General features: G+C 71.0%; 47 protein-coding genes and 4 pseudogenes (1 of these 51 running past the window's edge). 26 read left to right on the top strand and 25 right to left on the bottom strand.

Going from position 1 to position 56672, the window contains the following annotated elements:
* On the bottom strand, positions 1–698 hold the 5' portion of the coding sequence (locus ACZ7L1_RS15385) for an NAD(P)/FAD-dependent oxidoreductase (RefSeq protein ID WP_471437508.1). 652 nt of this gene lie to the left of the window's left edge; the window shows 698 of its 1350 coding nt (coding positions 1–698); its start codon is at positions 696–698; its stop codon lies off the left edge, out of view.
* 189 nt (positions 699–887) lie between these two features.
* Here ACZ7L1_RS15385 and ACZ7L1_RS15380 point away from each other — a divergent pair, with 189 nt between their 5' ends.
* Complete coding sequence (locus ACZ7L1_RS15380; RefSeq protein ID WP_471437507.1) at positions 888–1844, top strand: LLM class F420-dependent oxidoreductase; 957 nt, start codon at positions 888–890, stop codon at positions 1842–1844.
* A 72-nt stretch (positions 1845–1916) separates the two neighbouring features.
* Here ACZ7L1_RS15380 and ACZ7L1_RS15375 read toward each other — a convergent pair whose 3' ends face one another.
* Positions 1917–2954: an SDR family oxidoreductase gene (locus ACZ7L1_RS15375; RefSeq protein WP_471437505.1), complete on the bottom strand. Its 1038-nt coding sequence runs from the start codon at positions 2952–2954 to the stop codon at positions 1917–1919.
* A gap of 5 nt (positions 2955–2959) precedes the next feature.
* Positions 2960–3442 (bottom strand): phage holin family protein, encoded by a 483-nt coding sequence (locus ACZ7L1_RS15370; protein WP_471437503.1) that lies wholly within the window; start codon positions 3440–3442, stop codon positions 2960–2962.
* Positions 3443–3578: 136 nt separating this feature from the next.
* Here ACZ7L1_RS15370 and ACZ7L1_RS15365 point away from each other — a divergent pair, with 136 nt between their 5' ends.
* Complete coding sequence (locus ACZ7L1_RS15365) at positions 3579–3932, top strand: VOC family protein (protein ID WP_471437501.1); 354 nt, start codon at positions 3579–3581, stop codon at positions 3930–3932.
* A gap of 122 nt (positions 3933–4054) precedes the next feature.
* Positions 4055–5749 carry a purine-cytosine permease family protein gene (locus ACZ7L1_RS15360; protein ID WP_471437499.1) on the top strand — a complete coding sequence of 565 codons (1695 nt, stop codon included), beginning with the start codon at positions 4055–4057 and terminating at the stop codon, positions 5747–5749.
* A 34-nt stretch (positions 5750–5783) separates the two neighbouring features.
* Here ACZ7L1_RS15360 and ACZ7L1_RS15355 read toward each other — a convergent pair whose 3' ends face one another.
* From ACZ7L1_RS15355 to ACZ7L1_RS15305, 11 genes are all read right to left on the bottom strand, one after another.
* Positions 5784–6329, bottom strand: a complete 546-nt coding sequence (locus tag ACZ7L1_RS15355; protein ID WP_471437497.1) for a GNAT family N-acetyltransferase — start codon at positions 6327–6329, stop codon at positions 5784–5786.
* A 24-nt stretch (positions 6330–6353) separates the two neighbouring features.
* Positions 6354–6602: a LapA family protein gene (locus ACZ7L1_RS15350; protein ID WP_471437495.1), complete on the bottom strand. Its 249-nt coding sequence runs from the start codon at positions 6600–6602 to the stop codon at positions 6354–6356.
* 76 nt (positions 6603–6678) lie between these two features.
* Positions 6679–7602, bottom strand: coding sequence for a S66 peptidase family protein (locus ACZ7L1_RS15345; RefSeq protein ID WP_471437494.1), 924 nt, complete (start codon positions 7600–7602; stop codon positions 6679–6681).
* Positions 7599–9572, bottom strand: a complete 1974-nt coding sequence (locus ACZ7L1_RS15340) for a prolyl oligopeptidase family serine peptidase (protein ID WP_471437492.1) — start codon at positions 9570–9572, stop codon at positions 7599–7601. Before ACZ7L1_RS15340 ends, ACZ7L1_RS15345 begins: the two co-directional genes overlap by 4 nt.
* A 5-nt stretch (positions 9573–9577) precedes the next feature.
* Positions 9578–10882, bottom strand: coding sequence for a M20/M25/M40 family metallo-hydrolase (locus ACZ7L1_RS15335; protein WP_471437490.1), 1305 nt, complete (start codon positions 10880–10882; stop codon positions 9578–9580).
* Entirely contained in the window at positions 10875–11708 is an 834-nt protein-coding gene (locus ACZ7L1_RS15330; protein ID WP_471437489.1) for a M55 family metallopeptidase, read from the bottom strand. The genes ACZ7L1_RS15335 and ACZ7L1_RS15330 overlap by 8 nt, the downstream gene beginning before the upstream one ends.
* A 154-nt stretch (positions 11709–11862) precedes the next feature.
* Positions 11863–12882, bottom strand: a complete 1020-nt coding sequence (locus tag ACZ7L1_RS15325) for a Gfo/Idh/MocA family protein (protein ID WP_471437487.1) — start codon at positions 12880–12882, stop codon at positions 11863–11865.
* Positions 12883–12905: 23 nt separating this feature from the next.
* Complete coding sequence (locus ACZ7L1_RS15320) at positions 12906–13814, bottom strand: sugar phosphate isomerase/epimerase family protein (RefSeq protein WP_471437485.1); 909 nt, start codon at positions 13812–13814, stop codon at positions 12906–12908.
* Between the two features lies 1 nt (position 13815).
* Positions 13816–14718, bottom strand: coding sequence for an ATP-binding cassette domain-containing protein (locus ACZ7L1_RS15315; RefSeq protein ID WP_471437483.1), 903 nt, complete (start codon positions 14716–14718; stop codon positions 13816–13818).
* 6 nt (positions 14719–14724) lie between these two features.
* On the bottom strand, positions 14725–15795 hold the full coding sequence (locus ACZ7L1_RS15310; protein ID WP_471437481.1) for an ABC transporter permease: 1071 nt from the start codon (positions 15793–15795) through the stop codon (positions 14725–14727).
* A gap of 4 nt (positions 15796–15799) precedes the next feature.
* Positions 15800–16822: a sugar ABC transporter substrate-binding protein gene (locus ACZ7L1_RS15305; protein ID WP_471437479.1), complete on the bottom strand. Its 1023-nt coding sequence runs from the start codon at positions 16820–16822 to the stop codon at positions 15800–15802.
* A gap of 314 nt (positions 16823–17136) precedes the next feature.
* Here ACZ7L1_RS15305 and iolC point away from each other — a divergent pair, with 314 nt between their 5' ends.
* The 6 genes from iolC (at position 17137) to ACZ7L1_RS15275 (ending at position 24269) form a co-directional block, all read left to right on the top strand.
* Positions 17137–18093 carry a 5-dehydro-2-deoxygluconokinase gene (iolC, locus tag ACZ7L1_RS15300; RefSeq protein WP_471437477.1) on the top strand — a complete coding sequence of 319 codons (957 nt, stop codon included), beginning with the start codon at positions 17137–17139 and terminating at the stop codon, positions 18091–18093.
* 60 nt (positions 18094–18153) lie between these two features.
* A complete protein-coding gene (locus ACZ7L1_RS15295) occupies positions 18154–19032 on the top strand; it encodes a Cgl0159 family (beta/alpha)8-fold protein (protein WP_471437475.1) in 879 nt (292 codons plus the stop codon).
* Positions 19033–19102: 70 nt separating this feature from the next.
* Positions 19103–19987: a 5-deoxy-glucuronate isomerase gene (gene iolB, locus ACZ7L1_RS15290; protein ID WP_471437472.1), complete on the top strand. Its 885-nt coding sequence runs from the start codon at positions 19103–19105 to the stop codon at positions 19985–19987.
* Entirely contained in the window at positions 19987–21861 is a 1875-nt protein-coding gene (gene iolD, locus ACZ7L1_RS15285) for a 3D-(3,5/4)-trihydroxycyclohexane-1,2-dione acylhydrolase (decyclizing) (RefSeq protein ID WP_471437470.1), read from the top strand. Before iolB ends, iolD begins: the two co-directional genes overlap by 1 nt.
* A 34-nt stretch (positions 21862–21895) precedes the next feature.
* Entirely contained in the window at positions 21896–23389 is a 1494-nt protein-coding gene (locus tag ACZ7L1_RS15280; RefSeq protein WP_471437468.1) for a CoA-acylating methylmalonate-semialdehyde dehydrogenase, read from the top strand.
* A 79-nt stretch (positions 23390–23468) separates the two neighbouring features.
* Entirely contained in the window at positions 23469–24269 is an 801-nt protein-coding gene (locus tag ACZ7L1_RS15275; protein WP_471437772.1) for a GntR family transcriptional regulator, read from the top strand.
* Positions 24270–24297: 28 nt separating this feature from the next.
* Here ACZ7L1_RS15275 and ACZ7L1_RS15270 read toward each other — a convergent pair whose 3' ends face one another.
* Complete coding sequence (locus ACZ7L1_RS15270; RefSeq protein WP_471437466.1) at positions 24298–25452, bottom strand: Gfo/Idh/MocA family protein; 1155 nt, start codon at positions 25450–25452, stop codon at positions 24298–24300.
* 110 nt (positions 25453–25562) lie between these two features.
* On the opposite strand from ACZ7L1_RS15270, the gene ACZ7L1_RS15265 reads away from it, so the two are divergent.
* Positions 25563–26564, top strand: a complete 1002-nt coding sequence (locus ACZ7L1_RS15265; RefSeq protein ID WP_471437464.1) for a LacI family DNA-binding transcriptional regulator — start codon at positions 25563–25565, stop codon at positions 26562–26564.
* A gap of 40 nt (positions 26565–26604) precedes the next feature.
* Here the strand turns inward: ACZ7L1_RS15265 and ACZ7L1_RS15260 are convergent, their stop codons facing one another.
* Positions 26605–29055 (bottom strand): ATP-binding SpoIIE family protein phosphatase, encoded by a 2451-nt coding sequence (locus ACZ7L1_RS15260; RefSeq protein WP_471437462.1) that lies wholly within the window; start codon positions 29053–29055, stop codon positions 26605–26607.
* A gap of 105 nt (positions 29056–29160) precedes the next feature.
* The gene (locus ACZ7L1_RS15255; RefSeq protein WP_471437460.1) at positions 29161–29745 is read right to left on the bottom strand and encodes a TetR/AcrR family transcriptional regulator; all 585 of its coding nucleotides are present in this window, start codon (positions 29743–29745) and stop codon (positions 29161–29163) included.
* Positions 29746–29818: 73 nt separating this feature from the next.
* Between ACZ7L1_RS15255 and ACZ7L1_RS15250 the strand changes: the two are divergent.
* Positions 29819–30975: pseudogene (locus ACZ7L1_RS15250) on the top strand (FAD-dependent monooxygenase).
* Between the two features lie 46 nt (positions 30976–31021).
* Positions 31022–31234: pseudogene (locus tag ACZ7L1_RS15245) on the top strand (glycosyltransferase); the annotation flags it as partial.
* Between the two features lie 47 nt (positions 31235–31281).
* Here ACZ7L1_RS15245 and ACZ7L1_RS15240 read toward each other — a convergent pair.
* The 3 genes from ACZ7L1_RS15240 to ACZ7L1_RS15230 form a co-directional block, all read right to left on the bottom strand.
* Entirely contained in the window at positions 31282–33687 is a 2406-nt protein-coding gene (locus ACZ7L1_RS15240) for an MFS transporter (RefSeq protein ID WP_471437458.1), read from the bottom strand.
* A gap of 297 nt (positions 33688–33984) precedes the next feature.
* Positions 33985–34428 (bottom strand): SRPBCC family protein, encoded by a 444-nt coding sequence (locus ACZ7L1_RS15235; protein ID WP_471437456.1) that lies wholly within the window; start codon positions 34426–34428, stop codon positions 33985–33987.
* 44 nt (positions 34429–34472) lie between these two features.
* On the bottom strand, positions 34473–35399 hold the full coding sequence (locus ACZ7L1_RS15230) for an alpha/beta hydrolase (RefSeq protein ID WP_471437454.1): 927 nt from the start codon (positions 35397–35399) through the stop codon (positions 34473–34475).
* Between the two features lie 197 nt (positions 35400–35596).
* On the opposite strand from ACZ7L1_RS15230, the gene ACZ7L1_RS15225 reads away from it, so the two are divergent.
* Positions 35597–36643 carry an Rv2578c family radical SAM protein gene (locus ACZ7L1_RS15225; RefSeq protein WP_471437452.1) on the top strand — a complete coding sequence of 349 codons (1047 nt, stop codon included), beginning with the start codon at positions 35597–35599 and terminating at the stop codon, positions 36641–36643.
* Positions 36644–36754: 111 nt separating this feature from the next.
* Here ACZ7L1_RS15225 and ACZ7L1_RS15220 read toward each other — a convergent pair whose 3' ends face one another.
* On the bottom strand, positions 36755–38284 hold the full coding sequence (locus ACZ7L1_RS15220) for a hypothetical protein (RefSeq protein ID WP_471437450.1): 1530 nt from the start codon (positions 38282–38284) through the stop codon (positions 36755–36757).
* 347 nt (positions 38285–38631) lie between these two features.
* Between ACZ7L1_RS15220 and ACZ7L1_RS15215 the strand changes: the two genes are divergently transcribed.
* Entirely contained in the window at positions 38632–40221 is a 1590-nt protein-coding gene (locus ACZ7L1_RS15215; protein ID WP_471437448.1) for an alpha/beta hydrolase, read from the top strand.
* A 70-nt stretch (positions 40222–40291) separates the two neighbouring features.
* Positions 40292–40690, top strand: a complete 399-nt coding sequence (locus tag ACZ7L1_RS15210) for a RidA family protein (RefSeq protein ID WP_471437446.1) — start codon at positions 40292–40294, stop codon at positions 40688–40690.
* Positions 40691–40719: 29 nt separating this feature from the next.
* On the opposite strand, the gene ACZ7L1_RS15205 is transcribed toward ACZ7L1_RS15210, so the two are convergent.
* Complete coding sequence (locus ACZ7L1_RS15205; RefSeq protein WP_471437444.1) at positions 40720–41295, bottom strand: adenylosuccinate lyase; 576 nt, start codon at positions 41293–41295, stop codon at positions 40720–40722.
* 367 nt (positions 41296–41662) lie between these two features.
* Between ACZ7L1_RS15205 and ACZ7L1_RS15200 the strand changes: the two genes are divergently transcribed.
* Positions 41663–43468 carry a 3-hydroxyacyl-CoA dehydrogenase family protein gene (locus tag ACZ7L1_RS15200; protein WP_471437442.1) on the top strand — a complete coding sequence of 602 codons (1806 nt, stop codon included), beginning with the start codon at positions 41663–41665 and terminating at the stop codon, positions 43466–43468.
* Between the two features lie 136 nt (positions 43469–43604).
* A complete protein-coding gene (locus tag ACZ7L1_RS15195) occupies positions 43605–44417 on the top strand; it encodes a TetR family transcriptional regulator (RefSeq protein WP_471437440.1) in 813 nt (270 codons plus the stop codon).
* Here the strand turns inward: ACZ7L1_RS15195 and ACZ7L1_RS15190 are convergent.
* Positions 44401–44721 carry an FAD-dependent oxidoreductase gene (locus ACZ7L1_RS15190; RefSeq protein WP_471437438.1) on the bottom strand — a complete coding sequence of 107 codons (321 nt, stop codon included), beginning with the start codon at positions 44719–44721 and terminating at the stop codon, positions 44401–44403. The genes ACZ7L1_RS15195 and ACZ7L1_RS15190 overlap by 17 nt on opposite strands.
* A 308-nt stretch (positions 44722–45029) precedes the next feature.
* Between ACZ7L1_RS15190 and ccrA the strand changes: the two genes are divergently transcribed.
* The 7 genes from ccrA to pssA all read left to right on the top strand — a co-directional run bounded on the left by ccrA (position 45030) and on the right by pssA (position 52854).
* Positions 45030–46367, top strand: a complete 1338-nt coding sequence (gene ccrA / locus ACZ7L1_RS15185) for a crotonyl-CoA carboxylase/reductase (RefSeq protein ID WP_471437436.1) — start codon at positions 45030–45032, stop codon at positions 46365–46367.
* 18 nt (positions 46368–46385) lie between these two features.
* Complete coding sequence (locus ACZ7L1_RS15180; protein WP_471437434.1) at positions 46386–48434, top strand: protein meaA; 2049 nt, start codon at positions 46386–46388, stop codon at positions 48432–48434.
* Positions 48431–49450, top strand: coding sequence for an HpcH/HpaI aldolase/citrate lyase family protein (locus tag ACZ7L1_RS15175; RefSeq protein ID WP_471437432.1), 1020 nt, complete (start codon positions 48431–48433; stop codon positions 49448–49450). The genes ACZ7L1_RS15180 and ACZ7L1_RS15175 overlap by 4 nt, the downstream gene beginning before the upstream one ends.
* 4 nt (positions 49451–49454) lie before the next feature.
* Positions 49455–49982: a MaoC family dehydratase gene (locus ACZ7L1_RS15170; protein ID WP_384604545.1), complete on the top strand. Its 528-nt coding sequence runs from the start codon at positions 49455–49457 to the stop codon at positions 49980–49982.
* A 3-nt stretch (positions 49983–49985) separates the two neighbouring features.
* Complete coding sequence (locus ACZ7L1_RS15165) at positions 49986–51191, top strand: acyl-CoA dehydrogenase family protein (RefSeq protein ID WP_471437429.1); 1206 nt, start codon at positions 49986–49988, stop codon at positions 51189–51191.
* A gap of 171 nt (positions 51192–51362) precedes the next feature.
* On the top strand, positions 51363–52010 hold the full coding sequence (locus ACZ7L1_RS15160) for a phosphatidylserine decarboxylase (RefSeq protein ID WP_471437427.1): 648 nt from the start codon (positions 51363–51365) through the stop codon (positions 52008–52010).
* A 22-nt stretch (positions 52011–52032) separates the two neighbouring features.
* Complete coding sequence (gene pssA, locus ACZ7L1_RS15155; RefSeq protein WP_471437771.1) at positions 52033–52854, top strand: CDP-diacylglycerol--serine O-phosphatidyltransferase; 822 nt, start codon at positions 52033–52035, stop codon at positions 52852–52854.
* A gap of 105 nt (positions 52855–52959) precedes the next feature.
* On the opposite strand, the gene ACZ7L1_RS15150 is transcribed toward pssA, so the two are convergent.
* Positions 52960–54105, bottom strand: coding sequence for a glycerate kinase (locus tag ACZ7L1_RS15150; protein ID WP_471437425.1), 1146 nt, complete (start codon positions 54103–54105; stop codon positions 52960–52962).
* A gap of 169 nt (positions 54106–54274) precedes the next feature.
* Between ACZ7L1_RS15150 and ACZ7L1_RS15145 the strand changes: the two genes are divergently transcribed.
* A complete protein-coding gene (locus ACZ7L1_RS15145; RefSeq protein WP_471437423.1) occupies positions 54275–55345 on the top strand; it encodes an ADP-ribosylglycohydrolase family protein in 1071 nt (356 codons plus the stop codon).
* 6 nt (positions 55346–55351) lie between these two features.
* Here ACZ7L1_RS15145 and ACZ7L1_RS15140 read toward each other — a convergent pair.
* Positions 55352–55561, bottom strand: a pseudogene (locus ACZ7L1_RS15140) (aldo/keto reductase); the annotation flags it as partial.
* A gap of 238 nt (positions 55562–55799) precedes the next feature.
* On the opposite strand from ACZ7L1_RS15140, the pseudogene ACZ7L1_RS15135 reads away from it, so the two are divergent.
* Positions 55800–56672, top strand: a pseudogene (locus ACZ7L1_RS15135) (hypothetical protein); the annotation flags it as partial.

Raw genomic sequence — 56672 nt, 5'->3', positions numbered from 1 at the left:
CGCACGTCGACGCCGCGCTTGCGCAGGACGCGGTCGGCGGTGCGGGAGAGCCGCTCGTCCATCTCCGGCAGCACGCGTGGAGCGACGTCCAGCAGCATCCAGCGCGGCTTGATGCCCTGGCGCAGCGGCTGCTTGCGCACCAGCGCGTCGGTGTACCGCTTGCCCTGCGCGGCGACCTCGGTTCCGGTGTAGCCGGCGCCGACCACCACGAAGGTGCAGCGCGCGGCACAGGTCTTGGGGTCGTCGGACGTGGCGGCCAGTTCGATCTGGCGGGTCACGTGGTCGCGCAGGTACAGCGCCTCGGGCATACCGCGGAAGCCGTGGGCGTGCTCGGAGACGCCGGGGATCGGCAGCAGCTTGTTGACGCTGCCGACGGCGAGGACGAGCCGGTCGTAGCCGAGGGTGCCGCCGTTGCCCTCCGGGTCGGTGTAGTGCACGGTGCGCGCGTCGAGGTCGACGCCGTCGGCCTCGCCGAGCACCAGGCGGACGTGGCGCAGGGTGCCGGAGAGCGAGACGGCGACCCGTCGCGGCTCCAGGATGCCGGTGGCCACCTGTGGCAGCAGGGGCAGGTACAGAAAGTAGTCCGTCGGGTTGAGCAGAGTGATGTCGGCCCGGTGCCGGGTCAGCCGGGCCAGGGTGCGGGCCGTCTGGTACCCGGCGAATCCGGCACCGACGATCAGGATGCGGGGTCGACTCACGATGCGCCTCCGGCGTTTTCGCGCGTACGTCGTCTGCCTGGCGGACGCACGGATGCGCCACCCGTGCGAGACCTTCCGCGTCCCCCGGGTCAGGGCGCCCAAACGCCGCCGGGCGGGCGTTTCGCCATGTCCCGCACGGTTACCCGGCCGGTGACCGACGCGGTACCCCCTCCCCGGAGGTTCACCCCCATGACCGAGTACGGCTACTTCCTCTCGTGCGAGGAGTTCGGCCCGGCGGATCTGATCGAACAGGCGAGGATGGCCGAGCAGGCCGGATTCCAGCGGCTGTGGATCTCGGACCACTACCACCCGTGGAACGACGCACAGGGCCAGAGCCCGTTCGTGTGGTCGGTGATCGGTGCGCTCTCGGAGGCGGTGTCGCTGCCGATCGAGACCGCGGTGACCTGTCCGACCGTGCGGGTGCACCCGGCGGTGGTGGCACAGGCCGCTGCGACCAGCGCGGTGATGACCGGCGGGCGGTTCCGGCTCGGCGTGGGCACGGGTGAGGCGCTGAACGAGCACATCCTCGGCGATGCCTGGCCGCCCACGACCGTGCGCCTGGAGATGCTGGAAGAGGCGATCCAGATCATGCGCCGGCTGTTCACCGGGGAGCAGGTGACCCACTACGGCACCCACTACAAGGTGGAGAACGCCCGCCTCTACACGATCCCCGACGAGCCGGTCCCGATCGACATCTCCGGTTTCGGGCCCGAGGCGACGGCGCTGGCGGCGCGCGTCGGCGACGGCTACATCACGATGATGCCGGAGGAGTCGATGGTGACGCAGTTCCGCAAGGGCGGGGGCGGCACCAAGCCGGTGAGCGGCGGCGTGAAGGTCTGCTACGGCACGGACCGCGAGGAGTGCGTGCGGACGGTCCTCGAGCTGTGGTCCAACGAGCTGCTGCCCGGCGAGATGGGGCAGGTGCTGCCGACGCCGAGGCACTTCGAGCAGCTGATGCCGCTGGTCTCGGAGGAGATGGTGCGGGAGAACCGGGTGTGCGGCGACGATGTGGACGAACACGTGTCCGCGCTCACCGCGTACGTGGACGCGGGCTTCGACGTGGTCTACGTCAACCAGATCGGCCCGGACCAGCGCGGCTTCTTCGACTTCTACCGGACGAAGGTGCTGCCTCAGCTGCCGCGTTGAACGCGGTGGACATGAGCGAACCCCGGGGCCGTGCCCCGGGGTTCGCTCATGTCCGTGCGCTCGGCAACCGGCTCAGCCACGGCGTCGCAGGCCGGCCGCCGTGACGGCGGCGCCCAGGCCCCCGGCGAGGATCCCCGCACCGATGCGCGTCCGGTTGCGGGACAGCCAGTCCTCCACGCTGTCCGGACGGGACTCCGCGTCGAAGCGGCCGTGGGCGCCGTAGTCGTGACCGTGCGGTCCGTCCGCCGGGGACCACAGGTTGCCCGCGGTGCCGTGCTGTCCCTCGTCGCACTGCGCGTCGAACCCCGTACGCGCGAGGTAGCGGTCCAGCAGCCCCGGGACCACGGCGTTGGCGATGAGCGTGGCCGCCGTCGACCCGCCCACCCAGTACTCCCGGCGCCTCGGATGCCCGGCCGCGTGCACGATGGCACGTGCGGCGACCTCCGGCTGGTAGACCGGCGCCACCGGCCGCGCCCGCCCCGGCACCCGGCTGAGCACCCAGTCGAACTGCGGGGTGTTCAGCGCCGGCATCTGCACCATCGTCGTCCGCACCTTCGAGCCCTCGTGCAGCAGCTCGCAGCGCAGCGACTCGTTGAAGCCCTGGATCGCGTGCTTGGCCCCGCAGTACGCCGACTGCAGCGGGATGCCCCGGTAGGCCAGCGCGGAGCCGACCTGGACGATCGTCCCGTGGTCCGCGGGCAACATGTGCCGCAGCGCGGCCCGGGTGCCGAACACATAGCCCAGGTACGTCACTTCGGTGACCCGGCGGAACTCGTCCGGCGTGATGTCCGTGAACCGTGCGAAGACACCGGCGAACGCGTTGTTGACCCAGACGTCGATTCGCCCGAACTCCTCGACGACCTGCTCCGCCGCGTCCTCGACCGCTCGCGCGTCCGACACCTCGACGGGGACGACGAGCGCCTCACCCCCGACGCGCCGCACCTCCTCCGCGGCCGCGGCGAGGCCCTCGCGTCCCCGGGCGAGCAGCGCGACGCGGTCGCCCCGCTCGGCGAAGGCCACCGCCGTGGCCCGGCCCACGCCGCCGCTCGCCCCGGTCACCACGACTACCCTGCGGCGCTTCGGCAGGGCTCCCGACCATGCCTTGGCCATGGCGCTCACCGGGCCCGGTGGTGCGGCGCCTCGGGGTCCGCCCCAGGACCCGCGGAACCCGGCGCGGCGGGATCGGTGATGCCCGGCGTGGGCGGGGTGTGCGGCATGGGCGGGTACGGCGTGCCGAGCCCGCCCGGTGTACCGCCGGCGACCCGGCCGTGGGCGCCGTGGCCGTGGTGCGACGCGGCTGCGTGCCCGCCGGCGCGGGCCGCGCCGCGCAGCAGGTAGGCGGCCACGCCGAGCACCGCCGCCGTGATCAGCGCGGCGGCCCAGCCGGGCAGGGCCAGCGCCAGCGCCAGACCGACGGCGAGCGCCACCCCGGCGCCCGCGTACAGTCCGGTGGCGCCGGAGGCCGCGTAGAGCGCGGCCGTGCGGCGCTGCTTGCGGGTCTGCTCGCGCAACTCCTCGCGCACGGCCTCCCGGGCCACCTGCGCCAGCTCGTCGACCAGATGCTTGTCCAGATGTTCCAGGTGATCCAAGCGGTTCATGTCCGCCGGGTACCCGTGCCCGGGCACGCGTAACGGCAGGTGCCCGGCTTGGGCCGGTACGGGACGGTCTCCTTTCCCACCTGCCGCAACCAGCTCGTGATCTCCTTCTCGGCCGGGTCCAACTAGGCTCGTCGGCATGGAGATTCTGGGAGCCACGCTGCGGATCTGCGTCGACGACCTGGAGACTTCGGTCCCCTTCTACGAGAGACTGGCGGGCAGCCGCGCGCTCCGCTTCGAGCGCGGCGGTGTCTCGGTCGCCGCGGTCGGCTGTTTCCTGCTGATGAGCGGGCCCGAGTCCGAGCTGGAGGTCCTGCGCAAGGTGGCGGCGACGATCGCGGTGGAGGACGTCGAGGAGGCCCACCGGGTGCTGAGCGACCTCGGCGCGCGTATCATCGCCGGCCCGGTGCCGACCCCGGTCGGCCGCAACCTGATCGCCGTGCATCCGGACGGTTCCGTGTACGAGTACGTGGACCGCCGCCGGGCGGAATGACGCACTCCACCGTCGTAAAGGCATCGAAACGGCCGGGAAACAACGTGGCGGGACTCTTCCGTGCAACAGCACTGCCCCGGTCGTCGGGGAGGTGACTCGAGCTCGCGGAAGAGGGAAGGTTCATGACGGACATCGTCGAGAAGCAGACGCCGCCGGACACCACGAGCCGGACGTACAACGGCTGGACGCGGAACGACACGCTCGAGGACTACTCGCTGCGGTACGCGCCGAAGTCCTTCCGCCGCTGGACGCCGTACGTGGTGGCCACCACGGCCCTGGGCGGCATCGCCTACCTCGCGGACTTCGCCATCGGCGGGTCGATCGCGATCTCCAACGGCTTCTCCAGCGCGATGGTGGCGATCCTGGCCGCGGCGGTGGTCATCTTCCTCACCGGCATCCCGATCTCGTACTACTCGGCGAAGTACTCCATCGACATGGACCTGCTGACCCGGGGCGCCGGCTTCGGCTATCTGGGCTCGACCCTGACCTCGGTCATCTACGCCAGCTTCACCTTCATCTTCTTCGCCCTCGAGGGCTCGATCATGGCGCAGGCCCTGGAACTCGGCCTGCACATACCGCTCGCGATCGGCTACCTCATCTGCTCCCTGATCATCCTGCCGCTGGTGATCTACGGCATGACCGCGCTGTCGAAGATGCAGGTGTGGACCCAGCCGATCTGGCTGGTGTTGATGGTCGCGCCGTTCGTATCCATCGCGATCCAGGAGCCGGGGAAGTTCTCGGAGTTCACCCACTTCGCGGGCAACTCGCCCACCGGGTCGAGCATCAGCATGCTGGGGGTGGGCGCGGGCGCCGGTGTGGCGCTGTCGCTGATCGCGCAGATCGGTGAACAGGTCGATTATCTGCGCTTCATGCCGGACAAGACGCCCGAGAACGCCAGGCAGTGGTGGGGCGCGGTGCTTTCCGCCGGTCCGGGCTGGGTGGTGCTGGGCGCGGCGAAGCAGATCGGCGGGGCGTTCCTGGCCTTCTACATCGCCGGCAGCGTGGGGCTCGCGAAGGCGAACGAGCCCATCCAGCAGTACGTGCACGGGTTCAGGACGTTCGCGGCGCCGGTCGCTCTGGGGCTGGCGACGTTCTTCGTGATCCTCTCGCAGATCAAGATCAACTCGACGAACGCGTACTCCGGTTCTCTGTCCTGGTCGAACTTCTTCTCCCGGCTGACCCACCGTCACCCCGGGCGTGTCGTCTACATCTTCCTCAACGTCGGCATCGCGCTCGCGCTGATGGAAGGCGGTGTGTTCGGGTTCCTCAACACGGTGCTGGGCTTCTACTCGAACGTCGCCATCGCGTGGATCGGCGCGGTCGTGGCCGACCTGGTGATCAACAAGCCGCTGGGGCTCAGCCCGTCGTACATCGAGTTCAAGCGGTCGCACCTGTACAACTTCAACCCGGTCGGTTTCGGCTCGATGCTGATCGCCTCCGCGGTGTCCATCGCCGCGTACTTCGAGGCGTTCGGCGCCTATGGCAAGGCGTACTCGCCGTTCATCGCCCTGTTCCTGGCCATGGTGCTCTCGCCGCTGTTCGCGGTGGCGACCAAGGGCAGGTACTACATCGCCCGCGTCGACGCCCTCGACGAGCCGCTGCTCGACGAGCGGGGGCTGCCCTCGGCGGCGACGCTGACCTGCTCGGTGTGCGCGGACACCTTCGAGCGCCCCGACATGGCGGGCTGCCCGTACCACTCCAGCGCGGTCTGCTCGCTGTGCTGCAGCCTGGAGAAGGACTGCCACGACGCCTGCAAGAGCGGCAGGCGCAGCGGGCCGGTGAGCCTCGCGACGCCCACCGTGCGGTCGGCGGACTGACGGCCCTACGGGGGCCATCGCCGCTCAGGCACCCTCAGGTGCGGAACATCTCAGCGGTGATGGCCCAGCGCTCGTGATCCCGCCAGGCCCCGCCGACGAAGATCATGTCCGGTGAGAAGCCCTCCAGGCGGAACCCACAGCGCCGGGCGAGGGCGATCGAGGCGGTGTTGCGAGGCTGCGCGTTGATCTCCAGCCGGTGCAGCCCCAGCGGCCCGAAGGCGTACCGCACCACGAGGTTCAGCGCCTCCGTCATCAGCCCGCGCCCGGCGGCGTGCGCGAAGGCCCCGTAACCGAGCGCCCCGCTCTGGAAGCCGCCCCGGACGATGTTGTTGATGTTGATGTACCCGGCGATCGCCCCGGTCTCCTTCTCGCACACCAGGAACCCCGCCCTCGTCGGGTCCTCGATCAGCCGCCCCGCGTAGGCGGCGTACTCCCCGGGGGCGGTCGGCGGGAACAACCAGGGGTGGTGCAGTTCCCTGCTCTCCCGCGCCCGAGCGGTGAACTCGGCCGCGTCGTCGTGGGTGAAGGGGCGTATGCCCACGCGGGGGCCCTCGGCGAGGTATTCACTGGTGTCGGACACGGCGACACCGTACGTGATCCGCCGTCACCGGCGTCGGCTGACGAGGAGCGCGCCGCACAGTGCCCCGATCACCCCCGTACCGAGCAGTGCCAGCCACAGCGGCATCGTCACCAGCGGCACGAACAGCCGGATCCGGGTGCGCTGGGTGTTCTCGAAGACGAAGATCAGCACGAGCGCGGCCAGTACCAGGACGGCGAGCGTGCGGGGCGTGAGGTCCTGCCGCCGGCGTGCCCCGACGCTCGTCGTGGCCTCGCGGTGGGTCTTCGGGTTCATGGGCCCAGGATGGACGGCACGGCGCGGCGCCGCCCGGCGGGTGCAGCGGAAGGGTGACCCGAGGGGTGAGTCCCCGTCACGCCAGCGCCGGGACCTCCAGCGTGAGCGTCCCGGTGTCCGCGTCCAGTTCCGCGGCGACGCCGAGCGGCATCGTCAGAGCTCCCTCGCCGTGGCCGAACCCGAACCGCTCCACGACCGGTATCCCGAGCCCGCCGAGCCGGTCGGTGAAGACGGCGCGCAACAGCTCGTACGGGCCGCACTCCTCCCAGGAACCGAGCGCGATCCCGGTGACACCCTCGAGGCGGCCCGAGCGCAGGAGCTGGGTGAGGAGCCGGTCGACGCGGTACGCCTGCTCGCCGACCTCCTCGAGCAGCAGCAGCCCGCCCGGAGTCCCGGCCCGGGCGTGCGGGGTGCCGACCTCGGCAGCGATCAGGGCCAGGCATCCGCCGGAAGTGACGCCCCGGGCGCGGCCGGGCACGAGCGCGGTGCCGGAGGAGGAGATGGTCGTCACGGACTCCGGCTCGAAGAGGGTCGCCCGCAGGTGGTCCTGCGTGCGTGTGTTCTTGAGGAAGTCGGCGGCCGCCACCATCGGCCCGTGCAGCGTGACCAGGCCGAGGCGGGCCGCGAACGCCTCGTGCAGCGCGGTGATGTCGCTGTAACCGACCAGCACCTTGGGCCCGGCGGCGCGCAGCGCCTCCCAGTCGAGCAGGTCCATCATGCGTTGTACCCCGTACCCGCCGCGGGCGCACAGCACCGCGGACACCTCCGGGTCGCACCAGGCGGCCTGGAAGTCGGCGGCGCGGTCGGCGTCCGTGCCCGCGAGGTAGGGGAAGTCGGGGTGCCGGTCGAGCACGTGAGGGGCCACGACCGGGTCCAGGTCCCAGCCGCGCAGGATGTCGAGGCCGGCGGCGAGCCGCTCCTCGATCACGGGCCCGCTGGGCGCGACGACGGCCACGCGGGCACCGGGGGCGAGTCTGGGCGGCCTGATCAGGTGGGTCACCGGGTGAGCTCCAGGGTGGGGATGCCGGGCGGGTTCAGCCCGAAGACCTGCGCGTACAGGGACAGCTCGGCCTCCAGGGCACGCACCATGGTCTCAGCCCGCCGGAAGCCGTGCCCCTCGCCCTCGAAGGCGAGGTAGGCGTGCGGGATCCGCCGCCCCCGGAGCCGGGCCAGGAACCGCTCGCACTGCGCGGGCGGGCAGATCGGGTCCTCGAGCCCCTGCAGCAGCAGGAAGGGGACTCTGATCCGGTCGGCGTGCTCCACGGGCGACCGCTCGGCGTACCGGCCGGGCACCTCGGCATACGGTCCGACCAGCGTCTCCAAGTACCGCGACTCGAAGTCGTGGGTCTCCCCCGAGCCCCAGCTCGCCAGGTCCAGGACCGGGTAGACGATCGTGCCGCAGGCGTACACGTCGGTCGACGTCAGGGACGCGGCCGCCGTCCAGCCACCGGCGCTGCCGCCGCGCACGGCGAGCCGGCTCCGGTCGGCGGTGCCCTCGTCGGCGAGGGCGAGCGCTACGGCCGCGCAGTCCTCGACGTCGACGACGCCCCACTGTCCGCGCAGCCGGTCGCGGTAGGCGCGTCCGTAGCCGGTGGAGCCGCCGTAGTTCACCTCGGCGACGCCGATGCCGCGCGAGGTGAAGTAGGCGATCTCCAGATCGAGGACGAGGGGCGCGCGACTGGTCGGGCCGCCGTGCGCCCAGACGACGTACGGCGGCAGCTCGCCGTCGGGCGCGACGCACTCGGGGTGGCGCGGCGGGTGGACGTGCGCGTGGATCTCGCGGCCTTGGGGCCCGGTGAAGGTGCGGACCTGCGGTTCGGGGTAGTAGGCGGGGTCGACGGGGTCCTCGTGCGCGGCACCGATCACGCGGGCGTGGCCGGTGGCGGAGTCCAGTTCGACGACCTCGTACGCGGTGCGCGGGTCGGCGCCGACGGCGACGACGCGGCTGCCGTGCACGGCGAGCGTGGCGGCGAACTCGGTCCAGGGTCCGGCCACGTCGACGACCTCCCCGCCGACCGGGTCGAGGATCCCGAGCCGGCCCGCCCCCCTGCCGTGCACCACGGCGACGGTGCCGTCGTCCAGGGGCGCGAACCACTGCAGTCCGATCTTCCAAAGCGGCCCGCCGAACTCCTCCTCGCGGGGGCACAGCGGCGTGCCGTCCCGGTAGAGGTTCCACCAGCCGGTGCGGTCGCTCACGTACAGCAGGGAGCCGTCGGGCGCCCACTCGGCCTGGGCGATGGACTCCTCGGGGCCGCCGGCGACCGTACGCGGCTCCCGGAGCGTCCCCTCGCCGGTCACGTCGGCGACGAGCAACTCGGTGCCGTCCCAGGGCATGCGCGGATGGTCCCAGGCGAGCCAGGCCGCGCGGCGCCCGTCCGGCGAGAGACGGGGGCCGGTGACGAACCGGTGGCGCGCGTCGGTGAGTTCGCGGACGGCGTCCCGGTCCTCGGCCGCCGAGCCGTCCAGCGGTACGGCGGCCGGCACCCGCCGCACGTCCGTGGGCTCCTTGCTGGTGAACTCCTCCAGGACACACCAGACTTCGCCCCGCTCGACGTGCAGCCGGGGGTCGACCCAGCGCAGCCCGCCGCCCACCGACGACCGCGGGGTGAGCGGACGTGGCCGGCTGCCCGGCATCGCGGGCTCGTAGGCGTACAGCCGCTGGTCCGCGAAGTGCACGAACACCACAAGCGGCCCCTCGGGGCGCATCACCCCGGCCCAGGGCCGGCCGCCGTACTCCATGACCCGGCTGCGCACGTTCCACGGCGGGGGCAGGACCGACACCTCCCGGCCGTCCGCCGTGCGCCTGACCAGGGTGCGCCGGCCGCCCTCCGTGGGGCGGGGTTCGGTCCACCACGCCTCCTCGCCCACGAAGCCGACCGCCTCCGGCTGCCCGCCGTGCGCGGCGGCGAGCGCCGCGTCGACGGGCGAGGGCCATGCCCCGTACGGCAGGGTCCGCACCATCTCCCCCATCCCTCCTAGGCCGTGCGCAGAAAGCGGTCGAGGACGCGGACCCCGAAGTGCAGCGCTTCTACGGGCACGCGTTCGTCGACGCCGTGGAACATCGCCTGGTAGTCGTAGCCCTCGGGGAGCTTCAGCGGCGTGAACCCGTAGCCGGTGATGCCGAGGCGGGAGAACTGCTTGGCGTCCGTGCCGCCCGACATGCAGTACGGCACCACGTGCCCCTCGGGCGCGAACTCCTCCACGGCGGCCCGCATCCGCGCGAACGTCGGCGAGTCCACGGGCGCCTGGAGGGCGACCTCCCGGTGGTGGAACTCCCAGTCCACGTCCGGCCCGGTGAGTTCGTCCAGCGTCGCACGGAACTCGTCCTCGGCGCCGGGCAGATGGCGTCCGTCGACGTAGGCGACGGCCTCGCCCGGGATCACGTTGATCTTGTAACCGGCACTCAGCATGGTCGGGTTGGTGCTGTTGCGGACGGTGGCCTCGACGAGCGCGGCGGCCGGGCCGAGCTTCTTCATCAAGCCGTCCACGTCGTCGAGGTCGGCCTCGAGCCCGTACAGGGCGGCGAGTTCGGTGAGCGCGGCGCGCACGGTGGGGGTGAGCCGGAGCGGCCACTCGTGGGCGCCGATGCGGGTCACTGCGGAGGCGAGCCGGGTGACCGCGTTGCTGCGGTTGACCTTGGAGCCGTGGCCCGCCCGGCCGCGCGCGGTCAGCTTCAGCCATCCGGTGCCGCGCTCACCGGCCGCGATCGGATAGATCTGCCGTCCGTCGCCGGCGTGGAAGGTGAACGCCCCCGACTCGCTGACGCCTTCCGTGCATCCCTCGAAGAGGTGCGCGTGCCGGTCCGCGAGGAATCCGGAGCCGTCCTCGGCGCTGGCCTCCTCGTCGGCGGTGAAGGCGATGACGAGGTCGCGCCGGGGCCTGGTGCCCGAGCGCGCCCAGTGCCGTACGACGGCGAGGATCATCGCGTCCATGTTCTTCATGTCGACCGCGCCCCGGCCCCACACCACGCCGTCGCGCACCTCGCCGGAGAACGGGTCCACGCTCCAGTCCGCGGCCTCGGCGGGCACCACGTCGAGATGGCCGTGGAGGAGCAGGGCGTCGGCGGAGGGGTCGGTGCCCTCGAGGCGTGCGACGACGTTCGTCCGGCCCGGGGTGCGCTCAAGGAGTACGGGCGCCAGGCCGGCCTCGGCCAGGCGCTCGGCCGCGTACTCGGCGGCGGGCCGCTCCCGGCAGTCGCCGCCGCCGCGGTTGGTGGTGTCGATGCGGATGAGGTCGGACGTGAACCGCACGACCTCATCGAGTGCCTGCCGGTCAGCCATACTGTTCCTCCATGGCGGCGGAGACGATCGTGGTGACCGCCTTGAACGTCCGGATCCCCTCGTACATGGCCGCGCTCGTGTACGCCACCTTCCGCTCACCGATGCGGTCCACTCCCGGTACGACGGTGGCGGCCATCGCCAGATGTTCGGCGTCGAACTCCAGCGCGATGGTGAACGGCCCTCGCGCCACTGGCTCGTGACGCACCGCCAGGGACGCGGCTTCCTTGGCCGCGGCGCGGATGTCGGCGGCGGTCCTGGCCGGGGTGCGGCACACCGCCGCGTACCGTGACACATGATCCTTGACGGCCACCTTGAGCGCCTCGGGCGCGTACCCGAGCGCGTCCTCGCAGGCCACGTCGTCGCCGGTGACGAGGATGACGGGCACGCCGTACTCGGCGACGACGTGCGCGTTCAGCAGGCCCTCGCTGGCGCGGACGTCATTGAGCCACACGCCCGTGATGGAGTTGGCGAGGTAAGTGTGCGCCAGCACCCCCTCCATACCGGCCCCGGCGTGGTAACCGACGAACGCGACACCGTCCACGTCGCCGTGCTGCACGCCCTCCACCATGGACAGCGACTTGTGCCGTCCGGTGAGCATCTGCGCCCGCTCATCCAGCTTTTCGAGGAGCAGGTTGCGCATGGTCCAGTGGGCCTCGTTGATCAGCACGTCGTCGGCACCGCCGTCGATGAAGCCGAGTACGGCGGCGTTCACGTCCGAGGTGAACATCGCCCGGCACCGCTCCCACTGCGGCGTCCCGGGCAACACGTCGGCCGGCCAGGTCACACCGGTGGCGCCCTCCATGTCGGCGCTGATGAGGATCTTCACGCAATGAACCGTACGCGTCGGTGACGGTGTGTGACCAGCCCTGTGGACAAGTGTCCCGGCCGGGCTGCCGGTCCCCGGCCTAAAGGACGTCGGCGCGTGACCGGTCCCCCGACCGGTCTCGCGCCGACTCGACGATCCCGCGACGCCCGGCCGCTCAGCGGTAGAGCGCCGGACGCTCGATCAGTTGCACCTCCGTGCGGCGCCCCTCCGCCTGTGCGCGAACGCCCGCCTCGCAGACCGCCGCCGCCGCGTAGCCGTCCCAGACGCTCGGGCCGGTGACCTCGCCGCGCCGGGTGGCGTCGACCCAGGCCTGCACCTCGCGGTCGTAGGCCTCGGCGAAGCGCTCCACGAAGTCCGGGGCGATGGTGCCGCCCCAGCGGCCCGCCATGTTGGTGACCATGGCGTGCCCGTCGCCGATCCGGGCGGTGCCCGACTCGCAGACCACCTCGGCCTGCACCTGGTAGCCGAAGCCGCAGTTGACGAAGATCTCGACGTCGACGAGCGCGCCGCCGTCGGTCTCGAAGACGACGAACTGCGGGTCGGACAGCCCGTCAGGCGCGTTGCCCGACGGTGTCGGGCGCAGCACCGTCACCGCCGTGATCTCCTGGCCGAGCAGCCAGCGGGTGACGTCCATCTCGTGCACGACGGAGTCGTTGACGAGCATGGCCTCGGTGAAGCCGGGCGGGCTGCCCGCGTTGCGGTGCCGGTTGTGCAGCATCAGCGGCCGGCCCAGCTGGCCGCTGTCCAGCAGCGCCTTGAGCTTGGTGTACTCGGCGTCGTAGCGCCGCATGAAGCCGACCTGGACGCGCCGGTGCCCCAGCTTCTGCTCGGCCTGAAGGATCCGCAGCGCGGAGGCCGCGTCCGGAGTGAGGGGCTTCTCGCACAGCACCGGCAGGTCGTGCTCGAAGGCGGTGAGAAGTGCGGCCTCGTGGGCGGGGCCGGGCGAGGCGATCAGTACGGCGTCGACCTCGGCGGCGGCCATCGCGGCGGCCGGTTCGGTGTAGGCGGTGCAGCCCTCGACGCCCGCGGCGACGGACTTGGCCCGCTCCGCGTCGACGTCCACGACGGCGGCCACGCGTGCCCCGCTGATCACCTCGTTGATGCGGCGCACATGGTCGGCGCCCATCCTGCCCGTCCCGATGACGGCGACTCCGAGCGTTCCACGCTGAGTCATGGTCTTGCTGGTCCCTTCGGGGGTCAGGCGCCGCAGGAGCGGAGGAACTTGCGGGTGCGGACGGCGATGGGCAGCGGCTTGTCCGGCTCGCAGGGGTACATGTCCTGCTCGACGATGGCGAACAGCTCGACACCCAGGCCCTGCGCTGCGGCCAGCACCGGCTCCAGCGCGGGCACGCCGGCCGGGGGCTCGCACATCACACCGCGCTGCACGGCGGGTCCGAACGGCACCCCGTTGCTGACGACGTCGGCGAGGATCTCCGGGTCGACCTGCTTGAGGTGCAGATAGCCGATGCGCTCGCCGTAGGTCTCGATCAGCTTGACGCTGTCGCCGCCGCAGTAGGCGTAGTGCCCGGTGTCCAGGCAGAGGTTGACGAGGTCGGAGTCGGTGGAGTCGAGGAAGCGCTCGACGTGCTCCTCGGTGTCGATGTGGGTGTCGGCGTGGGGGTGGACGACGATGTCGAGGCCGTAGGTCTCCTTGACCTCGTGACCGAGCCGCTCCATGCCCTTGGTCAGGTGCGCCCACTGCTCGACGGTGAGCTCGGAGGGCTCGAGGATCTCGGCGGTCTTGTCGTCCCGCCAGAAGGAGGGGATGACCACGAGGTGCTTCGCGCCCATCGCCTGGGTGAGGGCCGCGACCTGGCTGACGTGCTCCCAGGTGGACTCCCACACGGACGGTCCGCGGTGCAGGGAGGTGAAGACCGTGCCGGCCGACACCTTCAGGTTCCGCTTGTTCACCTCGTCGGTGAGTCGCGCCGGGTCGGTCGGCAGGTAGCCGTAGGGGCCGAGCTCGATCCAGGAGTACCCGGCCTCGGCCACCTCGTCCAGGAAGCGTTCCCAGGGCACCTGCTGCGGGTCGTCGGGGAACCAGACGCCCCAGGAGTCCGGGGCGGAGCCCACCCGGATGCGGTCCAGGGAGGGGACAGTGGTCATGTCAGGAGTTCCCTTCGGGTGATGCCGCCACAGGCGCCTGGAGGTCCTTCGCTTCCGGGAGCTCCTCGACGTCGACGCCGCTGACCTGCGCCAGCTCGTGCTTGAGCGCGGCCAGTTCGGCGCCACCGGCCATGTGGTTGGTGAGTTCCTCGAGGCTGACCTCGCTGCGCGAGGCGGAGAGTTCGAGGGTGCCCAGGCGCAGCACGCTGAAGTGGTCGCCCACCATGTAGGCGTGGTGCGGGTTGTGGGTGATGAAGATGACGCCGAGGCCGCGCTCGCGGGCGGCGGCGACGTACTTCAGCACCACACCGGACTGCTTGACGCCGAGGGCGGCGGTGGGCTCGTCCAGGATGAGGACGCGGGCGCCGAAGTAGACGGCGCGGGCGATGGCGACGCACTGGCGCTGGCCGCCGGACAGGGTGCCGATGGGCTGCTCGAGGTCGTCCAGGACGATGCCCATGTTGCGCAGCTCTTCGTCCGCGGTCTTCTTCATCCGGGCGATGTCGAGACGGCGGAAGGGCCAGGGGCCCTTGGTCATCTCCGAGCCGAGGAAGAAGTTGCGCCACACCGGCATCAGCGGCACGGTCGCGAGGTCCTGGTAGACGGTGGCGATGCCCTTGTCGAGGGCGTCGCGCGGGGTGGTGAACTTCACCGGCTCGCCGTCGACGAGGAACTGGCCCTCGGTGTGCTGGTGCAGCCCGGAGATGATCTTGATGAGGGTGGACTTGCCGGCGCCGTTGTCACCGAGCACGCAGGTGACCCTGCCCGGGCGGACGGCGAGGTCGACGTCGTGCAGGGCCCGGATGTTGCCGTAGGACTTGCCGGCGCCGCGCAGTTCCACGATGGGGGCCCGGTCCGCCGGGGTGGCCGTGCCGTTGTTCTGGTCGAGGTCAGCGGTGGTCATGGGTGGTCACCTCCGGGTCGCGGACTTCTGGACCCACAGATTGATGAGCGTGGCGCCGAGGAGCATCACGCCGAGGAAGGCCTTGAACCAGTCGGGGTTCCATCCGGCGTAGACGATGCCCTGGCTGACCATGCCGAACATGAAAGCACCGAAGACGGGACCGATCGCGGAGCCGTAGCCGCCGGTCAGCAGGCAGCCGCCGATGACCGCCGCGGCGATGTAGATCAGCTCCTGGCCGACACCCTCACCGGACTGCACGGTGTTGAAGGCGAACAGCTGGTGCATGCCGACGAACCAGGCGCCGAAGCCGACCAGCATGAACAGCGAGATCTTGGTGAACTTCACCGGGACACCGACGGCCCGGGCGCTGTCCTTGTTGCCGCCGACCGCGAAGATCCAGTTGCCGTACCTGGTGCGCAGCAGCACCCAGGTCGCCAGGGCCGCGAAGAGCAGCCACCACAGGACGGTGATCTTGAACTGGACGCCGCCGATGGTGAAGCTCGACGAGAAGACCGCCTTGGCCTGGTCGAAGCCGTCCATGTCGCTGATGTCGTCGGTCGCCACGTTGCCGGTGACCAGCTTGGTGACCGCGAGGTTGATGCCCTGCAGGCCGAGGAAGGTGCCGAGGGTGACCAGGAAGCTGGGCAGTCCGGTGCGCACCATCATCCAGCCGTTGAAGGCGCCGATCGCGAGCGAGACCACGAGGGCGACGACCACGCCGACCCAGACGTTCATCGTCAGCTGGAAGCTGATCATGCTCGCGGTCAGCGCCGAGGTGATCACCGCGACACCGGCCGACAGGTCGAACTCGCCGCCGATCATCAGGAGGGCGACGGGCAGGGCCATGATGCCGATGGTGGACGACTGGTAGAGGACGGTGGCCATGGCGCTGCCCGAGCGGAACGTGGGGGCCATGGCGAAGAAGAACACGAACACGGCGACGGCGCCGAGGAAGACACCGACCTCCGGCCGGGCGAGCAGCCGCACCACGAGGGAGCGCTGTACGGTCCGGCCGTCGCGTTCCTTGGGGCCGGAGGCCGGCGGTGAGGACACCGCCGGCACAGCCTGCTGAGTCATGGAATCACCTCGTGCCGTTGGCGGCGAACGTCGCGACGGTGTCGACGTTGGACTTGTCGACGAAGGCCGGCCCGGTCAGCACCGGCTGCTCACCGCCGCCGCTGTAGTTGCCGTTGTTCTTGTAGAGCCACAGGGAGTCGATCGCCAGGTAGCCCTGCAGGTAGGGCTGCTGGTCGACGGCGAACTGGATGTCGCCCTTCTTGATGGCGTTGGTCAGGTCCTTGTTCAGGTCGAAGGTGGCGACCTTCGCCTTGCTGCCGGCGTCGGAGACCGACTGCACCGCGGTCAGGGCGTACGGCGCGCCCAGCGTGGCCACGTAGTCGATGGAGCTGTCCTGCTTGAGCTTCGCGCTGATCGTCGACTTCACGGACGGCATGTCGGTGCCGTTGACGTACAGGATCTGCGTCTTGCCGGTGAACGTCTTCTTCAGTCCGTCGCAGCGCTGGGTGAGGCCGACGTTCCCCTGCTCCTGGATCACGCACACGGTGTTCTTGGCGCCCAGCTCGTTGAGCCGCTTGCCGAACGCCTCACCCGCCACCGTCTCGTCCTGCCCGAAGAACTCCATCAGGCCCAGCTTCTTCCAGTCGCTCAGACCGGAGTTCAGGCCGACCACGGGTATCTTCGCCTGGGTGGCCTTGCTGATGACGTCCTTCATGGCGTCCGGCTTGGCGAGGGTGACCGCGACGCCGTCGACCTTCTGGTCGATCGCGTTCTGCACCAGGTTGGCCTGGTTGCCCGCGTTGGGGTCGCTGGAGTAGACGAGCTTGATGTTGTCCTTGGCCGCCGCCGCCTCGGCTCCCTTGCGGACGATGTCCCAGAAGGTGTCGCCCGGCGCCTGGTGGGTGACCAGTGCCACCGTCATCCGAGGGGTGCTGGCCTTGCCGGCGGAGACGTTGTTGCTCGCGTCCTCCGCCTTCTTCCCGCCCGAGCTGCTGGAGCAGCCGGCGACGAGCAGGGCGGAGGCGGCGGCCAGCGCGAGGACTGGGGCGACTCTGTGGGAGCGGCGAGGGTGAAACGTGCGGTCCATCTTTACCTGCACCTCACTGTGCGACCGGGGGAAGGGGAGGAACGGCGCCGCACGGGACCCCGGTCGGGGCCCGGACGGACGTCCGGGGTCGTCTGCCGGGGAACCGGCGGTTTCGCTGGCACGGGATACAAACCCCTGTCGCACCCACCTGTCAATACTTTGTTAAGACATCATTTCAGAAGCAGGTCCGAATGTAAGTACAAAGCCTTGACAGGGACTCCTCGCGCGGCCTACACCTGTGAGGCATCCGGGGCCGGATGCCCCGCCTCCCCGGCGCCCGGTCGCCCGCACCCCCCGCATGAGGAGCGTCGCACATGCCTGAGCCCGCCGAACATTTCGATCTCATCACCATGGGCCGCATCGGGGTCGATCTCTACCCGCTGCAGACCGGTGTGCCGCTCCCCCAGGTCGAGACCTTCGGAAAGTTCCTCGGCGGCTCGGCGGCCAACGTGGCGGTGGCCGCGGCGCGTCTCGGCCGCAACACGGCGGTGATCACCCGGACCGGCAACGACCCCTTCGGCATCTATCTGCACCAGCAGCTGAAGGAGTTCGGCGTCGACGACCGGTTCGTCACGCCGGTGGACGCCCACCCGACCCCGATCACGTTCTGCGAGATCTTCCCGCCGGACGACTTCCCCCTGTACTTCTACCGCCGGCCCAAGGCGCCCGACCTGGAGATCCACACCGACGAGCTGGACTTCTTCGCCATCCGCTCGGCCCGGATCTTCTGGATCACCGGAACCGGCCTGAGCGAGGAGCCCAGCCGCTCGGCCACGCTCGCCGCCCTCAAGGCCCGCGACGAGGCCGGCATCACGGTGTTCGACCTGGACTGGCGCCCCATGTTCTGGAACGACCCCGAGACCGCACGCCCGTTCTACCGTGAGGCGCTGAGCCACGCCACGGTGGCCGTCGGCAACCTCGACGAGTGCGAGATCGCCACCGGCGTACGCGAACCGCGGGCCTGCGCCGAGGCGCTGCTGGAGGCCGGTGTGCAGCTTGCGGTCGTCAAGCAGGGCCCCAAGGGCGTGCTCGCCGTGCACCGCGACGGGACGACGGCCGAGGTGCCGCCCATGCTGGTGGAGGTCGTCAACGGGCTCGGCGCGGGGGACGCCTTCGGCGGCTCCCTGTGCCACGGACTGCTCGCCGGCTGGCCGCTGGAGAAGACCATGCGGTACGCCAACGCGGCCGGCGCGCTCGTCGCCTCCCGCCTCGCCTGCTCCTCCGCGATGCCGACCGAGTCGGAGGTCGCCGACCTCGTCGCCCGCGGCTGACCGCCGCCTCGAGGCCTCTCGCACGCGGCCCCAGGCCGCCACCCCTGAACGGAGCCTGTCTTGAGCATCAGCATCCCCGACCTCGCCACGGTGCGCGCCCGGCACCCGGAGGCCATCGCCGAGGCCGCCGCCCGCCGGGTCCGCCGCCCGCTGATCGGCGACAGCGGCCGCCTCATGATCGTGGCCGCCGACCACCCGGCCCGCGGCGCCCTCGGCGTCGGCGACCACCACCTGGCCATGGCCAACCGCGCCGACCTGCTGGAGCGCCTGTGCATCGCGCTGTCCCGGCCCGGCGTGGACGGGGTGCTGGCCACCGCGGACATCCTGGAGGACCTGCTGCTCCTCGGAGTCCTGGACGACAAGGTCGTCATGGGCTCCATGAACCGCGGCGGCCTCGCGGGCGCGTCCTTCGAGATGGACGACCGCTTCACCGGGCACCGCGCCGAGGACATAGAACGACTCCGCTTCGACGCGGGCAAGCTGCTGCTGCGCATCGACTACGACGACCCGGGCTCCCTGACGACCCTGGAGTCCACGGCCAGGGCGGTGGACGACATGGCCGCGCGCCGGCTGCCGCTGTTCATCGAACCGTTCCTATCCCGCCGTGTCGACGGCCGGGTGCGCAACGACCTGAGCGGCGAGGCCGTCACCCGGTCCATCGCCATAGCCTCGGGTCTCGGCGGCACCTCCGCCTACACCTGGCTGAAACTGCCCGTCACCGACGACATCGACGACATGGCCGAGGCACTGGAGGCCTCCACGCTGCCCGCCGTGCTCCTCGGCGGCGAGGTCGGCAAGGACCAGGAGGGCGCCTACGAGAAGTGGCGCAAGGCGCTGCGTCTGCCCACCGTGCAGGGGATGGTCGTCGGCCGGTCCCTGCTGTACCCCGCGGAGGGCAGCGTGGAGACCGCGGTGGACACCGCGGTCGGGCTGCTGTGACACCGGTCCGAGTCCCCGCTCCGAACGCCACGACGCCATGGACGTCCCGAACGCCACGAAGAAGGGCATCATGACCACCGCGCACCACCTCCCCGCGGGCAAGGCCGCAACCGGCGCCTACGCGGTCGACGTCACCCCCGAGTCGGCCGGCTGGGGCTACTCCGGCCTGAGGGTGCTCGAACTGCCGTCCGGCGGCTGGCACTCCTTCGACACCGGCGACAGCGAGTGGATCGTGCTCCCGCTGTCGGGCTCCTGCACCGTCGCCGTCGGCGGTGACACGTTTCGACTGCACGGCCGCGAGAGCGTGTTCAGCGGTGTCAGCGACTTCGCGTACGTGCCGCGCGACACCCAGGTCTCGATCGCGTCCCGCGACGGCGGCCGCTTCGCACTCACCGGCGCCCGCTGCGAGCGCCGGCTGCCCGCCCGTTACGCGCCCGCCTCGTCCGTCCCGGTCGAGCTGCGCGGCACCGGCAACTGCTCCCGGCAGGTCAACAACTTCGGCGCGGCCGGCGTGTTCGAATGCGACAAGCTCATCGCCGTCGAGGTGATCACCCCGGGCGGCAACTGGTCGTCCTTCCCGCCGCACAAGCACGACGAGCACCGGCCCGGCGAGGAGTCGGAGCTGGAGGAGATCTACTACTTCGAGTTCGCCGCCCACGAGGGCACCCCCGGACTCGGCTACCAGCGGGTCTCCCCCTCCGGCCACGGCACCGGCACGGACGTGCTGGCCGAGGTGCGCGACGGTGACGTCGTGCTCATCCCGGACGGCTGGCACGGACCGTCCATGGCGGTGCCCGGCCACGACATGTACTACCTCAACGTCATGGCGGGCCCCGACCCCGACCGCGCCTGGCTGATCTGTGACCACCCCGACCACGCGTGGATCCGCGACACCTGGCCCGCGCAGCCGGTCGACCCCCGTCTCCCCCTCTACACGGCACCGGAGAAGCCCTGATGAGCAGCACTACCCGCCGTCTGACCGTCGCCCAGGCGCTGGTGCGGTTCCTGTCCGCCCAGTACACCGAGCGCGACGGTGTACGCCACCGGCTGATCGCCGGCACCTGGGGCATCTTCGGCCACGGCAACGTCGCCGGCATCGGCCAGGCGTTGCTCGAGGCCGGAGAGGGCACCATGCCCTTCCACCAGGGCCGCAACGAACAGGCCATGGTGCACGCCGCCGTCGGCTACGCCCGCCAGCTCGACCGGCTCTCCGCACAGGCGGTCACCACCTCCATCGGCCCGGGCGCCACCAACCTGGTCACCGGCGCCGCGCTGGCCACGATCAACCGCCTGCCGGTCCTGCTGCTGCCCGGCGACTACTTCGCCACGCGTGCCGCCGACCCGCTGCTGCAGCAGCTGGAGCACCCGGTGGAGGCCGATGTGTCGGTCAACGACACGCTGCGCCCGGTCTCCCGCTACTTCGACCGGATCACCCGCCCGGAGATGCTGATCCCGTCCGCGCTGAACGCCATGCGGGTCCTCGCCGACCCGGCGGAGACCGGCGCGGTCACCCTGGCCATGCCGCAGGACGTGCAGGCGGAAGGCTTCGACTGGCCGGAGGAGTTCTTCGCCGAGCGCGTGTGGCACGTACGGCGTCCGGCCCCCGACCCGTTGGAGCTGGCGGAGGCGGTGCGCGCCATCCGTGAGGCCGAGCGCCCGCTGATCGTGGCGGGCGGCGGAGTCCACCACAGCAAGGCCGAGGAAGCCCTCAGGTCGCTGGTGGAGGCGACCGGCATCCCGGTCGCCTCCACCCAGGCCGGCAAGGGCTCACTGCGCCACGACCACCCCGCCGACCTGGGCGGGATCGGCCACACCGGCACGGCCGTCTGCGACGACATCGCCCGCACCGCCGATCTGGTCATCGGCGTCGGCACCCGCTACAGCGACTTCACCACCGCGTCGAACACGCTGTTCCGGAACCCGGGCGTGCGGTTCGTCAACCTCAACATCACCGCCTTCGACGCCCACAAGCTCGCGGCCCTCACCCTGGTCGCCGACGCCCGTGCGGGACTGGAGGCGCTGGCGGAGGGTCTGTCCGGGTACCGCGTCGGTGAGGCGTACGAGGCCGAGTACCGCGCGGGCAGGGAGCGCTGGGAGCAGGTAGTCCAGGCGGCCTACCGCGCGGACGACGAGAACTCCGTGCCGACCCAGACCCAGGTCCTCGGCGCCCTGGACGCGGTCGTGGGCGACGACGACGTGGTGATCAACGCGGCCGGCTCGCTCCCCGGCGACCTGCACAAGCTGTGGCGGGCCCGTTCGGCGCGCCAGTACCACCTGGAGTACGGCTACTCCTGCATGGGCTACGAGATCCCGGCCGGCATCGGCGTCCAGCAGGCCGCACCCGGCACACCGGTCTGGTCGCTGGTCGGCGACGGCACCTACCTGATGATGCCGACGGAAATCGTCACGGCGGTCCAGGAGGGCCTGCCGGTCAACCTGGTCCTGATCCAGAACCACGGCTACGCCTCCATCGGCGGGTTGTCGGAGGAGACCGGCGGCGAGCGGTTCGGCACCGCCTACCGCTACCGGGCCGCCGACGGCACGTTCACCGGGGCCCCGCTGCCGGTGGACCTCGCCGCCAACGCCGCCAGCCTCGGCATGGACGTGCTGCGCGCCAAGACCGTACGGGAACTGCGCGACGCGCTCGCCGCGGCGCGCACCTCCGACCGGCCGACCTGCGTCTACGTCGAGACCGACCCGACGCCCACCGCTCCGCCCGCCGAGGCCTGGTGGGACGTGCCCGTCGCCGAGGTCGCCACCCGCGAGGCCGCCGTGTCCGCCCGCGAGCGCTACGACCGGCACGTCGCCGGCCGCCGCCGCCACCTCTGACTCCCCCGCTGAACGAAAGGTCCCACACCGCACCATGAAGACCATCACCCACTGGATCGGCGGCAAGCCCGTCGAGGGCACCTCGGGCCGCTTCGGTCCGGTCTACAACCCGGCCACCGGCGCCCAGGAGAAGCAGATCGCGTTCGCCACGGTCGACGAGGTCGACACCGCGGTCGCCACCGCCAAGGCCGCGTTCGAGAGCTGGGGACAGAGCTCGCTCGCCAGGCGCACGGCGATCCTTTTCAAGTTCCGCGAGCTGCTGGACGCGCACCGCGACGAGATCGCCGAGCTGATCACCGCGGAGCACGGCAAGGTGCACTCCGACGCGCTCGGCGAGGTCGCGCGCGGCCTGGAGATCGTGGAGCTGGCCTGCGGGATCTCCGAGAAGCTGAAGGGCGAGCTGTCCACCCAGGTCTCCACCCGGGTCGACGTCGCCTCCATCCGGCAGCCGCTCGGCGTCGTCGCCGGCATCACGCCGTTCAACTTCCCGGCGATGGTCCCCATGTGGATGTTCCCGATCGCCATCGCGACCGGCAACACCTTCGTCCTCAAGCCGAGCGAGAAGGACCCCTCGGCCTCCTTCCGCCTCGCCGAGCTGCTGGCGGAGGCGGGCCTGCCGGACGGCGTGTTCAACATCGTCCAGGGCGACAAGGTGGCCGTGGACCGCCTCCTGGAGCACCCGGACGTCACGGCGGTCTCCTTCGTCGGCTCCACCCCGATCGCGAAGTACATCCAGCTCAAGGCGGTCGAGCACGACAAGCGCGTGCAGGCCCTCGGCGGCGCCAAGAACCACATGCTGGTCCTGCCGGACGCCGACCTGGACTTCGCCGCCGACCAGGCGATCAACGCGGCGTACGGCTCGGCGGGCGAGCGCTGCATGGCCGTGTCCGTGGTCGTGGCGGTGGGCGACACCGGTGACGAGTTGGTGGCGAAGATCGCCGAGCGCGCGAAGAACCTCCGCATCGGCCCCGGCGACGACCCGGCCTCGGAGATGGGACCGCTGATCACACGCGAGCACCGCGACAAGGTGGCGTCGTACGTGACGAGCGCGGCGGAGCAGGGCGCCGAGGTCGTCGTGGACGGCACCGGGTACTCCGTGGAGGGCCACGAAAACGGCTTCTTCATCGGCGTGTCGCTGCTGGACAAGGTGCCGGTGACGGCGGACGCGTACAAGGACGAGATCTTCGGCCCCGTCCTGTGCGTGGTGCGCGCGGAGACGTACGACGACGCGATCAAGCTGATCAACAGCTCCCGCTGGGGCAACGGCACCGCGATCTTCACCCGGGACGGCGGCGCGGCCCGCCGCTTCCAGCTGGAGGTCCAGGCGGGCATGGTCGGCGTCAACGTGCCGATCCCGGTGCCCGTCGGCTACCACTCCTTCGGTGGCTGGAAGGACTCGCTCTTCGGCGACCTGCACATCTACGGCAACGACGGCGTCGCCTTCTACACCCAGGGCAAGGTGATCACCACGCGCTGGCCGGACCCGGCCGACGGCGGCATCAACCTCGGGTTCCCCAGCAACTCCTGATGAGAGCGGCAGCCGGTGCGGGAGCGGGTCTGTGGTCTCCCGCACCGGCCGCACTCTCCCCTATTGTCAGGACAAAATGATGACAAGTGTTCCGGTCAACCACTCGGCGGCATATTCTCCCCCCGTGACCACTGCCGCACCCGAAGCCCTCGACTTCGCCCTGGACCGCAGCAGCCCGGTCCCCCTCTACTACCAGCTGGCGCAACAGCTGGAGGCGGCGATCGAGCACGGGGTGCTGGGCCCGGGCAGCCTGCTGGGCAACGAGATCGAGCTCGCCGGTCGGCTCGGTCTGTCCCGGCCCACGGTGCGCCAGGCCATCCAGTCGCTGGTCGACAAGGGCCTGCTCGTCCGCCGCCGGGGCGTGGGCACGCAGGTGGTGCACAGCCAGGTCAAGCGCCCCCTGGAGCTGAGCAGTCTCTACGACGACCTGGAGGCCGCGGGGCAGAAGCCCGCGACCCTGGTGGTGCGCAACGAGGTGGTGCGAGCGTCCGCCGAGGTCGCGGCCGCGCTGGGGATCGCCGAGGGCGGCGACGTGCACCACCTGGAGCGCCTGCGCCTGGCCCACGGCGAGCCGATGGCGTTCCTTTCCAACTACGTGCCGGCCGGCCTGCTGAACCTCGACACCGACCGGCTCCAGGCCACGGGCCTGTACCGGATGCTGCGGAGCGTCGGCATCACCCTGCACAGCGCCCGGCAGACCGTCGGCGCCCGCTGCGCCACCGCGGAGGAGGCCGAGCGGCTGGGCGAGCCGGAGGGCGCGGCCCTGCTGACCATGCAGCGCACGGCGTACGACGACACCGGCCGTGCCGTCGAGTACGGCACCCACATCTACCGCGCCTCGCGCTACTCCTTCGACTTCCAGCTGCTGGTGCGGCCCTGACTGCTGGTGCGGCCCTGACCGGCCGGGCTCACGCCAGGTCCACCCAGGTGCGCCGCTCCGCCGAGCGGCTCATGGCGTCCAGCGCGGCGGCGCTGCGCACGGCGTCCTCCAGGGTCGGGCCGTGGGCGGTGCCTTCCGCGACGGAGCGCAGGAAGTGGTACGCCTCGATGACCTTGAGGTCGTCGTAGCCCATGGCGTTGGCCGAGCCGGGCTGGAAGGCGCCGTACTCACCGTGGCCGGGGCCGACGTAGAGGGTGCTGACGGGCTGGTCCTGGTAGGCCGTACCGCGACTGACGCCGAGCTCGCCCATACGGCGGAAGTCCCAGAAGAGGGCGCCCTTGGTGCCGTGGACCTCGAAGCCGTAGTTGTTCTGTTCGCCGACCGAGACCCGGCTCGCCTCCAGCACGCCGCGGGCGCCGGAGGCGAAGCGCAGCAGGCAGTCGACGTAGTCCTCGTTCTCCACGGGGCCCGGCTCGCCGCCGGTCGCTCGGGTGTGGCCGGCGGTGGCGCCGGTGGGGCGGGCGCGTTCTGGGATGAAGACGGCCGTGTCGGCGGCCAGCGACTCGATCTCGCCGAGCAGGAAACGGGCGAGGTCCACACCGTGCGAGGCGAGGTCGCCGAGGACTCCGCTGCCGCCGCGCTCCCGCTCGTACCTCCAGGTCAGGGCGCCCTCGGGGTGGGCGGCGTAGTCGCTGAAGAGGCGGATGCGGGCGTGGGTGACGGTGCCGATCTCACCGGAGGCGATCAGTGCGCGGGCGGTGGCGACGGCGGGCGCGGCCCGGTAGTTGAAGCCGACCGTGCCCTGCACACCGGCCTTGGCGACGGCGCCCGCGACCGCGCGGGCGTCCTCGGCGGTGAGGCCGACCGGCTTCTCGATCCAGATGTGCTTGCCCGCCTCGGCCACGGCGACGCCGATCTCGCGGTGCAGGAAGTTCGGGGCGGTGACGCTCACCGCCTTGACCCGTGGATCGGCGGCGATCTCACGCCAGTCGCGGACCGCGGTGGCGAAGCCGTACTGAGCGGCGGCCTCCTCGGCACGTCCGGGCACCTCATCGGCGACCGCGACCAGTTCGGGGCGCAGGGGCAGCTGCGGGAAGTGGTGCGGCAGGCGGACGTAGGCCTGGGTGTGCACCCGCCCCATCCAGCCGAATCCCACGACGGCGACGCCGAGCGTACTCACCATGACTGCCCCTCTTTGGACCGTTCCAGACCGTGCGCGGCCCACACTGAAGGGCATATCTCCACTTGTCAATCCCTTTGACAAGGACGTCCGCCGTATGGAACGGTCCATACATGAGACCGCCGACGATCCGCGATGTGGCCGACCGGGCCGGAGTGTCCAAGTCGCTGGTCTCCCTGGTGCTGCGCGGCTCCGATCAGGTGCGCCCCGAGAAGCGGGCGGCGGTGCTGGCCGCCGTCGAGGAGCTGGGGTACCGGCCCAACGCCGCCGCGCGCAGCCTGAGCGAGCGCCGCACCCGCACGGTCGGCGTCCTGCTGAACGACATGCGCAACCCCTGGTTCGTGGAGCTGCTCGACGGCCTGAACTCCCGGCTGCACGACGCCGGTCTGCGCATGCTGCTGGCCGACGGCCACCTCAACCGGCGCCTCGGCGAGGATCTGACCCGCACCTTCACGGACCTGCGGGTCGATGGGCTGATCGCCGTCGGCACCCTGCCGCCCTCCGAGGCCCTGCGCCAGGCCGCCGCCCGCATCCCCACCGTCGTCGCCGGGGCCCGGGAGCCCGAACTGCCCGCCGTCGACATCGTCGCGAACGACGACGAGCACGGCGCCCGCCTCGCCACCGAGCACCTCATCGGTCTCGGCCACCATCGCATCGCCCACATCGCCGGGCAGGGAGTGGTCGGCGCACTGCGCCGGCGCAGTTTCGAGACCGTGATGCGGGAGCACGGCCTCGAGGACTCGGCGATCGTGGAGCAGGGCGACCTGACGGAAGAGGGCGGCTACCGGGCCGCGATCCGCCTGCTCAGCGCCCGCCAACGCCCCACGGCCGTCTTCGCCTTCAACGACATCGCCTGCGTCGGCGCCCTCTCGGCGGCGGAGGAGCTGGGGCTGCGCGTGCCGCGCGACCTGTCCCTCGTCGGCTACGACAACACCTACCTCTCGCGCCTGCGGCACCTGTGGCTCACCACGGTGGACAACGGCAGCCACGACGTGGGCCGCCGCGCCGCCGGGCGCCTCCTGGACCGCATCGCCGACCCGGGCCGCCCGGCGGAACTGGTCCTGACGACACCGGCGCTGGAGGTGAGGGGGACGACGAGCGGACCATCGGCCTGACACATGCCTTCCGGCACCGCGGCGGCCGGGTGCGGCCCGGTCAGCGTCGCGCAGCGCGCGGCAGCGTCAGTTCGAACCAGACCGTCTTTCCGGCGCTGGTCCGGCTGGTCCCCCACTCGCGGGCCAGCGTGCTCACCACGCGCAGCCCGCGGCCGGACTCGTCACCGGGTCCGGCGCTGAGCAAGGTGGGCAGGGTGTGGTCGTCGTCGTCCACCTCGCACAACAGGGTGTCGCCGCGCACGAGGCGCAGTTCGACCGGGCGGCCGTGGGAGTGCCGTACGGCGTTGGTGACCAGTTCGCTGACCATCAACTCGGTGTTGTACGCGAGCGTGTCGAGCCCCCACCCGTGGAGCTGTTCGCGGACCACCGCGCGGGACCGGCCCACCTCGGCGGGGTGCAGGGTGAACCGCCACACGGCGACGTCCTCGGGCTCGATGCCGGCCAGCCGGGCCATGAGCAGCGCCACGTCGTCCTTGCGGCCGCCGCACGTGTTGAGGGCGCGGATGATCGTGTCGCAGGCGTCGTCCATGGAGGCCGCAGGGTGCGCGGCGGACTCGCACAGCGTGGCGAGCCCGACACCGATGTCCTCGCCGCGCACTTCGACCAGTCCGTCGGTACACATCACCAGCCGGTCGCCGGGCGACACCGGCACCCGTACCGACTCGAACGGCACCCCGCCGACGCCGATCGGCGCACCCGTGGGCAGGTCGAGCAGTTCACTGCGCCCGTCCTCCGCGCGGACGATCACCGGTGGGATGTGGCCGGCGTTGGCGAGGTGCAGTTCGCTCGCGATCGGGTCGTAGACGGCGTACAGACAGGTCGCGAGGTAGGTGTCGCCGAGCCGCTGGGCGAGGTCGTCGAGGTTGCGCAGCAGCTGGGCGGGCGGCAGGTCGAGCGCGGCCATGGTCTGTACGGCCGTACGCAACTGGCCCATCATGGCTGCCGAGTTGAGCCCGTGCCCCATGACGTCGCCGACGACCAGGGCGGTGCGGGCGCCGGGCAGTTTCACGGAGTCGAACCAGTCGCCGCCGACGCGTCCGAGCAGGGTGCCCGGGAGGTAGCGGGTGGCGATGTCGCAGCCCGTCATGCGCGGTGCGATGTGCGGCAGCATGCTGTCCTGGAGGGTCTCCGCGACGTTCTCCTGGTACGTGTACATGCGGGCGTTGTCCAGCACGAGGGCCGCGCGGGCGGCGAGTTCGGCACCGGTGACACGGTCCATGTCGTTGAACTCGGGACGCTCCGGATGACGCATCAGCGCCATGAAGCCGAGGACCACCTGGCGCGCCTTCAGCGGCACGATCAGCATGGAGCGGTGGGTGATGAGGGGCCGGATGTCACGCTTGTCGAACTGGGAGGCGATGGCGTGCCCCATCTCCTCGCTGATGCGCGGGATGACAACGGGATCGCCGGTGGTCATGCACTGGAAGAAGGGCGTCTCGGCCGGGAACGGCATGGCCTCGCCGACCGGCACGACGTCCTCCCAGCGGCCCGGCTCGTCGGTGTGCTCCAGGGCGACCCGGTGCCACATGGTGGTGGTGTCGGGCACTCCGTCGGGGAACCCCTCGCCGGCGACGACCTGTTCACGAAGATACGTGCAGGCCACGTCCGTGAAGCGGGGCACCACGGCCTTGCTGACCTCGATGATGGTCTGCGCCAGGTCGAGGGAGGTGCCGATCTTGCCGCTGACCTCGTTGAGGAACTCCAACCGCTCGCGTACCGCGGCGTACTCGATGTCCTCGCCCTCGTCCTGAACGTCCTGCGGCACCGGTTGCCCTGCCGCCACGGCGCGCGCCGCCCGCTCCCGGCGCGCCCTGCGCTCCGCGCGCCGGGGCACACCCCAGTCGGGGGTGACGGGCACCCGGTCGTTCTGGCTGAATTCCAGGATCGGATAGCCCAGTTCGAGGACCTGCGAGACGATGCGGGCGCTGTCGCCGACGCTCATGCTGGGCAGGATCTCCGGCAGCCTGCGGGCGAGTTCCTCGGCGCCGGGGAAGTCGGTGTGCAGGGCGAAGCCGGGCGCGATGCGCGGGGCGGCCCCGCCGTCGTCCTGGGGATGCAGCGCGCCCGCGTCTGCGGCCAGCACCAGCAGCCGTTCCGGGCCCGGACCGACCAGGGGGTACGCCCACCACAGCACGTCCACACGCTCGGTGCCGGGCACGGAGAGCCGGGCGCGCCCGGCGGCCGGGTACGACAGCCGTCCGTCGAGCGAGGACTCCAGGTCGGGGCCGAGTCCGTCGTACGCCACGTACGCCCCGTAGGGTCCGGGGTCCTCACCTTCGGGCAGGGCGCCGGAGACGGGCAGCAGGTCGACGGCGGGCCGGCCGAGCGCGTCCTCCCTGGGGATGCCGAACAACCTCCGCGCACCACGGCTCCAGTGCGAGACCAGCCCCTCGCGGTCCACCACGACCACGGCCAGCGGGATACGGCCGGCCGCGGCGTACTCCGCCGCGCCGTGCCCGGCCGAGGCGCCCGTCTCGGTGCCGTGGTCCATGGCCCAGGCCCTTTCTCCCCGCGTGCAAGATCCGTGCCTCACGAACACGGTACGGCCCCGCCCGGTCGCGATGTGCGGCAATACGCGAATTGGTCACAGACGTCGTCAGTCCGAAGATGTGGGCGGCCGGGCCTGACGCAGGGCGGCGGCCACGAGGCCTTCGAGGGCCTCACGCGGCACTTCACCCCCGCTCACCAGCCGGTCGAAGACCAGCCCGTCGATGCAGGTCAGCAGGGTGTGTGTGCGGTTCTCGACGTCCGGTACGCCGTGCCCGGCGAGGAACAGCCGGACGGCCCGGCGACCGGCGTTCTCGCGCGGTACGAGGATCTCGCGCAGCTCCGGGTCGCGCGCGCTCTCGACGGCACAGGCGTACCGGGCGAGCGAGCGGCGCCGGCCGTCGCCGGTGAGCCGTCGACGGGTGAGCAGCACCATGCCGTTCACCAGTTCCTCGGCAGTGCGCAGAGGTGGGAGCTGCTCGGCCGTCGTCTGCAGTTCCGCCTGGTCGAGTTGCACCAGGCGTGTGACGAGTCCGGTGAGCAGCGCGGCCCGGGTGCGGAAGTACGCCGAGGTGGTGCCGGTCGGCATGCCCGCTCTGCGGTCGACTGCGCGGTGGGTCAGGCCGCGGATCCCTTCGTCGGCGAGTACGTCGAGAGCCGCGTCCGCGAGGAGGGTGCGCCGATCCGTGGCCATGGTTCCTTTCTACACCTGTAGTACTTCGGATAAGGTCGGCCTTCTACAGTTGTAGAAGGCATGGGGGCTCGCCATGGGCGACACGGCAGTGGTCATCGGAGGGGGCATCGGCGGACTGGCCGCCGCGATTGGCCTGCGCCGCATCGGCTGGGACGTGACGGTCGTCGAGCGCGCGGCCGTGCTCGACGACGCGGGCGCGGGCATCTCGCTGGCCGCCAACGGCCTTCGGCGCTGGACGAACTCGGCCTGGGCAAGGCGGTGAGGGAGGCCTCACAGGGCCAGTACAGTGGCGGCACCCGAACCCCGGATGGCCGGTGGCTGGCCCGGATGGACGGCAGGGCGCTGGAAGAGGCGGTCGGCACGCCGATCATGGGGATCCCTCGTGCCACCTTGCACCGTCTGCTGCGCGAGGCCCTGCCCGCCGGGACACTGCTGATCGGCTCCGAGGCCGGCCCGGTCGAGCAGACCGGCCCCCGGACGGTTCGAGTCGGCTGCGGCGACACGGTTGTGGACGCCGATCTGGTGGTGGCGGCCGACGGCATCGGCAGCAAGGTCCGCGGCCGTCTCTTTCCCGCCCACCCCGGCCCGGTCCACAGCGGCTCGACGGTGCTGCGCGCCATCACCGAGCAGGCAGTCGAACTGCGCACCGACTTCGAGCTGACCTGGGGGCACGGGGCCGAGTTCGGGCACATCGCCTTCCAGGACGGGCGGGCCGAGTGGCATGCGGTCCTCAGCCTTCCCGCCGGAACCCGGTTCGCCGACCCCCTGGCCGAACTGCGCCGGCGATTCCACGACTGGCACGACCCGATACCCGCCCTCCTCGAGGCGACCCGATCCGAGGCGGTGCTGCACCACGACGTGGGCGAACTCCGCACGCCGCTCCCCTCGTACACGGTCGGCCGGATCGCACTGCTCGGTGACGCGGCGCACGCGATGACCCCCAACCTCGGACAGGGTGCCTGCCAGGCCCTGGAGGACGCGGTCACCCTGGCCGCGGCGCTCGCCGCCGAGCCCACTGTCCGGGCCGCGCTGGCCCGGTACGACGTCGAACGCCGTCCGCGCAGTCAGGCCGTCGCCCGGGCCGCCCGACAGGCCGGGAGGATGGGCCAGCAGCTCTCCCACCCCCTGGCCGTCGCCCTGCGCAACACGGCGATGCGCCTGACACCCTCCCGCACCACCGTGCGCATGATCCTCAGGCACCACGGCTGGGTCCCACCACGGCTGAGCTGACCCGGCCGGCAGCCCCGACTTGCTGTGTCCTTCCCGTCGCAGACCCTTGCCCAAGATGGCGGACCAGCCGTACTGGGCCGGCCGCGTCGCCGATCTCGGCATCGGCGCGACCCACGACGGTCCGACTCCGACCTTCGAGTCCCTGTCGGCCGCGCTCAGGACGGCCCTGACTCCCGAGACCCGTGCACGGGCAACCGCCGTGGCCGACATGATCCGCAGCGACGGGGCAACGGTGGCCGCGAAACTGCTGCTCGACGTTCATCCGTCGGGAAAGGCCGCCACTGCCCGCGTGACCCGGGGAGTCCTTCAGTCCTCGTGCCCCAACTGCAGGTCCCGCTCAGTCCGCCCGCCCCCGGCGACTTGCAGCACCGTGGCCACCGGCGGGTATCCCGCCGCGATCACCGTGTACTCCCCTGACGACAGGTCAACGAAGCGGTACGTCCCGTCGGCCCCGGTGGTCAGCGTGTCGACGACGTTGCCCGCTGCGTCCAGCAGCGTGACCCGCGCGTCCTCGACCGGCCGTCCGTCCCCCGCTCGGACCGTGCCCCGCAGCACCGCGCCGCCCGCCAGTTCGACGTCCTGCCGGGTCTCGCGCGAGGCCTGCACGGTGACCGGGAGCGCGGCCGGGCGGAATGCGGGGGCGCTCGCGGCGAGGGTGTACTCACCGGCCACCAGCTCGGTGATGACGTAGCTTCCCTCGCGTCCGCTGCGGGTGGTCGCGACCACCTCTCCGTGCACGTTGGTGAGCGTGACGGCCGCGTCGCGCACCGGGGTGCCGTCGGCCGTGACCACGCTGCCCGCCAGCCGGCCCGCGCCCCCGAGCACGACGTCCAGTTCGACCGGGCGCTCCCCGACGGTCACCGAGACGGCCTGCGGCTGATGGCCGCCGGCCGCGGCGATGAGGACGTAGGACCCGGGGCCGGGCGTGGACAGCGCGTACCGCCCGTCCTCACCGCTCGCGCCCCGCCCGATCTGCACGCCCGCGACGTCGATGAGGGTGAGCGCCGCGCGGGGGACGACGGTGCCGTCGGGGTGCTGGACCGTGCCGCAGACGGGCACGCCGGCGGCGTACGGCGCGCGCGCCTGCGGAACCTGGGCGGCGGTCGGGCAGTCGGCTGGGGCGTTGTGGGACACCAGTGGTTTCTCCTTGAGGAAGAAGGCGATGAGCAGGCCGAGGACGATGACCGGGACGAGGTAGAGGAAGATCCGCGGCATGGCCTCGGCGTACGCCTCGATGTACGCGTTCCGCAGCGTCGGCGGCAGTGCGTGGACGAGTTGCGGCGTGATGGACTCGGGGTCGGGCAGAGGGGCGCCCGCGCTCGCCGGGAGGCGTTCGCGCAGGGCGTCCGAGAGCCGGTGGGCGAACAGGGTCCCGAAGACGGCGGCGCCGACGCTGCCGCCGATCTGCCGGAAGTAGTTGTTGGCGCTGGTCGCGCTGCCGAGGTCGGCCGGGCGGACGGAGTTCTGCACGGCGAGGATCAGCACCGGCATCACCAAGCCGATACCCGCGCCGAGGACGGCCATCCAGACGCTGTACTCCAGCCGGGGCGTGTCCACGTCGAGCCGGGACAGCAGCCACATGCCGATCGCGGCGAGGACGCTGCCGAGGAGCGGGAAGGCCTTGTAGCGGCCGGTGTGGCTGATGAGCTGTCCGCTGATGATCGAGGCGCCGACGATTCCGGCCATCATCGGCAGCATCAGCAGCCCGGACTCGGTGGCGCTCGCCCCGTCGACCATCTGCAGGAAGGTGGGCAGATAGCTGGCGGCGCCGAACAGGGCGACGCCGATGACGAGACCTACCAGTGCGGTGACGTTGAAGACCGGGTCCCTCAGCAGCCGCAGCGGGATGAGGGGTTCGACGGCGAACCGCTCGACCACCAGGAAGAGGACGCATCCGAGGGCCGCGCCCGCGCCGAGCCCCAGGATGACCTGCGAGTCCCAGGCGTACTCGGTGCCGCCCCAACTCGTCAGCAGCACCAGGCAGGTCGACGTCGCGGCCAGCAGGAGGGTGCCGAGGACGTCGAGGCGGGCCTTGACGGGGGGCTTCGGCAGCTTCAGCACGGCCGTGACGACGGCGAAGGTGACCAGGCCGAAGGGCACGTTGACGTAGAAGCACCAGCGCCAGGAGAGGTGGTCCGTGAAGTAGCCGCCCAGCAGGGGGCCGGCGACGGAGGCGAGACCGAAGGCGGCGCCGATGATGCCCATGTAGCGGCCGCGTTCGCGGGGTGGGACGATGTCCGCGATGATCGCCTGCACACCGATCATGAGGCCGCCGGCGCCGATGCCCTGGAGCGCGCGGAAGGCGATCAGCTGGTCCATGGTCGACGCCCGGCCGGCGAGCGCGGAGCCGACGACGAAGACGCCGATCGCGAACTGGAAGACGCCCTTGCGGCCGAAGAGGTCACCGCACTTGCCGTAGACCGGAAGACCGACGGTCGAGGTCAGCAGGTAGGCGGTGATCGCCCAGGACATCCGGTCCAGGCCGTGCAGCTCGCCGACGACCTTGGGGAGCGCGGTGGCCACGATCATCTGGTCGAGGGCGGCGAGCAGCAGCGCGAGCATGAGCCCGACGAACACCAGCCGGATCCGGCGGGCGCCGAGCGCCACGGGCGGTTCGGGCGGCTCGACGCCGGCCGGCTCCCGGTGCGTGTCCGGGACCACGGACAGCACGGCCCGCTCGTCGTCCACGTCCACCGCAGTCGTCCCGCCCACGTACCGCTCCCCTCGTCGCGTCTGCGCCGCACATTTCTCGCATTGCGCGACAACAGGGATCAAGCGCGACGAGTCGCCCCTGAGACGGGCCGCGGAAGGTATGCGCCGGTCGGAGCGCTACAGCGCACCACTGCGCCCCGCGGAAAACCACTCGAAACGGTGAGCGCGAGAATCAGCCCGTCGACTGACGGCGCGCGCTCCGGGGAGCGGAACACCGGTCCCGAGCCCCCGGAGCGCACAGGGAGTCATGGCGGCGCGAACGACTCCCGCCGCTCGCGCCCGATGCCGTACGCCCCGTCACTTCTCCACGTCGGCGGCGAGCTTCGCGAGGATCGCGTCGTAGATCCGGGCGAGACCCTTGGGCGCGAAGGTCCGCTCGAAGAAGCCGCCGATGCCGCCGGCGCCCTTCCAGGTGGTGGTCACGACGACCCGGGACCTGCCCTCGCCGGCCGGGGTGACCCGCCAGGTGGTGACCATCGAGGAGTTGCGGTCCTTCTCGACGAGTTCGCCGTCGGTCGGCTCGCCGACCTCCAAGAGGCAGTCACGGACGCGCTTGCTGGTGGCCTGGAGCTTCCAGTGCACGAGGGTGCCCTCGCCGTCGCCGCCCTCGCGCACCTCGTACTCGCTGAACTGCTCGGGCAGCAGCCGCGCGCGGGTGCCGCTGTAGTCGGCGAGCGCGTCGAACACCGTCTCCGCGTCCGCCGCGATGGTCCGCTCCGTAGTGGCCTCGACCTGCGCCATGACCTTCCTCTTCCTGTACGTGTGATGGGGTGTGCGCCATCCCATCACACCCGGGGCGTGGCTCCCGACCGCACCCGTGCCGTCAACTGCCGCTCATCCTCTGCGGACACCGACAGGCGCTCCTCGAAGAACGCGAGCGCGCGCAGGTGGTACGCGCGCGCCGCCCAGCCCAGGCTGATGTTGTGGCCCGCCGCAGGCTGGCGTTCGACGCGCACCACCGGCGCCGCGGCGAGGCACGCGGTGAGGTCGGCGAGGTCCCGTTCCCCGTGCAGCCACCACGCCTCGTGCTCGGCGAAGGTCAGCCTCACGGGGATCCGGACGCGCGGCGCCAGGTCCTCGAACAGCGCAGGCCAGTGGGCGACTTCGGCGGTCTCGCGAGCCGGCATGGGAGCGATGAGCGAGCCGATCGAGCGGAACGTCCCCGGCGGATACAGCCACAGCGGACCCCAGTTGCGCCCCCGGTGCGCGCCGCGCCCGATCTCCAGCAGCTCGGCGGGCTCGACCCCGTAGCGGTGCCCGCAGCCGGAGACGTCCAGCGCGAGCAGCCCGTCGGCGCGCGCGGCCGTCACGAGGGCGAGTTTGCCGCCGTAGGAGTGCGCCAGCAGGAAGAAGCCCGCTCCGGTGGCATACCGCGCCGCGAACGTCTCCAGGGCAGCCTGAAGCACCTCGGCCTGCTCGGCGAGGGTCTGCCCCTCGGGCAGCCGGCCGGCGGACAGCCCGTAGCCGGGCCGGTCCACCGCGAGCACCGTGAAGCCCAGGCGCGCGCCGAGGGTGAGGAGGGACAGGTCGGGGTGGGCCTGCCCGTCGAAGTAGCCCGCCGTCATGCCGCCGCCGTGCAGGGCGACCACGGTGGCGCGCGGCTCGCCGTCCGGCACCTCGGCGAGCAGGCAGGACAGGGTGACACCCGCGACTTCCAGGGTGAGGTGGCGTACGCCCGCGGAGAGGCTTCCCGGCAATCTCGACTGCTGCATCTCTCTGTTATGACGCAGACAGAGCCACGGGGGTGAGGGGCGCGCCGACGTCCCACGCGCCGACGCGCGACAGCCTGCACCGGAAAGCCGCAGGTCGGGATCGACCTCCCCTCGATTCGAACTCCCGACCGAATCTGCCTCGCGATCAAGGGAACGTGTGTTCTATTCTGTGGCGCAGTGCTACCGAGGAGGCGCCCATGCGCTGGGATCATCTGGCCGAGAACCCCGCCGCGGCCCGGGGCGCCGCGCTGTTCGACGCGGACGCGGTGACCACCCGCACCTTCGACACCCCGGAGTTCCGCGGCATCACCTTCCACGAGGTCCGGGCCCGTTCGATCGTGAACCGGGTGCCGGGCGCCTCACGCATGCCTTTCGAGTGGACGGTCAACCCCTACCGGGGCTGCACGCACGCGTGCGTGTACTGCTTCGCCCGCAAGACGCACACCTACCTCGACCTCGACACGGGGCTCGGCTTCGACACCCAGATCGTGGTGAAGGTCAACGCACCCGAACTGCTGCGCGCCCACCTCGGCTCCCCCCGCTGGCACGGCGAGCACATCGCGATGGGCACCAACGTCGACTGCTACCAGCGGGCCGAGGGCCGCTACCGGCTGATGCCGGGCATCATCGCGGCGCTGCGCGACCACGCGAACCCCTTCTCGATCCTCACCAAGGGCACCCTGATCCTGCGCGACCTCGACCTGCTGAAACAGGCCGCCGAGGTCACCGACGTCGGCATCTCCGTCTCCGTCGGCTTCACCGACCAGGAGCTGTGGCGCACCGTCGAACCGGGAACCCCGGCCCCGGAGCGCCGGCTGGACGTCGTGCGCACGCTCGGCGAGCACGGCATCGGCTGCGGTGTCCTGATGGCCCCCGTGATCCCCTTCCTGAGCGATCACCCGGCCCAACTCCGCGCCACCGTGCGGGCGATCGCCGCCTCCGGGGCGACCTCGGTGACCCCGCTGGTGCTGCATCTGCGCCCGGGCGCGCGCGAATGGTTCATGGCCTGGCTGGAGCGCCGGCATCCGTACCTCGTACGCCGTTACGAACGGCTGTACGCGGACGGCGCCTACGCCCCGAAGTGGTACCAGCGCCGGATCACCGGCCAGGTGCACGAACTGGCCCAGGAGTACGGCATCGGCCCGACGCGCCCCGGGATGCCGCGCAGGATCCTCCGGCCCGAGCCCGAACCGGTCGCGGCGCAGCCCACGGTGAGCGGACCGACGCAGCTCTCGCTCCTGTGATCGGCGCGCATACGAGCGCCTCTTGATTCCATACCGGTCCGGCGAGCTTTTCGGGGCCCGGGTCCGGCGCCGCGTGGCGCCGGGACCGGGCCCCGTCCGACGTGCGTCGGGTCAGTGCAGGCCCTGTACCGCCGGGTCGGTGAAGCCGACGGCGAAGACGGTGCGCAGGGACGAGGTCGTCGAGCCGTTGTAGCCGGAGCAGGCGTCCAGCGTGCTCGTCGGCGTGTGCTCGTCGTACCGCGGGTCGCTCGGGCTGAAGCAGATGCCCTCGGTCAGCCCCCACAGCTCGTCGACCTGGGTCGCATCGAGCTTCGGCCAGTAGCTCAGGGCCTGCGGCGGCCCGGCCGCCCAGTTGCCGCCGGCCGCGCAGGTCGTCCCGGCTCTGGTGTCGCCGATCCACGTGTGGGAGTACACGCCGGGCTGGGTGCCGCAGCCCTTGTGGAAGGCGAAGTTCAACACGCCCTGGTCGTCGGTCCAGGTCATGCCGCCCTGCAGTCCCCGGTAGCGGGAGGCGGCGTAGGCGTCCTGGATGACGGTCTTGCCGCCGGACATGTTGAGGAGCCCGGGGTAGGTCGGGGAGCTCGCCGGGTTGAGCTGGTAGCGCACCACGCGACCGCCGTCGACCCCGCCGTACCACTCGCCGGTGACCAGCTTGTACGGGCTGCCGCCGGTCTTGTCGAGGGAGAGCCAGGAGTAGCAGAGGTGGTCGGGGTCGAGGCTGCCGGCGTTCGCGTCGAAGTCGCACGCGGTGGGTGTGCCCGACTGCTGGTAGTAGTGCACCTCGGGCAGCACGTACGGGTAGCCGCAGGCGCTGGAGCGGCCGCCGCTGATGCCGTAGGTGTCGACGCCGGAGCCGTAGTCGTCGACCTTGGCGAGCTTGTTGATGTCGAACACCCGGATGCCGTGCGCGGTGTCCGTGACGTAGATGTAGTTGGCGTACCAGACGATGCCACCGCCGTGGCCCGTGACGAACTTGAAGTTCGACGCGCTCGACGAGGTGCTGGTCGGCTCGGCGAGCAGCACGTGGCGGTACTTGCCGGTGTCGCGGTCGATGAAGCTGAGCTTCAGCAGGTTGTCCGTCTTGCAGCCGCTGGAGGTCTCCCCGGACAGCGTCTCGTAGTGCCAGGAGACCGCGGCGACGTGGTCTCCCTGCACCGCGCCGTCGCTGCCGTCGGCCGTGCCGGTGGTGCTCAGACCCTGCGGGTACCAGTGCTGGGTGGTGTCGTCGCCGTGCGCCGACGACCAGCACCAGGCGACCTTGGTGGTCACCGGTGGCAGCGCCTTGGTCTCGTTGCCCGAGCAGGTGCGCATCGAGCGCAGGTTCAGCCAGGAGTCGGTGGCGCCCGACGAGTTCGTGGTGTAGTTCGTGGTGATGACGTCCGTCAGGCCGGCGTGGTCCGTCAGGTAGTTGTTGTAGAGGTTGTTCGTCGCGGCGACATAACTGGTGTCCGTCATCTTGAACTGGTCGCCGCTGAGCGTCAGCTGCGTCACCGTGGGTGTGTCCGCCGCCGTCGCCGGCTGTCCCGTCAGCCCGGCGAACAGGGCGGCAGCGGCCGCGACCATGGCCAGTTGTCCGAATCTGCGTATGAGCGCCACGCGCACCTTCCATGAAGCGAACCGGGGCATGGTCGTCTGGAGCATGCCAAAGATGCAAAACGCATAGAGCATAGGCGAGGCGCGCTGAGCCGCCACTGTCCTTACCGGCGGCGACGGGCGCCCTGTTGGCGGGCGGAACCGTCACAGCTCGGGCAGCGGAGCGCTTGGCGGCGGGGCGAGCCGCCGGTCGGCCCGAGCCCGTGGCGGCGGACCCCACGGCGACCGGTCCGAAGCGGCTCTCGCTCTGCTGATCGACGCGCATACGAGCGGCTTGCGCGGCCCAATCGGGTCAACCACTACCTGAACAGCGCTCTTCGGGACGGTCATTCCGGGACGATGCGGCAAGGACCCGGCACTCGCGGTCCGAACCCCTCCGTCCTGGGAGGTCCGACATGACACACCGCGCAGCCGTGCTGTGCGGCGCCGCCCTGGTGGTGGCCGGGATGCTCACCGCGGTCCCGGCCGGCGCGAGCACACCGCGCACCACGGACATCGCACCGGCGGTGCACCTCACCTGGAAGAAGTGCGGCACCACCAAGTATCCGACGCTCCAGTGCGCGACCGTCACGGTGCCGCTGGACCACGCCGACCCGCGCGGACAGCAGATCACGCTGGCCCTGTCCCGCGTTCCGCACACCGCGAAGACGTATCAGGGACCGCTTCTGGTCAACCCCGGCGGGCCCGGAGGCAGCGGTCTGGCCCTCGCCGGATACGTCGCCTCCTCGCTGCCCAAGGCGGTGGCGGCGCAGTACGACGTCATCGGCTTCGACCCGCGGGGCGTGGGAAAGAGCAAGCCCGCCCTGAACTGCGCACCCGGCTACTTCACCCCGGTCCGCCCGAACACGATTCCCCTCACCCCTTCCCGGGAGAAGGCGAACCTGGCCCGCGTCGCCTCCTTCGCCCGGGCGTGCGCCACCAAGTACGCGGACGTGCTGCCGTACATCGACACGGTGAGCACCGCGCGCGACCTGGACGCGATCCGGCAGGCTCTGGGAGCCGAGAAAATCAGCTACTTCGGCTATTCGTACGGAACCTACCTGGGCGCCGTCTACGCGAAGCTCTTCCCCCAGCGGGTGCGCCGTCTGGTGCTCGACTCCATTGTCGACCCCGAGGGGGTGTGGTACGAGAACAACATCCGGCAGGACTACGCCTTCAATGACCGTCACCGGGCGTTCCTGGCGTGGGTGGCGCGACACGATGCGGTGTACGAGCTCGGCACCGATCCGGCCGCCGTCGAGGTCAGGTGGAAGGGGATGCGGGCGGCGCTGGCCATGAATCCGGCCGAGGAGAAGGTGGGCGCCTCGGAGTTGGAGGACACCTTCATGCCGGGCGGCTACTACGACGGCTACTGGCCGCGCCTCGCCGAGGCGTTCGCGGCCTATGTGAACGACAAGGACCCCCGTCCGCTGGTCGAGGCGTACAAACGCTACGGCGCGGTCGACGCCCTGGGGGAAAACAACTACTCCGTCTATGCCGCGGTGCAGTGCCGTGACACCTCCTGGCCGCGCGACTGGGCGCGGTGGCGCGCGGACACATGGGCGGTGCACGCCAAGGCGCCGTTCATGACCTGGAGCAACGCCTGGTACAACGCGCCGTGCGTGTTCTGGCCGACGGAATCGCTGCGGCCGGTGGACGTGTCCAACGACGCGCTGCCGCCGGTGCTGCTGTTCCAGGCGACCGACGACGCCGCGACGCCGTACCAGGGCGGGCTGACGATGCATCACCTGCTGCGCGGCTCCCGCCTGGTGGTCGAACAGGGCGGCGGCAACCACGGCGTCACCCTGAGCGGGAACGCCTGCCTGGACAGACATCTGGCGGCTTACCTCGCCGACGGTACGGTGCCGCGCGGCGTCGGCGACATCGACGCGGTGTGCCAGAGGCTCCCCGACCCCAAACCGCTGACCGGCAAGCCCTCGTCCCCGGAGGCGTCCGGTGCGGGGCACGGTTCGACACTGCACGGGCTGCTGGGCTTCCACGGCTGAGCGGCCGGGCGACGGCGCCCGTCGGGGGCGTGGAAGGTCACTGTCAGACCCGTGGTCCACCATGAGACCCATGAGCGAGCTGACCAGGATTCCCGCCCCCGACGGGGTCGCCCCCGCCGCCCCTTACTCCCACGTCGTCATGGGCACCGGCCGCTTCGTCGCGATCTCCGGCCAACTCGCCCTGGACGAGGACGGCGCGCCGGTCGGCGAGGGTGATCCGGCGGCCCAGGCCCGACAGGTGTTCGAGAACCTGCGCCGCTGCCTGGCGGCCGCCGGAGCCACCTTCGACGACGTCGCCAAACTCACGTATTTCGTCACAGACATGGCATACATGCCCGCGATCCGCGAGGCCCGAGCCGCGCACATACCCGACGACCGATTGCCCGCGTCGTCAGCGGTGCAGGTGGCGGCCCTGGTGCGCCCGGAGTTCCTGATGGAGATCGAGGCGTACGCGATCGTGCCGGGTTGATCCATGGCTCGGTGATCCCACGGCGGTGGTCACCGCTCGCCGGGGATGCGGGCCAGTGCGTGGACCGCCGCCTGAGCCAGGGCCGGGTGGGCGAGGGCCTCGTTCAGGACGGGCCTGGCACGGGGGTCGCCGAGCGCGCCCAGCCCTTCCACGCAGGCGAGCGCCACCTTGCGGTAGGGATCGTGCGGGTGGAGCCGGCGCTGCAACGTGGTGATCAGCGCGGGCACGGCCTCGGGGGCGCGCAGTTCGACGAGCAGGCGTACGGGGTGGAGGGCGTAGGCGACGCGGAGCTCGTTGGTGGCGAGGGCGGCCGCCGCACGGGCGGTGCGCGGGTCGCCGAGCCGGGCCAGGGCGTGGGCGGCCGACGCACAGCGCTGCGGGTCGCGGTGGTTGAGCAGCAGGACGAGCGTCTCGAAGGACCGCCGGTCGCCCGCGACGCCGAGCCGGAACGCGGCCAGTTCCCGGGCCCACAGCGGCTGCCCCGGCTCGGTCAGCACGGCGGCGAGCTCCTCAAGATCACCGGTGGCTGCCAGCCGCTCATGGACCGGGGACCCGCCGCTCTCGGCCCGCACACGCTCCGTGAGTGATCGCAACGCTTCGTCCATGCTCCCGAGCCTAGGCGCGCGGCCGGTGCGGCGGGACCCAGATCACAAACCCGAGGGCTGGCGCGCTCGTTACCCACGGGTTAAGCTCAGACGAGCGAGTTACCCACTCGCGAGACTCGCGGCGGCCCGGTGACGCAGCCGTCGTGAGTGCTGGTCGGTTCGGTACATCGTGTACCGCAGTACGACTCGGCTCCGGGACAGGGCCGGTCGGTATCGCCGTTCCGGGCGTGTGCACGTCCGTGACACGGCTCCGGGCGTGTGCGCTCGTCAGCCCGGCAAGCACCCGCACTCAATCGCCCTGTGGTGCGCCCTCGGCGCACCCAGGCGCGCTCCCTCAGTCGTCACCCTCATTTCCTGGAGTCCCGCGATGGCCACTCCCTTCTCCGACACCCCCCTGTCCCCGCTCAAGACCGTTGCCGTCGTCGGCCTCGGCACCATGGGCACCGGCATCGCCGAGGTGCTCACCCGGGCCGGCCGCGAGGTCGTCGGCATCGACATCAGCGAGGCCGCCGCCTCGAAGGCCGTCGCCACCCTGGAGACCGCCACCGCCCGCGCCGTCAGCCGCGGCCGCATGACCGAGCGGGAACGCGAGGACGCCCTAGCCCGCTTCCGCACCTTCACCGACCTGCGGGCCGCCGCCGACGCCGACCTGGTGATCGAGGTGGTCCCGGAGTCGTACGAGATCAAGCAGCAGGTCTTCCGCGCCCTCGACGACATCGTGCGCCCGGACACCATCCTCGCCACCGGCACCAACGCCCTCTCGGTGACCCGGCTCGCCGCCGACTCGGCCCGCCCCGAGCGCGTTATCGGGCTGCACTTCTTCAACCCGGCCCCGGCGATGCGGCTGGTGGAGATCGTCTCGTCCGTGCTGACCGCGCCCGCGGTCGTCACCGCGGTCACCAACCTCGCCCTCGATCTCGGCAAGGAGCCCGTCGCGGTGGGCGACCGGCCCGGTTTCGTCGCCGACGGACTGCTGTTCGGCTACCTGAACCAGGCCGCCGCGATGTACGAGTCGAGGTACGCCTCGCGCGAGGACATCGACGCCGCGATGAAACTGGGCTGCGGTCTGCCCATGGGGCCGCTCGCCCTGCTCGACCTGATCGGCATCGACACGGCCCGCACGGTCCTGGAGGCCATGTACGCCGCCTCCCACGACCGTCTGCACGCTCCCGCGCCGATCCTCAAGCAGCTCAGTGAGGCGGGCCTGACCGGCCGCAAGGCGGGGCGCGGCTTCTACACCTACGAGGCGCCAGGCAGCCCGGTCGTCGTTCGCGACGCGCTGACCCCGCTGGAGGGCGACGCCCTCGTCCCGGGTCGCACGGTCCGCTCGGTCGGTGTCGCGGGCTCGGGCACGATGGCGTCCGGGATCGCCGAGGTCTTCGCCAAGGCCGGGTACGAGGTCGTGCTCGCGGCCCGCACCGAGGAGAAGGCCCAGGCCGCCAAGGCCCGCATCGGCAAGTCGCTGGCCCGCTCGGTCGACAAGGGCCGGATGACCACGGAGGCGGCCGCGCAGACGCTGGACCGGATCCGGCCGGCGGGCTCCTACGACGACTTCGCGGACGTCGACCTGGCCCTGGAGGCCGTCGCCGAGGACCTGGAGGTCAAGCGGCAGCTGTTCGCCACGTTCGACAAGGTCTGCAAGCCCGGCGCGATCCTCGCCACCACCACCTCCTCGCTGCCCGTCGTCGCCTGTGCCCGCGCCACCTCGCGCCCGCAGGACGTGATCGGCATGCACTTCTTCAACCCGGCGCCGGCCATGAAGCTGGTCGAGGTGGTCCGCACGGTGCTGACGGCGGACGACGTGCACGCGACGGTGCGCGCACTGTGCGGCTCGATCAGAAAGCACCCCGTCGACTGCGGCGACCGCGCCGGATTCATCGTCAACGCGCTGCTGTTCCCGTATCTGAACAACGCCGTGAAGATGGTGCAGGAGCACTATGCGTCCCTGGACGACATCGATGCGGCGATGAAGCTGGGCGGCGGCTACCCGATGGGTCCGTTCGAACTGCTCGACGTGGTCGGACTCGACGTCTCGCTCGCCATCGAGAAGGTGCTGCACCGGGAGTTCCGCGACCCCGGCCTGGCCCCCGCGCCGCTTCTGGAACACCTGGTGGCCGCGGGCTGCCTCGGCCGCAAGACCGGCCGCGGCTTCCGCGAATATGCCAAGCGCTGACCGGCGCGGCGACCGGCTCCACGGCGGCGCCGACTGGGGCGGACTGCTCGACCCGGCCGGTCACCCCCCGCCCGCGCGGGGCGGGGGGAACCCGGGACATGCGCACCATCCTGCACAGATGCAGTACGTTCGGGTCATGCCCCAGCCCGCCAAGTCCTCACGTACACCAGCTACGCCCGACGCGCCGGAGAGCGCCGCAGGCTCTCGCGCCGCCGCCCAGCGGCTGAAGATGCGCCGGGAACTGGCGGCCGCGGCGATGGAGCTGTTCGCCACCAAAGGGTACGAAGCGACCACCGTCGACGAGATCGCGGCAGCCGCGGGGGTCGCCCGCCGCACCTTCTTCCGCCACTTCCGCTCCAAGGAAGAGGCGATCTTCCCGGACCACGACGACACTCTGATCCGGGCGGAGGCGGTGCTCAACGCCGCACCCGCGCACGAGCATCCGCTCGACACGGTGTGCCGCGGCATCAAGGAAGTCATGAAGATGTACGCGGCCCGGCCGGAGATCTCCGTGCAGCGCTACAAGCTCACCCGCGAGGTGCCGACGCTGCGCGAGGCGGAGATCGCCTCGGTCGCCCGCTACGAGCGCCTCTTCACCCGCTACCTCCTCGGCCACTTCGACGAGCACGCGCACGACGACGACGCGAACGACGACCCGCTGCTCGCCGAGGTCGCCGCCTCCGCGGTCGTCACCGCGCACAACCACGTACTGCGGCGCTGGCTGCGGGCGGGCGGCCAGGGAGACGTGGAGGCGCAGCTGGACCACGCCTTCGCGATCGTCCGCAAGACGTTCGGCACGGGGATCGGGGCCGGGCGGGGCACCGCGCCGCGGACAGCGAAGGCCACCGCGACCACGCACGGGGAGGTGCTGGTCACGGTGGCCAGGACGGACGCACCCCTGGACGAGGTCATGCGCACCATCGAGCAGGCGCTCAAGGAGCGTTCGTAACCCCGGCTCGGTCCGTGGGCCGGCCGCGGCGCAGGGGACGGCTCGGAGCGAGGCGCGCCGCCGGTTCCGGCTCCGCTCCCCCGGTCTCCACCTGCGCCACCAGGCGCCCCGTCGCCGGGCCCGGCATCAGTCCCAGCACGTTGTGCCCGGTGGCGAGCACCACCCGCGGAAAGCCGGCCACCGGGCCGACCAGCGGTAGCCCGTCCGGGTCATCGGGCGCGAGCCCATTCACTCCTGCTCCCGGCGGTCCCAGCCGGCCCCCGGCCGATCCGCGGCCTACTCGGCAGTAGCTATGATCGATCATCGCTCATTTGTTACGTAAAGATTTCATCTGAGTGGACTTTCTGGCACCCAGTGCCTTGCGGGGTGACACGGGGTGCCATACGGTGATGGTGTCCGGGCGGCCGGCGTGCAGAGACCTTTCGTACGTCGGCTGTCCCCGCAAGCCCTTCGGCGAGCGCGCCCGGACGCCTGCGTCACAGGCAACTTCCGCGCCACAAAGCGCTGCCCAGCACCACCTTCGCCGAACCGACGGCACCCCTCTCACCAGCAGCACTACCGACGTAACCCTCAGCGTCTCCCCTCAAGACGCCATTCGCCGGAGGCACCACCGTGAAGGACATCCTGGACGCCATTCAGTCGGGGACCGCCACGTCCGCCGACTTCGCCGCCCTCCCCCTCCCCGAGTCCTACCGCGCGGTCACCGTGCACAAGGACGAGACGGAGATGTTCGCGGGCATGCCCACCCGCGACAAGGACCCCCGCAAGTCACTGCACGTGGACGAGGTCCCGCTGCCCGAGCTCGGCCCGGGCGAGGCCCTGGTGGCCGTCATGGCCTCCTCGGTCAACTACAACTCGGTGTGGACCTCGATCTTCGAGCCCCTGTCGACGTTCGGCTTCCTCGAGCGCTACGGCAAGCTCTCGCCGCTGACCAAGCGGCACGACCTGCCGTACCACATCATCGGCTCCGACCTCGCGGGCGTCGTCCTGCGCACCGGCCCCGGCGTGAACGCCTGGAAGCCCGGTGACGAGGTCGTCGCGCACTGCCTCAGCGTCGAGCTGGAGTCGCCCGACGGTCACGACGACACCATGCTCGACCCCGAGCAGCGCATCTGGGGCTTCGAGACCAACTTCGGCGGCCTGGCAGAGATCGCACTTGTCAAGTCCAACCAGCTGATGCCGAAGCCGGACCACCTGAGCTGGGAGGAGGCCGCGGCCCCCGGCCTGGTCAACTCCACCGCGTACCGGCAGCTCGTCTCCCGCAACGGCGCCCAGATGAAGCAGGGCGACAACGTCCTGATCTGGGGCGCGAGCGGCGGCCTCGGCTCGTACGCCACGCAGTTCGCCCTCGCGGGCGGCGCCACCCCGATCTGTGTCGTCTCCTCGCCGCAGAAGGCGGAGATCTGCCGCAAGATGGGCGCCGAGCTGATCATCGACCGCAACGCCGAGGACTACCGGTTCTGGAAGGACGAGAACAACCAGGACCCCAAGGAGTGGAAGCGCTTCGGCAAGCGCATCCGTGAGCTGACCGGCGGCGAGGACGTCGACATCGTCTTCGAGCACCCCGGCCGCGAGACCTTCGGCGCCTCGGTGTACGTCACCCGCAAGGGCGGCACGATCGTCACCTGCGCCTCCACCTCCGGCTACATGCACCAGTACGACAACCGCTACCTGTGGATGTCACTGAAGCGGATCGTCGGCTCGCACTTCGCGAACTACCGTGAGGCGTACGAGGCCAACCGGCTCATCGCCAAGGGCAAGATCCACCCGACGCTGTCGAAGGTCTACTCCCTGGAGGAGACCGGTCAGGCCGCCCACGACGTCCACCGCAACGTGCACCAGGGCAAGGTCGGCGTGCTGTGCCTGGCGCCCGAGGAGGGCCTGGGCGTGCGCGACCACGAGATGCGCGCCAAGCACATCGACGCCATCAACCGCTTCCGGAACGTCTGAGGCGAGCGGAGGTCATAGATGACTGAGCGTCAGCCCGCCGAAGGCAGGCGAGAGAAGGACCGGCCGTGGCTCATGCGCACGTACGCCGGTCACTCCACGGCCGAGGCGTCCAACGAGCTGTACCGGCGCAACCTCGCCAAGGGGCAGACGGGTCTGTCGGTGGCGTTCGACCTGCCGACGCAGACCGGCTACGACCCCGACCACATCCTCGCCCGCGGCGAGGTCGGCCGGGTCGGGGTCCCCGTCTCGCACCTCGGTGACATGCGCCGGCTGTTCCAGGACATCCCCCTGGAGCAGATGAACACCTCGATGACCATCAACGCCACGGCCATGTGGCTGCTGGCGCTCTACCAGGTCGTCGCGGAGGAGCAGGGCGCGGACATCACCAAGCTCCAGGGGACGACCCAGAACGACATCGTCAAGGAGTACCTGTCCCGCGGGACGCACGTCTTCCCGCCGGGCCCGTCCCTCCGCCTGACGACGGACATGATCGCGTACACGGTCTCCCACATCCCGAAGTGGAACCCGATCAACATCTGCAGCTACCACCTGCAGGAGGCGGGCGCCACGCCGGTGCAGGAGATCGCGTACGCGATGTCCACCGCGATCGCCGTGCTGGACGCCGTCCGCGACAGCGGCCAGGTGCCGCAGGAGCGCATGGGCGATGTCGTCGGCCGTATCTCCTTCTTCGTGAACGCGGGTGTCCGCTTCGTCGAGGAGATGTGCAAGATGCGGGCGTTCGGCCGCATCTGGGACAGGATCACGCGCGAGCGGTACGGCATCGAGGACCCCAAGCACCGCCGCTTCCGCTACGGCGTCCAGGTCAACTCGCTCGGTCTGACCGAGGCACAGCCGGAGAACAACGTCCAGCGGATCGTCCTGGAGATGCTGGCCGTCACCCTGTCCAAGGACGCACGCGCGCGTGCCGTACAGCTTCCGGCCTGGAACGAGGCGCTGGGCCTGCCCCGCCCCTGGGACCAGCAGTGGTCGCTGCGCATCCAGCAGGTGCTGGCGTACGAGAGCGACCTGCTGGAGTACGACGACATCTTCGAAGGCTCGAAGGTGATCGAGAGCAAGGTGGACGAGCTGGTCGAGGCGGCGCTCGCCGAGATCGACCACATCCAGGAGATGGGCGGCGCGATGGCCGCCGTCGAGTCCGGCTACCTCAAGTCGCAGCTGGTCGCCTCGCACGCGGCACGCCGGGCCCGTATCGAATCGGGTCAGGAGAAGATCGTCGGCGTCAACATATTCGAGGGCACCGAGCCGAACCCGCTGACCGCCGACCTGGACACCGCGATCCAGACGGTCGACCCGGCGGTGGAGGCCCGTGTCATCGAGTCCCTCCAGCGCTGGCGCGACACCCGCTACCAGCCGCCGTTCAACCACCCGCGCCCCTGCAAGGCGCTGGAGCGTCTGAAGGAGGCCGCGAAGGGCACCGAGAACCTCATGGAGGCCACCCTGGAGTGCGCCCGCGCCGGGGTCACGACCGGCGAGTGGGCCGGGGCCCTGCGCGAGGTGTTCGGCGAGTTCCGCGCCCCCACCGGCGTGTCGTCCGCGCCCGTCGCGGTGGCCGCCGAGGACGGCACCAAGCTGGCGGAGGTCCGCCGCAGGGTGGACGCCACCGCCCGCGACCTGGGCGTCGGCAAGCTCCGCTTCCTGGTGGGCAAGCCGGGCCTGGACGGGCACTCCAACGGCGCCGAGCAGATCGCGGTGCGGGCCCGTGACGCCGGGTTCGAGGTGGTCTACCAGGGCATCCGGCTCACCCCCGAGCAGATCGTGGACGCGGCCCTCGCCGAGGACGTGCACGCGGTCGGGCTGTCCATCCTCTCCGGTTCGCACGCCCAACTGGTGCCGGACGTGCTGGAGCGGCTGCGCGAGGCCGGCGCGGCCGACATCCCGGTGATCGCCGGCGGGATCATCCCGAACGGCGACGCCGAGCAGCTCAGGGCCGCTGGAGTGGCCGCGGTCTTCACCCCGAAGGACTTCGACATCACCGGGATCATCGGCCGTATCGTCGACGAGATCCGCAAAGCGAACAAGCTCGACCCCCTGGAGGTCCCCGCATGACCGCCCGCCCGTCGCCCACCACCACCCTTGCAACGAGCGGCTCCGCCGCGCCCCTTCCTGATGTCAACCGCCTCCGCCCGCGGCGCTCCTGCCTGGCCGTACCGGGCTCGAACCCCCGCTTCCTGGAGAAGGCGCAGGGCCTCCCCGCCGACCAGGTCTTCCTGGACCTGGAGGACGCGTGCGCGCCGCTCGCCAAGCCGGAGGCGCGGCACACCATCGTCAAGTTCCTCAACGAGGGCGACTGGACGGGCAAGACCAGGGTGGTCCGGGTCAACGACTGGACGACGGAGTGGACGTACCGGGACGTCGTGACGGTGGTCGAGGGCGCGGGCCCCAACCTCGACTGCATCATGCTGCCGAAGGTGCAGAACGCCGAGCAGGTCGTCGCCCTGGACCTGCTGCTCACCCAGATCGAGAAGACCATGGGCTTCGAGGTCGGCCGCATCGGCATCGAGGCGCAGATCGAGAACGCCCAGGGCCTCAACAACGTCAACGCGATCGCGCAGGCGTCCCCGCGTATCGAGACAATCATCTTCGGCCCGGCCGACTTCATGGCGTCGATCAACATGAAGTCGCTGGTCGTGGGCGAGCAGCCGCCCGGCTACCCGGCGGACGCCTACCACTACATCCTGATGAAGATCCTGATGGCCGCCCGCGCCAACAACCTCCAGGCGATCGACGGCCCCTACCTCCAGATCCGCAACGTCGACGGCTTCCGCGAGGTGGCCGGCCGCGCCGCCGCGCTCGGCTTCGACGGCAAGTGGGTGCTCCACCCGGGTCAGGTCGACGCCGCCAACGAGGTGTTCTCGCCGTCCCAGGAGGACTACGACCACGCCGAGCTGATCCTGGACGCGTACGAGTACTACACGTCGGAGGCGGGCGGCAAGAAGGGCTCCGCGATGCTCGGCGACGAGATGATCGACGAGGCCAGCCGCAAGATGGCACTGGTCGTCGCGGGCAAGGGCCGCGCCGCCGGCATGCAGCGCACCAGCAAGTTCGAGATCCCGGAGGCGTGAGCGCATGCAGTTCGGACGGACCTACGAGGAGTTCGAGGTCGGGGCGACGTACAAGCACTGGCCGGGCAAGACGGTCACCGAGTACGACGACCACCTGTTCTGTCTCCTCACCATGAACCATCACCCGCTCCACATGGACACGAACTATGCGGAGAAGACGACGGACTTCGGCAGGAACGTCGTCGTGGGCAACTACATCTACTCGCTGCTGCTCGGCATGTCCGTCCCGGACATCTCCGGCAAGGCGATCGCCAACCTGGAGATCGAGTCGCTCAAGCACGTGGCGCCGACCTTCCACGGCGACACGATCTACGGCGAGACGACCGTGCTCGACAAGTGGCCCTCGAAGTCGAAGAACGACCGCGGCATCGTCCACGTCGAGACCAAGGGCTACAAGCAGGACGGCACGCTCGTGTGCGTGTTCCGCCGCAAGGTGATGGTGCCCACCGAGACGTACATCAAGGAGCGCGGCGGCGAGCAGCCGGGCCGCCCGGAACTACTGGACATTTCAAAGCGTGAGCAGGAGAAGTAGGCCATGGCCCGACTCGCCCAGACCGCAGGTCTGACGGACATCCAGCAGGAGATCATCTCCACCGTCCGGGACTTTGTCGACAAAGAGATCATCCCGGTCGCGACCGAGCTGGAGCACCGCGACGAGTACCCGCAGCAGATCGTCGACGGGCTCAAGGAGCTCGGCCTGTTCGGTCTGATGATCCCCGAGGAGTACGGGGGCCTGGGCGAGTCGCTGCTGACCTACGCGCTGTGCGTGGAGGAGATCGCCCGCGGCTGGATGTCGGTCTCCGGCATCATCAACACGCACTTCATCGTGGCGTACATGCTCAAGCAGCACGGCACGCAGGAGCAGAAGGACTACTTCCTGCCGAAGATGGCGCTCGGCGAGATCCGGGGCGCCTTCTCGATGTCGGAGCCGGGACTCGGCTCCGATGTGTCGGCGATCACGTCGAAGGCGGTCAAGGACGGCGACGAGTACGTCCTGACCGGCCAGAAGATGTGGCTGACGAACGGCGGCACGTCCTCGCTCGTCGCCGTACTCGTCAAGAGTGACGAAGGACACCCCGAGGGCACCGCGCCCCACAAGTCGATGACGACCTTCCTGGTGGAGAAGGAGCCCGGCTTCGGCGAGGTCCGCCCCGGCCTCACCATCCCCGGGAAGATCGACAAGATGGGCTACAAGGGGGTCGACACGACCGAGCTCATCATGGACGGCCTGCGCGTTCCGGCCAATCGGGTGCTCGGCGGGGTCACCGGCCGGGGCTTCTACCAGATGATGGACGGCGTCGAGGTCGGCCGGGTGAACGTCGCGGCGCGTGGTTGCGGGGTCGCTCAGCGTGCCTTCGAGCTCGGCGTGTCGTACGCGCAGCAGCGACACACCTTCGGCAAGCCGATCGCCCAGCACCAGGCCATCCAGTTCAAACTGGCGGAAATGGCCACCAAGGTCGAGGCGGCGCATGCCATGATGGTGAACGCAGCACGCAAAAAGGACTCCGGAGAACGAAACGACCTCGAGGCAGGGATGGCGAAGTACCTCGCCTCCGAGTACTGCAAAGAGGTCGTGGAGGACGCCTTCCGGATCCACGGCGGCTACGGCTTCTCCAAGGAGTACGAGATCGAGCGCCTCTACCGTGAGGCCCCGATGCTGCTGATCGGTGAAGGTACCGCCGAAATCCAGAAAATGATCATCGGTCGCCGCCTGCTCGAAGAGTATCGACTCCAGGGTTAGATATGCCGATACGGGGTGTTTTCTTCGCGAAGAAGATCACACCCCGTCAACACTCTTCGGCCGCCGACTCGGCCTTCTGGCTTGCCCAGTTGTGGTCCGTGACCGGTACGATCGGCCGGAAAGCCGCCGTCCCCCCTTGAAGCGCGGCATCACCCGCTACGAAGGTCATCCATGCCCCACAGCCAAACCTCTGCACCACGCGGCCGGGTCCGCCTCGCGCGCGGAGCATCGCCGTGGCTTCTCCCGACCGTTGCCACCGCAGCCCTCAGCCTGGCTCGCGCGCGCCGCTCCGGCGCCGCGAAGGCCGTGGCCGTGCCCGCCACCGCACTCGCGGCGGGCATGCTGTGGTTCTTCCGCGACCCGGAGCGCGAGATCACCCAGGGCCGGGTCATCTCGCCCGCCGACGGTGTGGTGCAGAGCATCATGCCGTGGAAGGACGGCCGCACCCGCGTCGCGATCTTCATGAGCCCGCTGAACGTCCACGTCAACCGTGCGCCGCTGGCCGGCACGGTCACGTCGGTCGAGCACATCCCGGGCGGCTTCGTTCCCGCTTTCAACAAGGAGAGCGAGAACAACGAGCGTGTCGTCTGGCACTTCGACACCGAGCTCGGCGACATCGAGATGGTCCAGATCGCCGGCGCGGTCGCGCGCCGCATCGTCCCGTACATCCCGCGGGGCACGAAGGTGGAGCAGGGCGACCGCATCGGCCTGATCCGCTTCGGCTCGCGTGTCGACATCTACCTCCCCGAGGGTGTCGAGATCGCGGTGGAGGTCGGCCAGAAGACCGTGGCTGGGGTGACGCGCCTTGACCGTGATTGATCCCGAGACCCAGTCCGGCTGGGTGCCGGAGGCCGACGGGGTGGACGACGAGGAGGAGATGCCCCTCTCGCTCCGCCTCTCAATAGCGGACACGCTCACCCTCGGCAACGCCACGTGCGGCTTCATGGCGGTGTACTTCACCACCACCGGGATTCTCATCCCGCACCTGACGGGCAACGACGAGTCGGCGGGCATGGCTCGGCACAGCGCGGCCACGGCGGTCATCCTGATGCTGTGCGCGGCGGTCTTCGACCTGTTCGACGGCTTGGTGGCGAGGAAGCTGCGGTCGTCGCCGATGGGCGCCGAGCTGGACAACCTCTCGGACCTGATCAGCTTCGGCCTGGCGCCGGCGTACTTCGTGCTGGTCTACGGCATGGTGGCGGACGACGCGCACCAGAGGGTGGCGGCGGTCGGCGCGATCGTGGTGCTGCTGGCGGTGGTGCTTCGCCTTGCGCGCTTCTCGTGCGTGACGATGAAGGACGGCATGTTCCAGGGGATGCCGTCGCCGTTCGGCGCGCTGACGGTCGTCTCGATCGTCCTGCTGGAGCTGCCGTTCTTCGCCACGCTGCTGGCGATCCTGGGTACGGCGTGGCTGATGGTGAGCCGGGTGGAGTACCCGAAGCCGCGGGGCCGGCTCGCGGTGGCGATGCTGTCGTGGATCGTCCTGTCGATGGGTCTGCTGGCGGCGTGGGCCTTCGACGCGCCGAGCGGTCAGCTGCTGCTGCAGACGGGCTGCGCGCTCCAGCTGGTCATGGGCGCGGTGATCCCGCTGTTCGCCACGGCACGCCGGGTGAACAACTTCCGCGACAACCGCCGGGAGGCGCGGGCGGCTCAGTTGCCGTAGCACGCGACGCTGCGCTGCGCTTGGCGGAGGGCCCCGAACCCGGGTTGGGTTCGGGGCCCTCCGCCTTGGTGCCCGGGGCGCACCTGGGGGCGGAAAGTTCTTGCCTCAGCCCAGGTGGTCCCGCGCGATCCGTTCCGCCACCCGCTCCAGGACGGGCCCCGCCTCCGCGATGCACCGCGCCACGTCCGGCTCCACCTCCGTCAGCGCGTAGGCCCGCCCGATGCCCGCCCTCTCCAGCGCCTCTGGCGACAGGGCCAGGCGGCCGCAGACCGCCACGACCTCCTTGCCCGCAGCCCGCGCAGCCGCCGCGACCCCCGCCGGGGCCTTCCCGTGCAGCGTCTGCTCGTCCAGCGAACCCTCGCCCGTGATCACCAGCGAGGCCCGCGCCAGCGCCGGCGCGAAGCCCAGGACGTCCAGCATGACCTCGATACCGGGCCGGAACCTCGCCCCGAGGAGCAGGGCCCCGTACCCGATGCCGCCCGCGGCCCCGGCCCCCGGCGCCACCGCGTACTCCGCGGCCCGGGTGCCGATCGCCTCCTCCAGCACCTTCGCGCAGTGCGCGAGCGCCGCGTCCAACGTCTCCACGTCGTCCGGCGAAGCCCCCTTCTGCGGGCCGTACACGGTCGGGGCGCCCTTCGGCCCCGTCAGCGGGTTGTCCACATCGCTCGCGAGGATCAGGTCGACCGAGGCCAGCCGCGGATCCAGGCCCGACGGGTCGGCACGGACCAGCTCCGCCAGACCCCCGCCCCCGGGCGTCACCGGCTCCCCCTCCGCGTCCAGGAACCGCGCCCCGAGCGCGGTCAGCATCCCCGCACCCCCGTCCGTCGTCGCGCTCCCGCCGACCCCGAACACGATGGTCCGCGCCCCCGCGTCCAGCGCGGCCCGCAGCAGCTCACCGGACCCGTACGTCGACGCCGTCAGCGGCGCGAAGACCCCGGCGGGCAGCCGCTGCAGCCCGCTCGCCTCCGCCATCTCCACGACCGCCGTGTCGCCGCGCAGCGCGAACGCCGCCGTCACCTCGTGTCCGAGCGGCCCCGCGACCCGCACCTCACGTCGTTCGAAGCCGGCCGCGACCGCCGCGGCCACCGTCCCGTCGCCCCCGTCGGCCACGGGCAGCGCCTCCACCTCGAGGTCCGGCACGACTTTGCGCAGCCCCGCGGTCACCCGCTCCGCGACCTGGACGGCCGTCAGCGACCCCTTGAACTTGTCCGCGGCGACGAGCACCCGCTGTGCCGTTCGCGTGTCGTCCACTGCAGCGTCCGCCACCTGCAATCCCCTCGCTCCTCGAGCCCCGCGCACGTCGAACACGCCAGGGCAGTCGCGCCGCTGTGACCCTAACCGCAGCGCACCTGCCCCGTCATGCCCCGTCCGGCCCCCGGAATCCGCGCGAGCGCCCCCGGAATCGGGTAGACCTTCAGCCATGACCCCTGTGGGCACCGATCTCGCGGACCGCGTCCTCGGCGGCTGGCTGGGCCGGATCGCCGGCAACATGCTCGGCAAGCCCGTCGAGCGGGGCGATGTGTGGACGCGGGAGCGCATCGACCGCTATCTGCGGCAGGCCTCGGCGCTGCCGCTCACCGACTACCTGCCCGAGCCCGCCACCGAGAGCGACGCCCTCGACCTGCGCCCCGAGTGGCGTCAGTGCGTACGCGGCCGCATCCACGGCAGCTGCCGCGACGACGACGTGGACTACGCCGTCCTGGGCCTGGACCTGCTGGAGACGCACGGCTTCGGCTTCAGCACCGAGCAGGTCGGCGACCTGTGGCTGCTCAGGCTGCCGTATCTGCAGACGTTCACGGCCGAGCGGGCCACGTACCGCAATCTCACCCAAGGCCTCAGGCCACCGCTGACGGCCACCTACGACAACCCCTACCAGGAGTGGATCGGCGCCCTGATCCGCGCCGACGTCTACGGCTGGACCTGCCCGGGCGCCCCGCGCCGCGCCGCCTCGCTGGCCCGCCGGGACGCGGTCCTGTCCCACACCGGGAACGGGGTGTACGGGGCGATGTGGGCGGCCGCGCTGATCTCGGCGGCGTTCACCGCGCCCACCGTCCGGCACGCGCTCGACACCGCGCTGACGGTGATCCCCGCGAGCAGCCGCCTCGCCCGCACCGTACGCCGGGTGATCTCGCTCCACGAGACCCGGCTGAGCTGGGAGGAGACACTGGACGCGGTCTCGGAGGAGACCGCCGGACTCGGCTGGATCCACACCGTTCCGAACGCGGGGGTCCTCACGGCCGGGCTGTTGTACGGCGACGGTGACTTCACCCGTACGATCGCGCTGACCGTACGCGGCGGCCTGGACACCGACTCCAACGGCGCGACCGCGGGCTCGGTCGCGGGCGTCCTCACCGGCGCGGAAGCGATTCCCGCCCGGTGGAAGGACCCCCTTCAGGACACGGTTCGCAGCGCCGTCTTCGGCTTCGACGGTGTCCGCATCAGCGAGCTGGCGGAACGGACCGTGCGGCTCGCGGAGGCCGAGGGCGCCTGATCAGTCCTTCGTGGCGACCAGGACGTCGTCCTCGGGGCGCAGTGCCTCGCGGATCACGTCGTTGGCGAACCCGAAGCCATAGAACTCGGCGGTGTCCACATGATCGACGCCCAGCTCGACCGCGCGGCGCAACAGCGCGACGGCGGCGCCGCGGCGGTCGTGACTCCGCCGTCGCCTGCACCAGTTGTCGACCTCACCGTCCTCAACGCGCTCGATGAGAAGCTGCGCGGCCCGGTTGGCGGCGAGGCCGCCTGAGCGACCCGGAGCCCGTCCGAAAAACGTTCGACTTCCGCGCGACGGACGGCCCCCGCCTCCCCGTAGAGCAGACGAAGGCACCACCCGTACCGCCCCGCACCACCGCCCTTCGTCCGACTCGCGAACCCATGAGGTGCTTGTGGTTCTCTTCTTCGTGCTCCGTAGTCACCGCCCTTCGCGGTCGCGGTGGCCTGTCGCCGTGGGGTTGACGGCTCTCCTGGCCGGCGCTCTGCCCGGGGTGTCGGCCGACGCCGCCACTCCGCCCTCCGGATCGGTCACCGACACCGCTCCTACCACCACATGGAGCGGCGGACCGTTCGCCGTCCCGAACGTCTCGGGCACCACGGGCACCGTCAGCTGCGGCGACCCGCAGCTGTGCGACGACTACGCGCTGAAGGTGACGGCGCCCACCGGCTACGACACCGGTCACAGCCTGCGCATCGACATCAAGTGGCCCGACTCGGCCGCCGACTTCGACCTGTACGTCCTCGACGCGAACGGTCGCGAGGTCGCCGCCTCTGCGTCCAGCAGCGACCCCGAGACCGTGCTGCTCCCGGCGGTGACGGCGTCGTACACCGTGCGCGTGGTGCCGTACGCGCCACTCGGCGACAGTTTCACCGGTACCGCGAGCCTGGTCGCCGCCCCGGCCGATCCGGCGCCGAGCACGGCGACCCCGCCGACGTACGCGAACTCCTCGGCACCCGACGGCATCAAGGACGCGCACAACGCCGGGGAGCCCTCGATCGGCGTCGACCGCGCGACCGGCGCCGCGCTGTTCCAGGCCTACACCTCGACGCTCAAGGTCACCTACGACAGCGCGGGCACCGCAACCTGGCAGGACAAGAGCGCGAACACGACGGGCGGCTGCCCCCAGGGCAGCATCACCAGCCTCGACCCGATCCTGTTCACCGACCCGGCCACGCATCGCACCTTCGAGTCGCAGCTCGCCGGGAAGACCGCCCTGACCTGCTACACCGACGACGACGGCGAGACGTGGACGCCGACGGGCGGCTCGGGCATCAACTCCGGAGTGGACCACCAGACGATCGGGGGCGGCCCCTTCGCGCCGGGC

The sequence above is a fragment of the Streptomyces sp. NPDC107546 genome (genome assembly GCF_055639175.1).
This window is presented reverse-complemented; position numbering and strand designations above follow the sequence as displayed.

Excerpts from the sequence above, each read along its gene's own strand:
- ACZ7L1_RS15175 (WP_471437432.1), top strand. The coding sequence starts at position 48,431 with ATGACCGCCCGCCCGTCGCCCACCACCACCCTTGCAACGAGCGGCTCC.
- ACZ7L1_RS15145 (WP_471437423.1), top strand. The coding sequence starts at position 54,275 with ATGACCCCTGTGGGCACCGATCTCGCGGACCGCGTCCTCGGCGGCTGG.
- ACZ7L1_RS15190 (WP_471437438.1), bottom strand. The coding sequence starts at position 44,721 with ATGATCGATCATAGCTACTGCCGAGTAGGCCGCGGATCGGCCGGGGGC.
- ACZ7L1_RS15220 (WP_471437450.1), bottom strand. The coding sequence starts at position 38,284 with ATGCTCCAGACGACCATGCCCCGGTTCGCTTCATGGAAGGTGCGCGTG.
- ACZ7L1_RS15195 (WP_471437440.1), top strand. The coding sequence starts at position 43,605 with ATGCCCCAGCCCGCCAAGTCCTCACGTACACCAGCTACGCCCGACGCG.
- ACZ7L1_RS15200 (WP_471437442.1), top strand. The coding sequence starts at position 41,663 with ATGGCCACTCCCTTCTCCGACACCCCCCTGTCCCCGCTCAAGACCGTT.
- ACZ7L1_RS15260 (WP_471437462.1), bottom strand. The coding sequence starts at position 29,055 with ATGGACCACGGCACCGAGACGGGCGCCTCGGCCGGGCACGGCGCGGCG.
- ACZ7L1_RS15350 (WP_471437495.1), bottom strand. The coding sequence starts at position 6,602 with ATGAACCCGAAGACCCACCGCGAGGCCACGACGAGCGTCGGGGCACGC.
- ACZ7L1_RS15235 (WP_471437456.1), bottom strand. The coding sequence starts at position 34,428 with ATGGCGCAGGTCGAGGCCACTACGGAGCGGACCATCGCGGCGGACGCG.
- iolB (WP_471437472.1), top strand. The coding sequence starts at position 19,103 with ATGACCACCGCGCACCACCTCCCCGCGGGCAAGGCCGCAACCGGCGCC.
- ACZ7L1_RS15380 (WP_471437507.1), top strand. The coding sequence starts at position 888 with ATGACCGAGTACGGCTACTTCCTCTCGTGCGAGGAGTTCGGCCCGGCG.
- ACZ7L1_RS15360 (WP_471437499.1), top strand. The coding sequence starts at position 4,055 with ATGACGGACATCGTCGAGAAGCAGACGCCGCCGGACACCACGAGCCGG.
- ACZ7L1_RS15305 (WP_471437479.1), bottom strand. The coding sequence starts at position 16,822 with ATGGACCGCACGTTTCACCCTCGCCGCTCCCACAGAGTCGCCCCAGTC.
- ACZ7L1_RS15340 (WP_471437492.1), bottom strand. The coding sequence starts at position 9,572 with ATGGGGGAGATGGTGCGGACCCTGCCGTACGGGGCATGGCCCTCGCCC.
- iolD (WP_471437470.1), top strand. The coding sequence starts at position 19,987 with ATGAGCAGCACTACCCGCCGTCTGACCGTCGCCCAGGCGCTGGTGCGG.
- ACZ7L1_RS15365 (WP_471437501.1), top strand. The coding sequence starts at position 3,579 with ATGGAGATTCTGGGAGCCACGCTGCGGATCTGCGTCGACGACCTGGAG.
- ACZ7L1_RS15225 (WP_471437452.1), top strand. The coding sequence starts at position 35,597 with ATGCGCTGGGATCATCTGGCCGAGAACCCCGCCGCGGCCCGGGGCGCC.
- ACZ7L1_RS15370 (WP_471437503.1), bottom strand. The coding sequence starts at position 3,442 with ATGAACCGCTTGGATCACCTGGAACATCTGGACAAGCATCTGGTCGAC.
- ACZ7L1_RS15265 (WP_471437464.1), top strand. The coding sequence starts at position 25,563 with ATGAGACCGCCGACGATCCGCGATGTGGCCGACCGGGCCGGAGTGTCC.
- ACZ7L1_RS15310 (WP_471437481.1), bottom strand. The coding sequence starts at position 15,795 with ATGACTCAGCAGGCTGTGCCGGCGGTGTCCTCACCGCCGGCCTCCGGC.
- ACZ7L1_RS15215 (WP_471437448.1), top strand. The coding sequence starts at position 38,632 with ATGACACACCGCGCAGCCGTGCTGTGCGGCGCCGCCCTGGTGGTGGCC.
- ACZ7L1_RS15280 (WP_471437468.1), top strand. The coding sequence starts at position 21,896 with ATGAAGACCATCACCCACTGGATCGGCGGCAAGCCCGTCGAGGGCACC.
- ACZ7L1_RS15325 (WP_471437487.1), bottom strand. The coding sequence starts at position 12,882 with ATGACTCAGCGTGGAACGCTCGGAGTCGCCGTCATCGGGACGGGCAGG.
- ACZ7L1_RS15165 (WP_471437429.1), top strand. The coding sequence starts at position 49,986 with ATGGCCCGACTCGCCCAGACCGCAGGTCTGACGGACATCCAGCAGGAG.
- ACZ7L1_RS15315 (WP_471437483.1), bottom strand. The coding sequence starts at position 14,718 with ATGACCACCGCTGACCTCGACCAGAACAACGGCACGGCCACCCCGGCG.
- ACZ7L1_RS15320 (WP_471437485.1), bottom strand. The coding sequence starts at position 13,814 with ATGACCACTGTCCCCTCCCTGGACCGCATCCGGGTGGGCTCCGCCCCG.
- ACZ7L1_RS15275 (WP_471437772.1), top strand. The coding sequence starts at position 23,469 with ATGACAAGTGTTCCGGTCAACCACTCGGCGGCATATTCTCCCCCCGTG.
- ACZ7L1_RS15160 (WP_471437427.1), top strand. The coding sequence starts at position 51,363 with ATGCCCCACAGCCAAACCTCTGCACCACGCGGCCGGGTCCGCCTCGCG.
- ACZ7L1_RS15210 (WP_471437446.1), top strand. The coding sequence starts at position 40,292 with ATGAGCGAGCTGACCAGGATTCCCGCCCCCGACGGGGTCGCCCCCGCC.
- ACZ7L1_RS15170 (WP_384604545.1), top strand. The coding sequence starts at position 49,455 with ATGCAGTTCGGACGGACCTACGAGGAGTTCGAGGTCGGGGCGACGTAC.
- ACZ7L1_RS15180 (WP_471437434.1), top strand. The coding sequence starts at position 46,386 with ATGACTGAGCGTCAGCCCGCCGAAGGCAGGCGAGAGAAGGACCGGCCG.
- ACZ7L1_RS15270 (WP_471437466.1), bottom strand. The coding sequence starts at position 25,452 with ATGGTGAGTACGCTCGGCGTCGCCGTCGTGGGATTCGGCTGGATGGGG.
- ACZ7L1_RS15335 (WP_471437490.1), bottom strand. The coding sequence starts at position 10,882 with ATGGCTGACCGGCAGGCACTCGATGAGGTCGTGCGGTTCACGTCCGAC.
- ACZ7L1_RS15255 (WP_471437460.1), bottom strand. The coding sequence starts at position 29,745 with ATGGCCACGGATCGGCGCACCCTCCTCGCGGACGCGGCTCTCGACGTA.
- iolC (WP_471437477.1), top strand. The coding sequence starts at position 17,137 with ATGCCTGAGCCCGCCGAACATTTCGATCTCATCACCATGGGCCGCATC.
- ACZ7L1_RS15205 (WP_471437444.1), bottom strand. The coding sequence starts at position 41,295 with ATGGACGAAGCGTTGCGATCACTCACGGAGCGTGTGCGGGCCGAGAGC.
- ACZ7L1_RS15230 (WP_471437454.1), bottom strand. The coding sequence starts at position 35,399 with ATGCAGCAGTCGAGATTGCCGGGAAGCCTCTCCGCGGGCGTACGCCAC.
- ACZ7L1_RS15375 (WP_471437505.1), bottom strand. The coding sequence starts at position 2,954 with ATGGCCAAGGCATGGTCGGGAGCCCTGCCGAAGCGCCGCAGGGTAGTC.